Origin of the sequence: Geomicrobium sp. JCM 19038 (genome assembly GCF_000698125.1) — a bacterium.
GTDB lineage: Bacteria > Bacillota > Bacilli > Bacillales > Marinococcaceae > Geomicrobium_A.
Genome location: NZ_BAXA01000009.1, coordinates 57,672 through 115,053, shown reverse-complemented (window position 1 = coordinate 115,053; position 57,382 = coordinate 57,672). Strand labels below are relative to the sequence as shown.

Annotated in this window: 65 protein-coding genes, 5 pseudogenes and 2 riboswitches (2 of these 72 only partly in view); of the genes and pseudogenes, 5 read left to right on the top strand and 65 right to left on the bottom strand. The window is 42.2% G+C overall.

Annotated features, from left to right (window positions below; translation table 11 throughout):
• The 12 genes from JCM19038_RS12640 to JCM19038_RS12595 form a co-directional block, all read right to left on the bottom strand.
• Positions 1–557 carry the 5' portion of a B12-binding domain-containing protein gene (locus tag JCM19038_RS12640; protein ID WP_042418531.1) on the bottom strand. It extends 103 nt beyond the left edge of the window, so the window shows 557 of its 660 coding nt (coding positions 1–557); the start codon lies at positions 555–557; the stop codon falls past the left edge of the window.
• 22 nt (positions 558–579) lie between these two features.
• Positions 580–930, bottom strand: a complete 351-nt coding sequence (locus JCM19038_RS12635; protein WP_042418520.1) for a hypothetical protein — start codon at positions 928–930, stop codon at positions 580–582.
• Positions 927–1,232, bottom strand: a complete 306-nt coding sequence (locus tag JCM19038_RS12630) for an antibiotic biosynthesis monooxygenase (protein WP_042358943.1) — start codon at positions 1,230–1,232, stop codon at positions 927–929. The genes JCM19038_RS12635 and JCM19038_RS12630 overlap by 4 nt, the downstream gene beginning before the upstream one ends.
• A gap of 167 nt (positions 1,233–1,399) precedes the next feature.
• The gene (locus JCM19038_RS12625; RefSeq protein WP_042418517.1) at positions 1,400–2,473 is read right to left on the bottom strand and encodes a hypothetical protein; all 1,074 of its coding nucleotides are present in this window, start codon (positions 2,471–2,473) and stop codon (positions 1,400–1,402) included.
• 13 nt (positions 2,474–2,486) lie between these two features.
• On the bottom strand, positions 2,487–3,272 hold the full coding sequence (locus JCM19038_RS12620; RefSeq protein WP_042418514.1) for a hypothetical protein: 786 nt from the start codon (positions 3,270–3,272) through the stop codon (positions 2,487–2,489).
• Positions 3,269–3,460, bottom strand: coding sequence for a hypothetical protein (locus JCM19038_RS23715; protein WP_238554405.1), 192 nt, complete (start codon positions 3,458–3,460; stop codon positions 3,269–3,271). The genes JCM19038_RS12620 and JCM19038_RS23715 overlap by 4 nt, the downstream gene beginning before the upstream one ends.
• On the bottom strand, positions 3,454–3,951 hold the full coding sequence (locus tag JCM19038_RS12615) for an ATP-binding cassette domain-containing protein (protein WP_238554404.1): 498 nt from the start codon (positions 3,949–3,951) through the stop codon (positions 3,454–3,456). The genes JCM19038_RS23715 and JCM19038_RS12615 overlap by 7 nt, the downstream gene beginning before the upstream one ends.
• Positions 3,944–4,330, bottom strand: a complete 387-nt coding sequence (locus JCM19038_RS12610; protein WP_042418511.1) for a GntR family transcriptional regulator — start codon at positions 4,328–4,330, stop codon at positions 3,944–3,946. Before JCM19038_RS12610 ends, JCM19038_RS12615 begins: the two co-directional genes overlap by 8 nt.
• Before the next feature lie 178 nt (positions 4,331–4,508).
• Complete coding sequence (locus tag JCM19038_RS12605; protein WP_042418506.1) at positions 4,509–4,808, bottom strand: YerC/YecD family TrpR-related protein; 300 nt, start codon at positions 4,806–4,808, stop codon at positions 4,509–4,511.
• A gap of 4 nt (positions 4,809–4,812) precedes the next feature.
• Positions 4,813–5,559, bottom strand: a complete 747-nt coding sequence (locus JCM19038_RS12600; protein ID WP_081831781.1) for a DUF3048 domain-containing protein — start codon at positions 5,557–5,559, stop codon at positions 4,813–4,815.
• A gap of 35 nt (positions 5,560–5,594) precedes the next feature.
• Positions 5,595–5,825, bottom strand: a complete 231-nt coding sequence (locus JCM19038_RS20955; RefSeq protein WP_152549432.1) for a hypothetical protein — start codon at positions 5,823–5,825, stop codon at positions 5,595–5,597.
• 76 nt (positions 5,826–5,901) lie between these two features.
• The gene (locus JCM19038_RS12595; RefSeq protein ID WP_238554403.1) at positions 5,902–7,587 is read right to left on the bottom strand and encodes an adenine deaminase C-terminal domain-containing protein; all 1,686 of its coding nucleotides are present in this window, start codon (positions 7,585–7,587) and stop codon (positions 5,902–5,904) included.
• Positions 7,588–7,922: 335 nt separating this feature from the next.
• Between JCM19038_RS12595 and JCM19038_RS12590 the strand changes: the two genes are divergently transcribed.
• Positions 7,923–9,317, top strand: coding sequence for a hypothetical protein (locus JCM19038_RS12590; protein ID WP_042418502.1), 1,395 nt, complete (start codon positions 7,923–7,925; stop codon positions 9,315–9,317).
• Between the two features lie 158 nt (positions 9,318–9,475).
• Here JCM19038_RS12590 and JCM19038_RS12585 read toward each other — a convergent pair whose 3' ends face one another.
• From JCM19038_RS12585 to JCM19038_RS12535, 11 genes are all read right to left on the bottom strand, one after another.
• Positions 9,476–10,237 carry an ABC transporter permease gene (locus JCM19038_RS12585; protein WP_052361588.1) on the bottom strand — a complete coding sequence of 254 codons (762 nt, stop codon included), beginning with the start codon at positions 10,235–10,237 and terminating at the stop codon, positions 9,476–9,478.
• A 76-nt stretch (positions 10,238–10,313) separates the two neighbouring features.
• Positions 10,314–11,105 carry an ABC transporter ATP-binding protein gene (locus tag JCM19038_RS12580; RefSeq protein ID WP_042418499.1) on the bottom strand — a complete coding sequence of 264 codons (792 nt, stop codon included), beginning with the start codon at positions 11,103–11,105 and terminating at the stop codon, positions 10,314–10,316.
• Positions 11,102–11,299, bottom strand: coding sequence for a PLD nuclease N-terminal domain-containing protein (locus tag JCM19038_RS12575; protein ID WP_042418496.1), 198 nt, complete (start codon positions 11,297–11,299; stop codon positions 11,102–11,104). The genes JCM19038_RS12580 and JCM19038_RS12575 overlap by 4 nt, the downstream gene beginning before the upstream one ends.
• Positions 11,292–11,516, bottom strand: a complete 225-nt coding sequence (locus JCM19038_RS12570) for a hypothetical protein (protein ID WP_042418493.1) — start codon at positions 11,514–11,516, stop codon at positions 11,292–11,294. The genes JCM19038_RS12575 and JCM19038_RS12570 overlap by 8 nt, the downstream gene beginning before the upstream one ends.
• Entirely contained in the window at positions 11,506–11,787 is a 282-nt protein-coding gene (locus tag JCM19038_RS12565; protein ID WP_042418490.1) for a DUF5345 family protein, read from the bottom strand. The genes JCM19038_RS12570 and JCM19038_RS12565 overlap by 11 nt, the downstream gene beginning before the upstream one ends.
• Complete coding sequence (locus JCM19038_RS12560) at positions 11,780–12,286, bottom strand: sigma-70 family RNA polymerase sigma factor (protein ID WP_042418488.1); 507 nt, start codon at positions 12,284–12,286, stop codon at positions 11,780–11,782. The genes JCM19038_RS12565 and JCM19038_RS12560 overlap by 8 nt, the downstream gene beginning before the upstream one ends.
• Before the next feature lie 138 nt (positions 12,287–12,424).
• On the bottom strand, positions 12,425–12,709 hold the full coding sequence (locus tag JCM19038_RS12555; RefSeq protein ID WP_052361587.1) for a YusW family protein: 285 nt from the start codon (positions 12,707–12,709) through the stop codon (positions 12,425–12,427).
• A 26-nt stretch (positions 12,710–12,735) separates the two neighbouring features.
• The gene (locus JCM19038_RS12550) at positions 12,736–12,984 is read right to left on the bottom strand and encodes a hypothetical protein (protein WP_042418486.1); all 249 of its coding nucleotides are present in this window, start codon (positions 12,982–12,984) and stop codon (positions 12,736–12,738) included.
• Between the two features lie 205 nt (positions 12,985–13,189).
• A complete protein-coding gene (locus JCM19038_RS12545; protein ID WP_042418484.1) occupies positions 13,190–14,398 on the bottom strand; it encodes an iron-containing alcohol dehydrogenase in 1,209 nt (402 codons plus the stop codon).
• 17 nt (positions 14,399–14,415) lie between these two features.
• Positions 14,416–15,888 carry a betaine-aldehyde dehydrogenase gene (betB, locus tag JCM19038_RS12540; RefSeq protein ID WP_152549431.1) on the bottom strand — a complete coding sequence of 491 codons (1,473 nt, stop codon included), beginning with the start codon at positions 15,886–15,888 and terminating at the stop codon, positions 14,416–14,418.
• A gap of 187 nt (positions 15,889–16,075) precedes the next feature.
• Positions 16,076–16,645: a GbsR/MarR family transcriptional regulator gene (locus JCM19038_RS12535; RefSeq protein ID WP_042418481.1), complete on the bottom strand. Its 570-nt coding sequence runs from the start codon at positions 16,643–16,645 to the stop codon at positions 16,076–16,078.
• Positions 16,646–16,833: 188 nt separating this feature from the next.
• On the opposite strand from JCM19038_RS12535, the gene JCM19038_RS12530 reads away from it, so the two are divergent.
• Positions 16,834–17,739 (top strand): glycine betaine ABC transporter substrate-binding protein, encoded by a 906-nt coding sequence (locus JCM19038_RS12530; protein WP_042418476.1) that lies wholly within the window; start codon positions 16,834–16,836, stop codon positions 17,737–17,739.
• A gap of 34 nt (positions 17,740–17,773) precedes the next feature.
• Here JCM19038_RS12530 and JCM19038_RS12525 read toward each other — a convergent pair whose 3' ends face one another.
• The 15 genes and pseudogenes from JCM19038_RS12525 to JCM19038_RS24495 form a co-directional block, all read right to left on the bottom strand.
• Entirely contained in the window at positions 17,774–18,136 is a 363-nt protein-coding gene (locus tag JCM19038_RS12525; RefSeq protein WP_042418473.1) for a thiol-disulfide oxidoreductase DCC family protein, read from the bottom strand.
• 50 nt (positions 18,137–18,186) lie between these two features.
• Complete coding sequence (locus tag JCM19038_RS12520) at positions 18,187–19,611, bottom strand: aldehyde dehydrogenase family protein (RefSeq protein WP_042418471.1); 1,425 nt, start codon at positions 19,609–19,611, stop codon at positions 18,187–18,189.
• A 385-nt stretch (positions 19,612–19,996) separates the two neighbouring features.
• Positions 19,997–21,235, bottom strand: a complete 1,239-nt coding sequence (purD, locus tag JCM19038_RS12515; RefSeq protein WP_042418467.1) for a phosphoribosylamine--glycine ligase — start codon at positions 21,233–21,235, stop codon at positions 19,997–19,999.
• A complete protein-coding gene (gene purH / locus JCM19038_RS12510; protein ID WP_042418465.1) occupies positions 21,213–22,781 on the bottom strand; it encodes a bifunctional phosphoribosylaminoimidazolecarboxamide formyltransferase/IMP cyclohydrolase in 1,569 nt (522 codons plus the stop codon). The genes purD and purH overlap by 23 nt, the downstream gene beginning before the upstream one ends.
• Positions 22,778–23,356 carry a phosphoribosylglycinamide formyltransferase gene (gene purN, locus JCM19038_RS12505; protein ID WP_042418462.1) on the bottom strand — a complete coding sequence of 193 codons (579 nt, stop codon included), beginning with the start codon at positions 23,354–23,356 and terminating at the stop codon, positions 22,778–22,780. The genes purH and purN overlap by 4 nt, the downstream gene beginning before the upstream one ends.
• Positions 23,353–24,378: a phosphoribosylformylglycinamidine cyclo-ligase gene (gene purM, locus JCM19038_RS12500; RefSeq protein ID WP_042418459.1), complete on the bottom strand. Its 1,026-nt coding sequence runs from the start codon at positions 24,376–24,378 to the stop codon at positions 23,353–23,355. The genes purN and purM overlap by 4 nt, the downstream gene beginning before the upstream one ends.
• 11 nt (positions 24,379–24,389) lie before the next feature.
• The gene (purF, locus tag JCM19038_RS12495; RefSeq protein WP_042418456.1) at positions 24,390–25,808 is read right to left on the bottom strand and encodes an amidophosphoribosyltransferase; all 1,419 of its coding nucleotides are present in this window, start codon (positions 25,806–25,808) and stop codon (positions 24,390–24,392) included.
• Positions 25,784–28,008 (bottom strand): annotated as a pseudogene (gene purL, locus JCM19038_RS12490) (phosphoribosylformylglycinamidine synthase subunit PurL). The gene purF and the pseudogene purL overlap by 25 nt, the downstream one beginning before the upstream one ends.
• Positions 27,992–28,678 (bottom strand): phosphoribosylformylglycinamidine synthase subunit PurQ, encoded by a 687-nt coding sequence (gene purQ / locus JCM19038_RS12485; protein WP_042418453.1) that lies wholly within the window; start codon positions 28,676–28,678, stop codon positions 27,992–27,994. The pseudogene purL and the gene purQ overlap by 17 nt, the downstream one beginning before the upstream one ends.
• Positions 28,675–28,926: a phosphoribosylformylglycinamidine synthase subunit PurS gene (gene purS / locus JCM19038_RS12480; protein ID WP_042418450.1), complete on the bottom strand. Its 252-nt coding sequence runs from the start codon at positions 28,924–28,926 to the stop codon at positions 28,675–28,677. The genes purQ and purS overlap by 4 nt, the downstream gene beginning before the upstream one ends.
• Positions 28,919–29,629: a phosphoribosylaminoimidazolesuccinocarboxamide synthase gene (purC, locus tag JCM19038_RS12475; RefSeq protein ID WP_042418447.1), complete on the bottom strand. Its 711-nt coding sequence runs from the start codon at positions 29,627–29,629 to the stop codon at positions 28,919–28,921. Before purC ends, purS begins: the two co-directional genes overlap by 8 nt.
• Before the next feature lie 27 nt (positions 29,630–29,656).
• On the bottom strand, positions 29,657–30,949 hold the full coding sequence (gene purB, locus JCM19038_RS12470) for an adenylosuccinate lyase (protein WP_042418444.1): 1,293 nt from the start codon (positions 30,947–30,949) through the stop codon (positions 29,657–29,659).
• Positions 30,946–32,083 (bottom strand): annotated as a pseudogene (gene purK, locus JCM19038_RS12465) (5-(carboxyamino)imidazole ribonucleotide synthase). Before purK ends, purB begins: the two are co-directional and overlap by 4 nt.
• Positions 32,080–32,568, bottom strand: a complete 489-nt coding sequence (purE, locus tag JCM19038_RS12460; protein ID WP_042358972.1) for a 5-(carboxyamino)imidazole ribonucleotide mutase — start codon at positions 32,566–32,568, stop codon at positions 32,080–32,082. The pseudogene purK and the gene purE overlap by 4 nt, the downstream one beginning before the upstream one ends.
• Before the next feature lie 101 nt (positions 32,569–32,669).
• Positions 32,670–32,771, bottom strand: a riboswitch (purine riboswitch).
• A gap of 288 nt (positions 32,772–33,059) precedes the next feature.
• Complete coding sequence (locus JCM19038_RS24495) at positions 33,060–33,194, bottom strand: hypothetical protein (RefSeq protein WP_255343377.1); 135 nt, start codon at positions 33,192–33,194, stop codon at positions 33,060–33,062.
• 264 nt (positions 33,195–33,458) lie between these two features.
• Here JCM19038_RS24495 and JCM19038_RS22875 point away from each other — a divergent pair, with 264 nt between their 5' ends.
• Complete coding sequence (locus JCM19038_RS22875) at positions 33,459–33,629, top strand: hypothetical protein (protein ID WP_193745124.1); 171 nt, start codon at positions 33,459–33,461, stop codon at positions 33,627–33,629.
• A gap of 24 nt (positions 33,630–33,653) precedes the next feature.
• Here the strand turns inward: JCM19038_RS22875 and JCM19038_RS12455 are convergent, their stop codons facing one another.
• From JCM19038_RS12455 to JCM19038_RS12425, 8 genes and pseudogenes are all read right to left on the bottom strand, one after another.
• Positions 33,654–33,839, bottom strand: coding sequence for an NETI motif-containing protein (locus tag JCM19038_RS12455; RefSeq protein ID WP_042418441.1), 186 nt, complete (start codon positions 33,837–33,839; stop codon positions 33,654–33,656).
• Position 33,840: 1 nt separating this feature from the next.
• A pseudogene (locus JCM19038_RS12450) lies at positions 33,841–34,364 on the bottom strand (DUF2179 domain-containing protein).
• A gap of 114 nt (positions 34,365–34,478) precedes the next feature.
• Positions 34,479–34,991, bottom strand: a complete 513-nt coding sequence (locus tag JCM19038_RS12445) for an isoprenylcysteine carboxyl methyltransferase family protein (protein ID WP_042418439.1) — start codon at positions 34,989–34,991, stop codon at positions 34,479–34,481.
• Positions 34,988–36,058 (bottom strand): type III polyketide synthase, encoded by a 1,071-nt coding sequence (locus JCM19038_RS12440; RefSeq protein WP_042418435.1) that lies wholly within the window; start codon positions 36,056–36,058, stop codon positions 34,988–34,990. The genes JCM19038_RS12445 and JCM19038_RS12440 overlap by 4 nt, the downstream gene beginning before the upstream one ends.
• Positions 36,059–36,209: 151 nt before the next feature.
• A complete protein-coding gene (locus JCM19038_RS20950) occupies positions 36,210–36,626 on the bottom strand; it encodes a glycine betaine ABC transporter substrate-binding protein (protein ID WP_052361585.1) in 417 nt (138 codons plus the stop codon).
• 9 nt (positions 36,627–36,635) lie between these two features.
• Positions 36,636–36,946 (bottom strand): annotated as a pseudogene (locus JCM19038_RS25510) (glycine betaine ABC transporter substrate-binding protein); the annotation flags it as partial.
• A 460-nt stretch (positions 36,947–37,406) separates the two neighbouring features.
• Positions 37,407–37,712, bottom strand: a complete 306-nt coding sequence (locus JCM19038_RS12430; protein ID WP_052361582.1) for a hypothetical protein — start codon at positions 37,710–37,712, stop codon at positions 37,407–37,409.
• 289 nt (positions 37,713–38,001) lie between these two features.
• Positions 38,002–39,525, bottom strand: a complete 1,524-nt coding sequence (locus JCM19038_RS12425) for a glutathione ABC transporter substrate-binding protein (RefSeq protein ID WP_052361581.1) — start codon at positions 39,523–39,525, stop codon at positions 38,002–38,004.
• A gap of 148 nt (positions 39,526–39,673) precedes the next feature.
• A riboswitch (SAM riboswitch) is annotated at positions 39,674–39,777 on the bottom strand.
• Between the two features lie 191 nt (positions 39,778–39,968).
• Between JCM19038_RS12425 and JCM19038_RS12420 the strand changes: the two genes are divergently transcribed.
• Positions 39,969–40,712, top strand: a complete 744-nt coding sequence (locus tag JCM19038_RS12420) for a polysaccharide deacetylase family protein (protein ID WP_193745122.1) — start codon at positions 39,969–39,971, stop codon at positions 40,710–40,712.
• A 269-nt stretch (positions 40,713–40,981) separates the two neighbouring features.
• Here JCM19038_RS12420 and queF read toward each other — a convergent pair whose 3' ends face one another.
• From queF to JCM19038_RS12390, 6 genes and pseudogenes are all read right to left on the bottom strand, one after another.
• Positions 40,982–41,479, bottom strand: coding sequence for a preQ(1) synthase (queF, locus tag JCM19038_RS12415; protein ID WP_042418432.1), 498 nt, complete (start codon positions 41,477–41,479; stop codon positions 40,982–40,984).
• 17 nt (positions 41,480–41,496) lie between these two features.
• Positions 41,497–42,213: a 7-carboxy-7-deazaguanine synthase QueE gene (gene queE, locus JCM19038_RS12410; protein ID WP_042418429.1), complete on the bottom strand. Its 717-nt coding sequence runs from the start codon at positions 42,211–42,213 to the stop codon at positions 41,497–41,499.
• Positions 42,210–42,635, bottom strand: coding sequence for a 6-carboxytetrahydropterin synthase QueD (queD, locus tag JCM19038_RS12405; protein WP_042358980.1), 426 nt, complete (start codon positions 42,633–42,635; stop codon positions 42,210–42,212). Before queD ends, queE begins: the two co-directional genes overlap by 4 nt.
• Positions 42,635–43,296: pseudogene (gene queC, locus JCM19038_RS12400) on the bottom strand (7-cyano-7-deazaguanine synthase QueC). The gene queD and the pseudogene queC overlap by 1 nt, the downstream one beginning before the upstream one ends.
• A gap of 79 nt (positions 43,297–43,375) precedes the next feature.
• Entirely contained in the window at positions 43,376–43,612 is a 237-nt protein-coding gene (locus JCM19038_RS12395) for a hypothetical protein (protein ID WP_042418425.1), read from the bottom strand.
• Positions 43,613–43,770: 158 nt separating this feature from the next.
• Positions 43,771–44,601 (bottom strand): GNAT family N-acetyltransferase, encoded by an 831-nt coding sequence (locus JCM19038_RS12390; RefSeq protein ID WP_042418422.1) that lies wholly within the window; start codon positions 44,599–44,601, stop codon positions 43,771–43,773.
• A gap of 108 nt (positions 44,602–44,709) precedes the next feature.
• Between JCM19038_RS12390 and JCM19038_RS12385 the strand changes: the two genes are divergently transcribed.
• Entirely contained in the window at positions 44,710–45,480 is a 771-nt protein-coding gene (locus tag JCM19038_RS12385) for a class I SAM-dependent methyltransferase (protein ID WP_042358987.1), read from the top strand.
• Between the two features lie 352 nt (positions 45,481–45,832).
• Here JCM19038_RS12385 and JCM19038_RS12380 read toward each other — a convergent pair whose 3' ends face one another.
• From JCM19038_RS12380 to JCM19038_RS12320, 13 genes are all read right to left on the bottom strand, one after another.
• The gene (locus JCM19038_RS12380) at positions 45,833–46,495 is read right to left on the bottom strand and encodes a hypothetical protein (protein ID WP_042418419.1); all 663 of its coding nucleotides are present in this window, start codon (positions 46,493–46,495) and stop codon (positions 45,833–45,835) included.
• A 484-nt stretch (positions 46,496–46,979) separates the two neighbouring features.
• Positions 46,980–47,879, bottom strand: a complete 900-nt coding sequence (locus tag JCM19038_RS12375; protein ID WP_042418416.1) for a macrolide 2'-phosphotransferase — start codon at positions 47,877–47,879, stop codon at positions 46,980–46,982.
• Between the two features lie 167 nt (positions 47,880–48,046).
• The gene (locus tag JCM19038_RS12370) at positions 48,047–48,457 is read right to left on the bottom strand and encodes a hypothetical protein (RefSeq protein WP_042418412.1); all 411 of its coding nucleotides are present in this window, start codon (positions 48,455–48,457) and stop codon (positions 48,047–48,049) included.
• Positions 48,458–48,780: 323 nt separating this feature from the next.
• On the bottom strand, positions 48,781–50,250 hold the full coding sequence (locus JCM19038_RS12365) for a tripartite tricarboxylate transporter permease (RefSeq protein ID WP_042418410.1): 1,470 nt from the start codon (positions 50,248–50,250) through the stop codon (positions 48,781–48,783).
• Between the two features lie 50 nt (positions 50,251–50,300).
• Positions 50,301–50,759, bottom strand: a complete 459-nt coding sequence (locus JCM19038_RS12360) for a tripartite tricarboxylate transporter TctB family protein (protein WP_042418408.1) — start codon at positions 50,757–50,759, stop codon at positions 50,301–50,303.
• Between the two features lie 3 nt (positions 50,760–50,762).
• Entirely contained in the window at positions 50,763–51,785 is a 1,023-nt protein-coding gene (locus JCM19038_RS12355; RefSeq protein ID WP_042418407.1) for a tripartite tricarboxylate transporter substrate binding protein, read from the bottom strand.
• 122 nt (positions 51,786–51,907) lie between these two features.
• A complete protein-coding gene (locus JCM19038_RS12350; RefSeq protein WP_042418404.1) occupies positions 51,908–52,579 on the bottom strand; it encodes a response regulator in 672 nt (223 codons plus the stop codon).
• Positions 52,572–54,053: a sensor histidine kinase gene (locus JCM19038_RS12345; RefSeq protein ID WP_255343380.1), complete on the bottom strand. Its 1,482-nt coding sequence runs from the start codon at positions 54,051–54,053 to the stop codon at positions 52,572–52,574. The genes JCM19038_RS12350 and JCM19038_RS12345 overlap by 8 nt, the downstream gene beginning before the upstream one ends.
• A gap of 264 nt (positions 54,054–54,317) precedes the next feature.
• On the bottom strand, positions 54,318–54,665 hold the full coding sequence (locus JCM19038_RS24490) for a TraB/GumN family protein (protein WP_042418403.1): 348 nt from the start codon (positions 54,663–54,665) through the stop codon (positions 54,318–54,320).
• Positions 54,626–55,222, bottom strand: coding sequence for a TraB/GumN family protein (locus tag JCM19038_RS12335; RefSeq protein WP_042418401.1), 597 nt, complete (start codon positions 55,220–55,222; stop codon positions 54,626–54,628). The genes JCM19038_RS24490 and JCM19038_RS12335 overlap by 40 nt, the downstream gene beginning before the upstream one ends.
• A 381-nt stretch (positions 55,223–55,603) precedes the next feature.
• Positions 55,604–56,050: a DUF4430 domain-containing protein gene (locus JCM19038_RS20940; protein WP_052361574.1), complete on the bottom strand. Its 447-nt coding sequence runs from the start codon at positions 56,048–56,050 to the stop codon at positions 55,604–55,606.
• 96 nt (positions 56,051–56,146) lie between these two features.
• Complete coding sequence (locus JCM19038_RS12325; protein ID WP_042418399.1) at positions 56,147–56,917, bottom strand: PAS domain-containing protein; 771 nt, start codon at positions 56,915–56,917, stop codon at positions 56,147–56,149.
• Positions 56,918–57,086: 169 nt separating this feature from the next.
• Positions 57,087–57,382: the 3' portion of an HXXEE domain-containing protein gene (locus JCM19038_RS12320; RefSeq protein ID WP_255343379.1), read on the bottom strand. It continues 106 nt past the right edge of the window; only the last 296 of its 402 coding nucleotides appear in the window; the start codon falls outside the window, past its right edge; its stop codon occupies positions 57,087–57,089.

Sequence of the window (57,382 nt, the reverse complement as noted above, 5' to 3'; positions counted from 1 at the left end):
GTCGATTGTAGCTTCGGAGCCACTCGTCCTCCAATTAAGATTGTCGGTTGGTGCTCAAACTTCGAAAACGCATCAACATATTCTGTAACTGACGGCAGACGGTACGCAAGTGCAACAGATAGTACGATTACATCTGGCTTCCACATTTGTGCCATCGTGTGAAGGTGGCTCAGTGGTAAGTTCGGTCCTAAATATCGAACGTTCCATCGATAGTCTTTGAACCTTGAACTAACCATCTTGAGTCCTAAATAATGCTCCTCTGCCTCAACGCCACCAAGTAAAACTTTACCCGTGTCAGGTAGTGCTTCTTCTTGAGGTTCTTTTTGATCAAGAGACGTAATGATCATATCGACAACTGCCGTCGCTAAATGCTCATCCGCTACCGATATTTTATTCTCCTCCCAAAGTGTGCCAACTCTATACATTGCAGGTGTAATCAGTTGCTCGAACACTTCGGTTTTCGTGTATTGAGCCATCGCTGAGTCAACGAGACGACTAGCTTGATTATCATCGCCAGCTAATACATATTCAGTAAACTTCTCTACATACTCATGCAATTGGTCAACACCTCTTTTGCAATTAATCTTGTAGTTGATTAATGGCGCTTTTTAAATAACCTGTGTACGCCTTCTGTTCTTCTTCTGATCCATAATGACGCAAATGCCGGATCAACCGTTCAAAATTGTCAATAATGAGATGAGTACCTACATTACGACTCGTAAGCACTCGGTTTAACCACTCCGTATAATCAAGAAAGTACGATTCATCATTCATTTTCAATGTCGTTTCTAAATGATTAAGATGATGCAAGTTATCTTCCTCTGTACGAAAACGGCCGTTCTCACCAAACTTCGCCCATAGATCAGGGAAGTCGCGATATATTTCTTTCGTAATCTCAAGTGCAACCTGCTTTTTTGTCACTTCATTCATGTTGCCACCACTGAGAACATGCCGACCTTAGCTGAGATTGAAGCGAGCTCTTGATCAGGGTATTTTTTCTCAAGCTCATGAATTTCTTTGTATTCATCACTACTGACCCAACGAATATAGTCTTCTTTAGAATCCCAAATTAAATGAACGGTTAGTTCTTCTGGTTTTTTATCATTTTGAAGTAGGTGAAACGATTGGAAGCCCGCTGCTTGATCGACTTTTCTAGAACGATGTTTATAAATATCAATAACCTCTTCAGTCTTCTCACGAGGCACAGTTACAGTTGATGTTACGATATACATACTTTCACCTATTATCATTTGACGTATGATAAGTTTACAATAGAAGCTTATGTGACTCAACAATTCCATCACCACGCTTTAGAGGGAACACCATCCAGTTGTTTCATTTATACAATCTTTCACACAAAAAAAGCCTCCTCAGTGCTTTTGCACTAAGAAGACATTCATTACATTTCCTGCTTTTTTATATCATAAAAGTATAGTTCAATCGGTGGTTCTTTTTCTGTCGTAATGTCACCAGAGTAAACCACTTCGTTTGTGATAGGATCAATCACATACAGATGTGTAACATTCAATGTCTCATAATGGTTGAAAAGTAAATAAAGATACTCCCCAACAAACGAATGATGATATAAATAGTTGTTATTCAGTGAATCAATGTCGACGAGCGGTTTATATTCTCCGCCATCATCATACATGAAGCTCTCCCGCTCATGATCGTAATAATAGAGACGCTCATTACTTAGCATATATGAGTAAAACGTATACGAATTCGCTCCTTCAGGCGCTTCAAACGATTGGACAACTTCTTGATTGACCATATCATACACAACTAACTCTTCTTCCAATTGGATCAGTACTTGTTGCTCTAATTCAGTTGCAGACGGTTGAATTAAACCTTCAAACGACGTACGGTCTACCACTTGTGATTGTTTCACATCGATAACGAGATGTTCACTTCTTGAAGCGGTCTCATCATGCTCCTCCCATTCTTCTTTCGCAACGATCACATGAACGTCTGTCTGATCCAAATAGATGCTCTCCACCCATCCCCATGATGCATCTTCGAACGGTATTTCAAGCTCCCATTGTTCTTCTGACTGTTTATCTAGAAACTTGAGCGTAATGTGGTAATCCATTAAATCATTGCTGACAATTTGATAACTTGCTGAGACGATGAAATTCTCATCTTCATGATACGGACCGTGCAAATTCCGCGCAAACTCCGGGTGACGCTCTGCCAGTTCTGGATGCACACTTCCTGCTGTTCCTAAATTCTTAAACAATGAACTTGTACTTTCATAGCTCGTCTCGCCATCAATCGCATAGGAGACTTCTTCATCAAAGTGGCTTGCATATCCTGTGAAGACAAGACCTTCCAAGACACTACGATCGCCTTCCTCATTCTCAAGCTCTAAGTACGGGCGTTCAGAAAGAGCAGCACTCATTTGGATGGCATATGAACTAAAACCAACGACAATAAGAACAATAATGATTAGCGTTGGGATTGCTTTTTTCACGAATCTCACTCCCTTAAGCACTCATCCGCTTCGTCAATAACAAGGTCGATATAACAAGTGAAACTGTGAGTAAAATAACAATTATTCCACTGATCATCCACATCATTTCATGACTATAAAAACTCATCGAGGCTTCAATTAATTGAATATAAAGTACAAATAAGACAATAGCTATACTTGCATTCATTACGAGTCCAACATAGCGATATGCTCTCTCAATTAAAACACCTGTAAATATGAGACTAATGAGCGTGATGCCAATTAAAAATACGTAAATAAAGTCTATAAGGTTATGCCAATAAAACACTTCTAAGAAAGACATTTGGATCAGTGTAATTACATTTGCATTTCCTGAATAAAACTGGTCAGGCAACAATGCTGCAAACGTCAGCTGTTGAAGTGGCAACAATAAAGAATGCAGTGCAATAAATAATAACGCAACCATAACAATCGTCGTAAGTTTCGCATAAAAGATGGTCATCCGTCTGATCGGTAACGTAAGTAACCGTTGCATATACGTCCCCTTACCAAACCAATCTCGATACCAAATAATCGCAACGTAAAGAAAGATAACGATCGTTGGGATTAATACGGTGAATAAATAATAGTCGGATGCAAGTACCATGGAAAAATTGTACGTTTCATATGCAGAGATGCGATCCAATTGAATGTCTCGAACAAGCCGCCCCGGTGTGATCATCGAAAAAAAGAATTGCGCACCAAAAACGACGGTGACCAACATGAGCAAAAACCATTTCATGCGGTTAAATTCAATAAATAACAATTGCAAAAAATTCACACATATACCTCCCGCATTTTATCAAGTAATGACTTTTGTTCTTTTTCTCTTAACGTTTCCACGTAATAATCGCTTACGATCATGCCGTCCTTCATAAATACCGCACGATCAATAATTGTCTCTATCTCAGCAATTTCATGTGTCGTAAATAAGATCGCCTTTTTGTCCACATATTCACTTGTTAACAACTCGCTAATGCTTCCCTCGTTAGAATGTCGATACCAGAAAGAGGCTCATCCATCAGTAAGTATTTACAACCAGAAGCAATACCAAGTAACAAATTAACCCTCATTAAATACCCTTTTGACAAGCCTCGAAGGCGTTCTTCTTTCTTTAACAGAAAGAATTGTAGTAGTTCATTTGCAGCCTTTTCATCCCACTTCTTATAAAAATGATTCATAAAATCTAAACACTCTTGAATCGACATATTCCTTGGCATCGGAAGCACGTCGGGTACGAACACCATGTCTTGATATGTTTTTGACGTCACCTTCTTACCACCTACTGTAATTCTTCCTTGAGATGGTGTTAGATTCATAATCGCTTTTAATAACGTCGTTTTACCGGCACCGTTTAATCCAATTAGACAAGTGATTTCACCCGCATCAACGGTGAACGAGATGTCATTCATGACACGTTTTCGACCGTACCGCTTCGATACGTTCTTCAGCTCAATCATCTTCATTCTCCCTTCGAACCGACGAGTATTCTTCTTCAACGAGACTCATTAGCTCTTCCATTGACAGTTGAAGCGGAGCAATCTCTTCTAAAAACTGATGAACTGATTCTCGTAACAATTCTCGTCGAACATTCGATAATATCTCTTGCTCCGACGTAATTGTACTCGGCTTATTCCGTTCCGTATGAATCAATTGTGCTTCCTCCATTTCTTTATACGCCCGTTGAACTGTATTTGGATTAATCTTTAACGATGTCGCCAATTCCCTACGTGATGGGATCGTATCTCCACCCTCAAGCTCCCCACGTGCGATTAACAACTTCACATGGCGAATGACTTGCAAATATACCGGATCTCTCGTATTAAACGAAATGTTCATTAGAGTATCTCCTTCTATACTATCAATGCTTAATAACCTGTATGTATTAATTGACTCATACACTTAACCTATCTGTACTATACCCTTGATACACTTAATCGTCAATAATTTTTTGAAAATAAAAAACTTGAGCTTTTATTCAATAAGAATAAAAGCTCAAGTTAGATCATTTAATTGATTAAACTTCAGTACCATGAACACGATTTAGCGTCATTTGATAACTATCGTTACCATAGTTCAAGCAACGTTTCACACGACTAATTGTCGCAGTACTTGCTCCTGTTTCAACTTCAATCTTATGATACGTATTGCCTGATTGCAACATACGAGCGACTTCTAATCGCTGTGCAAGCGACTGCACTTCATTTACTGTACAAAGGTCATCAAAAAACTGATAGCATTCCTCTAAATCTTTGAGTGACAACACCGCTTGGAATAATTGATCTAGTTCTTTACCTCGTAATTTATCGATCTGCACATAATCACTCTCTTTCTAAATCACTATATATTGTTACCGATTGCAATGAAGGTACGATATTGACCCATGTGTTTCCTAATGCTAATGATTCGTCTACCGGAACGATTTGATTGTTCTCATTTTTCCATTGGATCTCTTGAGATTTACCATTTCGAATGAGTAGCCCATCTCCACCATTAAGAAAATCAATGTGGCGGCGACCTGCATCATCAATGACTGCATGAGGCGCTTCAACAATTAAGAGGTTGTCTACCTCATAAGCATCCAGCGTATCACCGTCAACGAGAGGTTCGCCATTATTATAACGCACGTACACATCTTCGTTCTCATTAAATCGATATTCCGCATAATTAGCATCTTGATAAGAAACGACAATCTGTTCGGCAACTTCCCCTTGGAAGTTATCTTCTGCAAATGAAAATGGAATATCAACTGTCATTTCAGTATTCATACCATGATCACTCGCTGTTGTTAACAGTTCATCTACCCGAACGAAGGAATTGTGTGGCGCAACCCGTTCACTGTCACGAGCAAACAACGTCCCATCATAATCCATCCCATTCAATTGGTCAATCTCTTGACTATACAACCTATCCTCAGCACCTGGACTAAATCCGTGTGCGATAAACAATGGATCATATCCGAGAGCCACATCAATAAATGCTTCACGGGCACTACGAATCGGACCAATTCGCTCTGGATATTCACTTTGATACACGGCAACAAACCGTGTAATTGACGCCTCCGACAATACTTCATAAACGACATCAGCCTCTTGTAACCCGACTAAGGTAGTGCTGCCCGATCGTTACTTACAACGACTGCAACTGGACGTGCAGTGGATGGTTCTAAGGTCACTTCTTCAGTTGACTCAGATTCCTCGCTCGAAACGTCTACATCTTGTTGTTCGTCTTGATGCATATCTTTAGGGTCTAGCTCATTGGTGTCGTCTCTAGGCTCATCTTCACCAAGCCCTACACTACAGGCGGTGAGCATAGAGACTATCAGCAACCCCATAGTGGCTACTTGTCTAACAGCAATCTTCTCCCCATCCCCTTTGCATCAGAATTAATGTCTCTATTCCTTTACCATTTTAACGCATTATCGTTGGAAATAGCACGCTTTTCTTATGAACATCATAAATTCCTTTGGAAGTCATCCTTACATACGGAAGATGTGTCGACGAGAAAAAGAAAATGCTATAAAGCGGATCCTCAAACGGATACCCCGCCTCTTTTAAAACACTTTCAAACTGCTTGTGCTCTTCAATGACTTCTTCCATCGGTTTATCACTCATCACACCGAAATGTGGAAACGCCCACTGAAATTGAACTTCATCATCTTGAACGATGACAATACCGCCACCTTGTTCTTTGAGCACTGCAAAGGCTTTCTTCATGGCTGATTTCTTTTTACCGATCAATGTAACATCGCCTGTAATTGAAAACGATGTCGCCAATCCATCGATGTTCGATGAGAACCCTTTAATGATTGTATTCATGCGCCACTTGCCTTCTTTATCAAACATCGCAAAGAAACTCTCGTCATGGGACGCATTTAAATCGTCAACGGCTCCGTCCACTTCAATGTGGTACGGTTTGAGCAGAACAGAACTCACGAGGTGAATTCCCATCGGCATTGAAAAGTGCAAATCATCATCACTTAAATCCCAAGACACCGGCTGCCATTTCTCGGTATAGTTCTCCCAAGGAAACGGCTTCGCTTCATAAACGCGCTCACCTTCACGTACGATCCATTCCCCTTTCGCAATAACCGATACAGGTTCGGGCGTATCGACAGCTTCTAAGAAATTCAAATGCGCAAGTCGACCTGGTGCAATCATGCCGTGATGTGCATCAATTCCATAGTGTCTCGCTACGTTATAAGAGCTCATCTCATAAGCCGCAATCGGATCGACACCTGCTTCAATACAGATGCGTATTAATTGATCCATTACGCCAGGCTCATGAAAACGCGGTGTACTACCGTCCGTAGTAAGCAAGAAACGGTTAAAATTCGTCACGCCTTCCTCTACAATTTCACTGATGAGCATTGGTAAATCTGGACGTAACGAAGAATGGCGTAACGTTGTCGTATATCCAGCATCTAACCGCTTTAATATCTCTTCACTTGAGATCGCTTCGTGATCACTTGTAACCCCTAAAATTGCAAGCTGAGCAAGTGTTCGCTCTGAAGCTCCGGGCAAGTGACCTTCAATTCGTTTGTTGCGCTTTAGCACTTCTTCCATCCAATGAAGAAGCGTATCATCACCAGAAATGACCTTCGGCCATCCCGTTAACTCCCCCCCTTGCACGACAAGGGGGTGATTCAACCAATCTTCTAACGCTTGTGGTGTGAACACTTGATGCTCATCTTTCGTTTCCGTTTGCGGATCAATTCGGCAAGACCAATAAAGGGAAGACGGCCCTTCGTTCATTTCCGAAATTAAAGTAAGCGCTTTCTTTTTATCAACATTCATCATTACGATTAAGTTGTCATTAAAGACTGTGCTCGTTCCTCTTTCTAGAGCATAATCCGCAAAAGTGGATGGGTTATAAGCAATAAATGGGTGAGCATGATGCTCAATGTAACCTGGTACGATGTACCGTTCACTCGCGTCAATCCATTCCGTATTCTCGTCACTTGATGGAAGCGCTTTCCCGACATAGACAATTCGATCCCCGTAAATCCAAATGTTTCCTTTTGTCCAAGCTTTACGCCCACTATTTAGAAATGTGGCATTTGTTATGACTTTCGATGGTGCAAGTTCTCCACGCACGACACTAATTTGATTTCTTTTCTCTCTTTTGTTCCACAATGAATGATGGGGGTGGATAACAATCACCTGCTTTGTAATATTGATGTAGATTCTAAATGTTGTCTACGATTAGTTTCCTTTAGTTTACCATAGTTTCATACTTTCCATTATAAAAGAGCGTGACAACAATGTAACAATCTTCGGAAGGACATCTCTCATAGAAATTCCAGCGTACCCCTCCCTTAATTTTGGAAGTTTTCGTATTATTTGTCAAAACAAAACTTTTGTATCAACCGCACACACTCCGCCTATGTTGACGTACAATATCGTATTCTTTTAATGAAGGAAGGCTCAATATGGATATCGTAGCGTCTCATTGGATCTACTTTGCAGGGATTTTACTCATCATTTTAACGATGCTTCTTAGAAGAAACGTCGTCGTTCCTGCCATTGTGATGACGTTTATCATCGGACTCGTTTTTACCGGTTCTGTAACAATGGGATTGCAGACGATTTTCACTGCCAGTCTCGTCGCCGCCGGTGAGCTGTTTAGCATTTTTTTAATTATCGCCATTATGACCGCCTTATTACAAGGACTCGAGGTCGTTGGTGCCAATGAACAAATGATCAAACCGTTTGGTAAAATCATGACAAATGGTCACATTTCTTACTATGTCATCATTATTGTCACGTACTGTATTTCATTGTTCTTCTGGCCAACACCCGCGGTCCCACTCGTCGGGGCGCTCTTATTACCTGTTGCAATTCGAGCAGGCTTACCACCTATTGCGGGGGCTGCTGCCATTGCGATTGCTGGTCAAGGGATGGCGTTATCGAGTGACTACATCATTCAAATTGCACCAATGCTCAGTGCAACCGCCGCTGGTGTCGACATTCAAGCTGTCGCTGATCGCGCATTCGTTTTATCCATAATTACAGGGATAGTAGCCATTGGAATCGCCTATCTAATGCTTAGAAAAACAATTCAAAGGCCGAGTGCTACTCACCTTAAGAAGTGGATGGGTGAAAAACGAATTGAGCATCGTGAATCCATCGGTTGGAAAGGAAAACTATTTGCAATCGTCGTTCCTGTTACATTCCTAATCATCATTCTTTACATGCTTTATACGACATTCTTTACCGACATTAGCCTAGAAGGTGGTTCGGGTGCAGCGTTAATCGGAGGTGCCGCACTTATCCTACTCCTTCTTGCCAGCGTGTTCTACAAACCTAAGCAAGTGTTCGACAACGTTAGCGATTGTATGGTCGATGGCTTCCTTTTCGCTTTCAAAGCGATGGGCCCAGTCATTCCGATTGCCGGTTTCTTTTTCCTCGGGAGTGACGAATTTAGCGGAAATATTTTACAAACAGAGACTGCTCCCGCATTCCTGTTCGATCTCGTTCAATCAGGCCAACAGTTCATCCCAGAACACGGCGTCTTTGCCGCCTTTGGAATCTTACTCATCGGAATGATCACGGGTCTAGATGGTTCAGGATTCTCTGGTTTACCACTAACCGGTGCCTTATCCGGTGCACTTGGCACCGTCACTGGCGTCGACGCTGCAACCCTTGCAGCAATCGGACAAATGGGAGCCATTTGGGTCGGTGGCGGTACACTCATTGCCTGGTCCTCCCTCGTTGCCGTTGCAGGGGTAGCGAGAGTGAACGTTCAGACACTCGTGCGCGTTTGCTTTCTACCCGTCATCCTTGGGTTATTGCTTAGCACGTTGTTTGCCGTGTTTTTCATGTAAAAGCGTTTGGTGGAGAAGGTCAGTGGCTTTCTCCTTTTTTCGTGTGGGGAGGAGGCTTTGAGTGAGTCTCGTTCCGCGCTCCCGCTCTCTTGTTCCACGCTCTTGCTCTTGAACTTATCGCACAATAAAAGACCTGCCCTATGGACAAGTCTCTTTTACTAGTAAAGCCAATCTGTCTTTTTCATATAAAGTACGCTCATCCAAGCGACGAGAATGATACTCAAGATTGTGCTTGCAATCGGGAGCACAATCTCTTCTGTTGCCATTGCAACGGCAAGATTTGGCAACGCACCTGGGGTCCAGGATGCAATTGATGTAAACATGGAAGCAAACATCTGCATGCCAAAGACAACAATAAGCGAACAAACTGCCACGACAGTTTGTCGTTTAATAAGTGTGCTAAAGGTGGTCGTTACAGCAATGATGAACAACATCCAAAGCCAATACATCGCAAGCGAGCCGAACAACGCTGGCATGAGAATCGGCTCAAACAATAGTTGAATGTAAAAGAGTGCGATTCCAATTCCGAGTAAAAAGCTGACTGTCATGACAGTTGAATTTACGATAAATTTCCCGAACCAATACGATGCATAACTGACCGGTCGGAGTAACAACATCTTCACTTCACCGCTCCGTCGTTCTTCGCTAATGCTTCCCATGAAGGCGAGTACGAGAACGATCGTCCCTAATTGCGTGAACTGTCCAAGCGTTGCACCGTACACTTCTTCAGCCGATGGTGCAGGGATTTCTATGACTGCCCCTTCTGGCAATCCTCCGAATTGTTCAAGAATGTCCGAGAGAAAATACGACGTAAGTGGTTGCATTAATCCTAGAAGCAGAAAGAATACAGGTAACCAAAGCCAGCGATGACTTCTGAACGTCTCTAAACACTCTTTTTTGATGATCATTACTAGTTTCATCGGCTTGTGACCTCCTTAAAATAGGAATCTAAGGTTGGTCGGTCTTTTTGAAAACGAACGAGTTCAAGTTGGTGATCTAGTAGACTTTGGACAACGATACGTTCTGCGTCTTTACCTTCCACTCTGGCAATATTGCGTCTGCTTCAATCGTTGCGCTCGGAAATTGTTGATTAAAATGCTGTGCCCACGTCTCAAGGGACTTGCTCGTTTCGATAATAACCCCTTGTGAAGGGAGATTTCCTAGAAGTTCCTGCAACGGTTGATGCGCAATAACGTTGCCATCTTGCAACATTAAGACGTCTTCAGCTAGCTGCTCTGCATCGTGTAAAATGTGGGTTGAATAAAGAATCGTCATCGTTTCTTTAAACTTTTGTAATAACGTTTGTACATCACTTCTTCCTTCAGGGTCAAGCGCACTCATTGGCTCGTCGAGCAACAACACTTGCGGCTCATGAACGACAGCCTGAGCTATACCGAGTCGCTGTTTCATTCCGCCTGAAAATTTTGAAATTGATTCACCTTTTGCTTTTTCCAGCCCGACGATATCTAAAAAATTACTGGCTTTCTCCACTGCTCGTTGCTTGGACAATCCGGATAGCTGTGCGCTATACACAACGTATTCCGAAGCTGTCATCCAATCTGGAAAAACGGGATATTGGGGCAAGAATCCGATCTTTGTACGTTCTCGCACTGTAATCTTTCCATCACTCGGACTCATAATGCCTGCAAGCAGGTGCAAGATCGTCGTTTTGCCTGCACCGTTTTTTCCGAGCAATGCTGTAATTTGGTTAGTTTTTAAAGAGAAACTCACATCCTGAACAATGCTCTTATTTGCGATACGTTTACTAATCTTACTCATAGCAATCATGTGATCTGCCTCCGTTGCTTTCCTAACACGAGGTAAAGAATCGGACCGATCGTATTAACGAATAATATAATAAGCGCCCACAGCCACTTCGGTAACGATGTTGATTCGCGGCGATACAAATCAATAAACGCAATGATCTTTAATATAAATTCAATAATAATCAATGGTAAAACGAGCATAAATAAATCAGGCATTGCTATTCCTCCTCTGTCGGTAAGGGATAAATACTTTTATATAGATAAGGTAAATGATAATAGGCATTGGGGCGCTAATCATTCCCCAGATCCCCCAGAACCAATGCATCCGTCCGTTTCGTCTTGCATGAATAAATAAAAAGGTGGCTTGTGCAAATAACAGTACAAAGATCACGATCAACAACCAATATGGCAACTCATTTAAGTTATAATGCACGACTGTACACCTTCCTTCTTGAAAGGAAGCCAACCAAAGCCATCACCATCACTACTGCTTGAAGCAGAATAAACCAGACCGGAGCTTTTACCATAAGAAGGACAGTGCTCGCCACAACGATGAATGCAACAACGAAAAAGAAGATTAGTTCGTTCCGCTGCCTTTTTCTCGTCGCTTGAATCGTAAGCATCATTTCAATTTGTGATGGCTTGTTCTTAGGTTCGAGTTGATCCAATTGCTTTAAGTCAAGTTTGAATCGTTGTTCATTCATGTGTGAGCTCCTTTCTTAATCGATTCATCCCGCTATGAAGTCTCGATTTCACCGTTCCTGAAGGTGCACCTATAATGGATGCGATCTCATCGTATCCATATCCATAATAATGTTTTAGTATAACGGGAATGCGTTCCTCTGGTTTTAATTTCTCTAGTTCCGCTATGACGGCAATCCACTCTGTTGTTGGTTCATGTCGCATTTCCCATTCAAGTTGCTGTAGACTTTGGTATTGTTGCTTTCTTTTCTCTTTTCGTAATTCATCACGCCAAAGATTTGTTCCAATTTGAATGAGCCACGTAGACAGCTTTGCCTTTTTGGCATTGTATTGAGCAAACCGTTCGATGGCTTTTACCATTGTATCTTGCGTCAAGTCTTCCGCCATCGACGGATGGAGGGTGAGCTTGAGTAAATAATGAAAAACGAAGTCGTATTCGTGAAGGAGCACGCGCGCAAGAGCTGCTTCATCGCCCTTCTTCGCCTTTTTCAGATCATTCATTTTCACCTCTCCTCTCGAGCTGTTCATAACTACTACGTTTAGCATCGGCATTTTGTTCGTTTAGTTTGCAAAAAAGTTTTTCTCACATAAAAAAACCGCCCGTTCCATAGGAACAGACGGTAAATACTATGCACTTACTTATAGGTTATTCTCGTCTTCGTCTTCATCATCTGCATCGATGTCAGCGTCGTTAAAGAATTCGACTTCAACTTCGATCTCATCATAATCTTCGTCAAGTTCGAAGGCCATAATCGCTTCTTCAATTAATTCTTCTTCAGTAGCTTGGTCGTCAATGTTCATTTCAGGAAGAATTGTTGCGAGTTCATCAAGTGCTTCTTCGCCTTGAATCTCTCCAGCTTCATCATAACGGTTGTCTTCGATGACTGCTTGAGGCTCACCATCATTGTAGTCGTAATCAACCATAAATGTTTGTTCACCATATTCAACGTCTAATTCAAATTGCTCGAAGCTAAGCTCTTCAAACCAGTCTTCAGCAGCAGCTTCTTGTGAATCTGTGTCTTCTGTTGTGTCATCATCATGTCTGTATCGTCTTCATCTGTTTCTAGATCATCTGTATCTATTTCTTCTTCTGCAGGTACTTCTACTGTATCTTGTCCTTCATCATCTGTTGTATCTCCACATGCTACAAGTCCTGTTGCAACTACTGCTGTTAATGCTGCCATACCGAATTTTTTCATGATGTAAATCCTCCTGTGATGTTAAGTAATACAAAGGACTAGTTCCCTCGTAGTATATCCTTAAACATTTAGGAAGAAATTCTTTTTATTGTAAAAAAATGAGATTATTATTAGGCTTTATGCCATTTTACAATTCCACGCCCGAAATTGTCTGCTTTAAACCAAGAAAACCAGACACTCGCAAGTGTCTGGTTCCTACTATTTATTATACCGTTTTTTCTACGCGGTTAAAGCAACGGTTGTAGATCCACTCATACGCTGGGATCGTCAAGTCTCTTGGATTCCCTACAGTTTGCGGGTCATCCATTGCAGCTTTTGCCCAACGCTCAACTTGGCTTGGGTCAACACCTTGTTCCTCAAGTGTTGGCACTTCAAGCTCCTCAACGAGCTCGTACATGTAGTTCACAGCAGCTTTGGCAGCTTCTTCTGTCGTCATGTCCGCTGTGTTAATACCAAATGCTTGTGCAATACGAGCAAAGCGTCCAGGTGCACCTTTCCAGTTATACTCCATCACAGGTCCCATCATTGCAGCCACACATTGACCGTGTGCAACTGGAACGATTCCACCGAGTGATTGACTCATTGCGTGTGCCGCACCGGCTGATTCACTACCATAAGAAAGTCCAGCAAGCATCGCTGCTTGAGCCATTCCGTAACGAGCTTCAAGGTCTTCACCATCGGAAAATGCGCGACGGATATACGTTGCTGCATATTCAATCGCAAGAAGTGCTACGGCATCCGTAACTGGTTGTGCATACTTCATTGTGTAACATTCTACTGCGTGCGCAATAGCGTCAATCCCCGTCATTGCTGTTACGTGTGGAGGCATAGAAACGTGAAGTTTCGGGTCAATAATCGTTACGTGTGCAGCGATTAAAGGACCACCAGTATTGAACTTGTACTCGCGCTTTTCATCCGTAATGACTGCCCACTGTGTAACCTCTGAACCTGTACCTGCTGTTGTAGGAATTGTTGCAAGTGGTGGAACGCGGTTTTCCAAAGGTTTCTTTCCTTCAGCTGCTTCATAATCAAGTACTGATCCTTCATGTGTTACCTCAACACCAACTGCTTTAGCCGTATCCATCGATGAACCACCGCCGACTGCGACTAAACCATTACAACCGTTTTCTTCATAAAACTTCGATCCTTCAGCAATCAATCTTGTTGGAGGGTTTGGCTCAACTTTGTTAAAGACTGCCACTTCAACGCCTGCGCTTTTCAAGCTTTCTTCAACCGGCTTAGTTACGCCTGCATTGTAAATACCAGGGTCAGTAACGAGCATTACTTTTGTAGAACCAAGGTTCTTTACTTCTTCTCCTAAATATTGAATTGAATCGATTCCGTGCTTAATTGCTGTTGGTACTTCAAACGTGTGATACCCTAACATCGCTTCTACTTTCATGTGCATACTCATCTATAATCTCTCCTTTATTATGACTGGAACCAGTTAACGGCTGCCGGTTTTTTATTTCTAAAAATGTGTTTGACTTCGGTATATTCCTCGAGTCCAATCTTTCCTAATTCACGACCAAACCCTGATTGCTTGTAACCACCCCAAGGGGCTTGTGCAAAGTATGGGTGGAAATCGTTAATCCAGACCGTACCCATTCGAAGGCGCTCGGCTACTTCTTCACCACGATCGATGTCGTTTGTAAAGACTGCACCAGCAAGACCGTAAATTGTATCATTTGCTTTTTCAATGGCTTCTTCAGTCGTTGTAAATGTCTCGACTGTAATGACAGGACCGAAGATTTCTTCTTGGACGATTCTCATTTCAGACGTACAATTTGTGAAAATAGTCGGCTCAAAGAAGAATCCATTCTGAAGTGCTTCACCTTCTGGACGCTTTCCACCCAGAGCGAGCGTTGCATCTTCGTTCACACCTACTTCAATGTAGCCTTCCACTTTTTCACGGTGTTCTTTTGAGATTAATGGACCTGACTCTGTTGACTCATCAAATCCATTTCCAAGCGTAATGTGACTCGCACGCTTAATTAACTCTTCAACAAATTGATCGTGCAATGATTCTTCTATTAATAAGCGTGATCCTGCTGAACACACTTGACCTCCGTGGAAAAAGGCTGCGTTCAACGCTTGATCCACTGCTGTGTCAAAGTCTGCATCTGCAAACACGATGTTCGGGTTCTTACCACCGAGCTCTAACGCGATTTTCTTTACGTTATCACTTGCTGATTTCATAATCGTTTTTCCTGTTTCAATTCCTCCTGTAAAGGACACTAGGTCAACGTCATGACTTTCTGATAGTGGCGCTCCTACTTCTTGACCTGTTCCAAGAACGAGGTTGGCAACACCTTTTGGTACCCCTGCTTCTTCAAACAGTTCAAAGACACGAACCGTTGTTAGCGGAGTAATTTCACTTGGTTTCATAACGAGTGTATTCCCTGCTGCTAACGCTGGAGCAAGCTTCCACGCTGCTTGGAGCAATGGATAATTCCATGGTGTAATTTGACCACATACACCAATAGGTTCGCGTACAACCTTGCTCGTCGAATCAGGAATTGGACTTTCAATGACTTCGCCGCCATCTTTGTCGGCCAGTCCACTAAAGAATTCAAAGACATTCGCAATGTCTTCCATATCTCCCTTACTCTCTTCAAGCGTCTTTCCTGTATCAAGTGTCTCTAGCCGTGCTAGTTCCAACGCATTCTCTCTAATTAGACGACCGATGTGACCGACAATCTTGCCACGATCACTCGCTGGTGTCGTACTCCAACTTCCTTTATCAAATGCTACTCGTGCAGCACGAATTGCTTTCTCTGTATCTTCACGTGTTCCTTCTGTAGCCGTTGCAATCACTTCTTGATTAAACGGATTAATAATGTCCCTCGTTGCGCCATGCACCGATTCGGTCCATTCGCCATTAATGTACATTTTTAATTCCAAGGAACTCACTCTCCTTCAATTCATTTAATATATATTAAACGTTCTATGTATAATAATTTACCACCGTTCAAAATAACTGTCAAAGGAAATGATTATAATTTATAAGATTGGCAGTCTGAGGGCATTCCTAGCCGTAAGCACAATATAAAAAGAACGAGTCCCTCTATAGGTACTCGCTCTTTATGCGTTACGATTCAGATGCTTGTCTTTTGTTATGACGCTCAAGAAGCTTTTGAGCCAAGTCGCCTTCTTCAAATTCTTCAACGAGAATATCAAGAAAACGATAATATTGCATTGAGTCGTTGATCTTATTAAAGTGACGTTCTGCTTCTTCACGAACATCTTCTGGTGTGTCTGGGTCTTCCATTAATGCTTGATAACGTGGCTGTGCCTGCTTAACAGCATACAAGTTCACGTTCTTTTCCCTTTCCCAACGACGGGTAAAGAAAGAGATAAAGAACTGGAAAAAATCTTGCTCTGCTTGATACAGGTCTTTACGTTCGCCTTTTCGATAGACTCTATGAATAATCTTTTCTTCAAGAAGTTTTCTTACACCTAGGCTCATGCTACCTTTACTCATGCCAAGTTCGTCTCTTAATTGATCGAGTGTCATCGGTTCATCACTTAGATACAGCGTTGCATAAAGTTGGCCTACAGAGCGATTCACTCCGTATATATCCATTGTATCGGCAATACCGTTTTTAATAAGAGCATGAATTTGTTCTAGTTCTTCTTGAGCTGCTGAATGATCAGACATCGCTAGCACCCCTTTTGTTTAAAACATATAAAACATTTTCAAAACTAGTATAGCTTTGAGTTTTCTTCTTTGCAAGTTTACGTTTTGTGACAAATACCTTATTGTTTGACTTCACCAATATTTATGATAACCTATAAACAACATTTAAATAATATTAAACAAACGAAATTCTTTGAAGGAGAGAGTTTATGAAGTATTGGAAGCATTCTTTATTAGGGATCAGCGCAGTCATGCTCGCAGCTTGCGGGAATGGAGATGAAGAGGCCGCAAATGATGATGCCGGCGCAACCGAAGAAGGGGAAACAACCGAATCGGCTACAGAAGGTGGCGAGCTTGAACTCGTATACGTAACGTGGGATTCTGAAGTTGCATCAAATAACGTAATGAAACTCGTCCTAGAAGAAGCGGGTTACGACACGACCATTACGACGGTCGAGCAAGGAGTCATGTGGGCAAGTGTTGCTTCTGGTGACGCAGACGCTCACGTTGCAGGTTGGTTACCAGATGATATGAAATACGACTATGAACAATTTGGCGATGATGTCGTTGATCTTGGACCGAATCTTGAAAACGCTCAAACGGGTCTTGCAGTACCAACGTACATGGACATCGATTCAATTGAAGAACTTGATGGTTCTGTCGTAAGTCAAATTACTGGTATCGATGCAGGTGCTGGGGTCGTATCAACAACTGAAGAAGCTCTAGAAGAATACGGCATTGATGATGTAACCGTACAGACAAGCTTCGACGCTGCAATGACTCAAGAACTAGCAACACATATTGCAAATGAAGAACCGATTGTTGTCACTGCTTGGCAACCACACTGGAAATTTAATACGCACGATTTAAAGTTTCTTGAAGATCCAAAAGGAATCTTCCAAGAAGACGGTGAAATTCGTACAATCGTACGCGAAGGCTTAGAAGAAGACGACCCAGTCGCTTTCCAAATTCTTGATAACTTCTATTGGACAACAGATGATATGAACGAAGTCATGCTCTACATCTCTGAAGAGGGTATGGGAGAAGAAGAAGCTGCTCAAAAATGGATCGACGACAATCGTGAAACGGTTGACGAATGGCTAGACGTTCAATAATTAGGTGTCCCTTTCGGGGCACTTTTTATTATGCTTATTTGTAAGGCAGTGTTTTGAACCAACGATGGCGCCTGTTTGAAACAAATCGGTAAACCGGTTGCCCTATGAGACGCGTACCAGGTACATATAAAACGATTCCAATTGGCCTTGTAACCGGTATTGTAATCAAAAGCTTTCGAATGGCATTATACCCGATATACACAGTCTTCGCATTACTTAACAAGTAAATTTCTTTTTCCATATCCTTAAATTGCGCTGCCAGCCTTTTCGTCTTATTACTAACTTCTTGAACAGGGTACCAATCGACGTTTTGATTGCAATCCAACTTCTTCATCATTCGTTTTAGCCCTTGGCATAGTGTACACGTAGCATCATAGAAAACGACGTGTCGCTCCACTTTTTCACCTCGCTTAGAAACAACCGAAGGGATGACCTTCGGTTGTTCATTTACACTCCCATAATTGCTTTTTCTTCTAGATACTCTTCAATACCAAAGTCTCCCCACTCACGACCAATTCCAGATTGCTTGAAACCGCCAAATGGCGCTAGATGATCCGTTATGGCATCATTTACTGTAATTTGTCCGGCACGGATGTTGCTTGCAACATATTTCAATGACTTCTCGTCTTCTCCAATTACATAACCTGCTAAGCCATACGGAGTATCGTTAGCAATTTGAAGACCCTCTTCAATGTCTTCATACGTAATAATCGCCGTTACAGGGCCAAAGATTTCTTCACGGGCAATAACCATATCATTTGATACATCTGAGAAGATCGTCGGTTTCACATAATAGCCTTTTTCAAGGCCTTCAGGCTTTCCTTCCCCACCTTCTACGAGGCGAGCACCTTCTTCTTGACCTTTCTTGATATAAGACTGAACCGTATCATATTGTTTCTTAGAAATAAGAGGTCCAGTAAAGTTGGCTGTATCTTGTGGATCACCCATCTTAAACTTATCTAACGCTTTGACTAACGCCGTTTCAAAGTCTGATTGCATTTCTTTTGGAACGAGAACTCGCGTTCCAGCCGAACAAACTTGTCCACTATTGAGCATCATGTGTTGAGCGGCGGACTTTGCTGCTTTTTGAAGGTCGGCATCTTTCAAAACGAAGAGTGGAGATTTTCCGCCGAGTTCAAGTGCGACATTCTTAATCGTTTGTGATGCATTTTCCATTACTTTCGTTCCTACTGATCCAGAACCGGTAAACGACACGAAATCGATGTCAGGGTGAGAACTAATGCCATCACCGATCGTATCACCTGTTCCATTTACGAGGTTAAAGACACCTTTTGGTGCTCCTGCCTTTTCAATAATTTCTGCAAGCATAATCGCTGCATACGGAGTTTCTTCTGATGGCTTTAAAACAATCGTACTTCCCGCTGCAATTGCCCCAGCAATCTTCGTTGACGTCTGGTTCGTCGGGAAATTCCAAGGTGTAATCAATCCGCTAACACCGACTGATTCCTTAACGACCGTATGACCTCCACGCTCTTCTTCAAACGAATAGTCTTCTAATGCTTTTGCGACCGTTCGAAAATGAGCGAGTCCCATTTCATAATGAACGTTTTCAGAGATTGTCCGTGGCGCACCAAGTTCTAGTGTCATCACATCAATAAACTCATCTTTGCGCTTCTCATATTCATCTGCGATTCGATTTAATAAATCAATACGTTCTTTTTTAATCGTTCTAGAAAATGCGGGTAAAGCATCGCGCGCTGCTTGCACAGCTTTATCTAAATCTTCGCTAGTACTCGCTGAAATTGTACCGATTACTTCTTCAGTCGCAGGGTTAATTACGTTAATTGTTTCATCATTTGTTGAGTCAATCCATTCACCGTTAATAAACAACTTGTTTTCGTGTTTAAACATGATTGCTTCACTCCCTTTGATTGTACAAAGGGTGTTCCCGCTAATTATAAATTTAAACCTATCGAACGAGCTTCGATTTACGATGTAAACAGTTGAACTACCGTGGTGACAAGGTAGAATTTATTATGAGCGATAAATGATTTTCATGATTTCTTGCTTTTAGAAGTCTATGGACCATAACTTAGCATTTTTGTGTTAGAACGTGTTTACAGCGGTGCTAGAGATACCCACCTTGGTGCTAGAAGCGACCGCTCTGGTGCTAGAGACACCTACCTTGTCGCGTAGCCACAACAGCCGCTTAGTTATTGGTAAGTACTTCACTCTAATATTTCTAAAGAAAACCTACGAAGAAACCACCCTCAAAAGGGTGGTTTCTTCACGATCATTATAGCGCTCGGTATGCAATATCGGTTCGGTAATGATAGCCTGATGTATCTAACGAATCTACATTTTCGTAGGCGTTTGCTTGTGCTTCTTTCAATGATGAACCTTTGCCCATGGCAATATACACACGACCTCCACTACTCGTAAGCCCCTTGGAACCTCTTTCAACTCCTGCGTAGAACACCTCTCCGCTCGTTCGCTTTGGCACAGGTAGTCCTTTCATATAGCTACTCGGATAACCGTCTGCTGCAAGTACAACACCAACAACGGCTTCTTCTAACCAATGGACCGCTGGTTCTTCGTCGTTTAATACCGCTTGAATGACATCAACAAGGTCGCTTTCCATGCGTGACAGAACAACTTGTGCTTCTGGATCTCCAAATCGAGCGTTGAACTCGATTGTTTTCGGACCTTCTGCGGTCATCATTAGTCCTGCATATAAAACGCCAGTAAATGGTGTCCCTTCTTTAATCATCGCTTGTGCGGTTGGCTTTACGATCGTCTCAATCGCTTTAGAAATGTCACTACGATCAATGTGTGGTACCGGAGAATAAGCTCCCATCCCACCTGTGTTAGGGCCTTGATCAGCATCAAACGCTCGCTTATGGTCTTGAGACTCTGCAAGTGGAACGACAGTGTCACCATTAACAAGTGCTAAGATCGACAGTTCCTCACCTTCAAGATACTCTTCTAACACGACTTTAGCGCCAGTGCCAAATGCATCATCAAGTAAAATGTCGCGAAGAGCTAACTCCGCTTCGTCTAGAGTCACGGCAACCGTTACACCTTTACCCGCAGCAAGACCGTCTGCCTTTACGACGATTGGTGCGCCTTGTGTTTTTGTATAGTGAAGTGCTTCTTCAAAGTCAGTAAACACTTCATAGTTCGCAGTTGGGATGTTGTACTGTTTCATCAAATCTTTGGCAAACGCTTTGCTACCCTCGATTAGTGCTGCTTTTTTACTTGGTCCGAACACGGCTAATCCAGCTTCCGTGAACGCATCAACAACCCCTGCAGCAAGCGGTGCTTCCGGCCCGATTACGGTAAGTTCTACGTTGAGTTCTTTTGCGTTTTGGATTAGCTCATCGTGATTTGCAATATCCACGTCTAAACACGTTGCAACGTCTTCCATACCAGGATTTCCTGGTGCAACGTAGACCGTTTCTACGCGCTTACTTTGTGCAAGTTTCCAAGCAAGGACATGCTCGCGACCACCGTTACCTACAACTAAAACGTTCATCATCATTCCTCCTAGCGTGTCTAAAGTGGCGCATACCAGTGAAAACCATTGCAATACCTGCTTCATTAGCAGCTTGAATCGACTCTTCATCACGGATGGAACCGCCAGGTTGAATGATAACTTTTATACCTGCTTCAGCTGCTTTTTCAACCGTATCTTTCATCGGGAAAAATGCGTCTGATGCGAGTGCACTGCCTTTTGCTAATTCTCCTGCTTGCTTAACAGCGATATCACAAGCGCCAACACGGTTCATTTGTCCTGCGCCAACGCCAACAGTACGGTTTCCGTTCACGAGTACAATGGCGTTTGATTTCACATGTTTTACAACGCTCCAAGAGAGTTTCAAGCTTTTCCACTCATCTTCAGTTGGCTTACGTTCTGTTACAACTTCTACCGTTGCCTCATTTAAGCCAGAACGGTCTTCGTCTTGAACGAGTAAGCCGCCTTGAACTGATGTGATCGTTTGAACGTCGTTTTTCTTCGTCGTATTGTTCACTTTTAAGAGACGGATGTTCTTTTTCTTCTTTAAAATTGCGAGAGCATCTTCGCTATAGTCTGGAGCAATAATCACTTCTAAGAATATGTCTGCCAACTTTGTAGCGGTCGCTTTATCGATCGTTTCATTTACAGCGACAATTCCTCCGAAAATCGATACAGGATCTGCTTCATACGCTTCATTAAATGCGCCTTCAAGCGTGTCAGCGATCCCTACACCACAAGGGTTTGTATGCTTGACAGCAACTGCTGCAACTGTATCTTTGAACTCGGATACGAGTGCAAGCGCTGCATCTGCGTCATTAATATTGTTATACGAAAGTTCTTTCCCATGAAGTTGTTCGGCATTTGCAAGAGATGGACTAGCTGGAAGTGCCGTCTCATAGAACGCTGCTTCTTGATGAGGGTTTTCCCCGTAGCGAAGCGTTTGTTTACGTTCATATGTAAGCGTTAAGCTTTCCGGGTATTTCTCATTACTTTCTTTCGTTAAGTATTCAGCAATCAACGCATCATAGCTTGCGGTATGACGGAACACTTTCGCTGCGAGACGACGTCTCGTCGTGCCGCTCACTTCTCCTTTTGAAAGCTCTTCAAGAACAACGTCGTAATCAGTTGGGTCTGTTACAACCGTAACACTTTCATGGTTTTTGGCTGATGCGCGTAACATCGCAGGACCACCAATATCAATGTTTTCAATTGCATCTTCAAATGTTGTACCATTCTTTTTTATTGTTTCTTTAAATGGATACAAATTAACGACAACGAGGTGAATTGGAGAGATTCCTTGTTCTTCAAGAGCTTTCATATGGTTCTGATCACTTTGTTTTGCAAGAAGTCCACCGTGAATGGCTGGGTGCAATGTCTTCACACGACCTTCAAGAATTTCAGGGAAATCTGTGACGTTTGAAATGCCAATTACGTCGATTCCAGCATCTTGCAACGCCTTCTTTGTACCTCCTGTTGAGATAATCTCAAACCCGAGTTCAATCAGTTGCTTAGCAAATGAAGCGACTCCTGTTTTATCACTTACTGAAATGATTGCGCGTTTCATTGGTATGCTTCTCCTTCCTTAAAAACCCTTTGTAGCGTTTTTGGATACAGTTGATGTTCAAGTTGCTGAATGCGCGTTGTGAGTTGTTCCTTCGTTTCTCCTCGTTCAATGGAAAGTGATTGTTGAGCAATAATTGGTCCTGTGTCCATTCCACGATCAACATAATGAATGGTTACTCCACTTTTCGTTGCTCCGTCATCAATCGCTTGACCGATTGCATCAAGTCCAGGATAACTTGGTAGCAATGATGGATGAATATTGACCATTCTTCCTTCATAATGACGAAGTAGCACATCGCCAATCAACCTCATATACCCTGCAAGTACAACCCATTCCACACGATGTTCTTTTAGAAGCTTAAGTAAAGCTTCTTCATACTCTTCCTTGGATTCATACTCTTTTGGAGAAAATTGATACGCCGTAACGTTGTATTGCTCTGCTTTAAAAAGAACACCGGCACCTTTACGATCACTAAAAACAAATTGTGGTACACCTTCTAAGTCACCGCTTTGTACCGCTTGAAGAATGCGTGCTGCATTGCTTCCAGAACCCGATGCAAATATGGCGAACCTCACGACGTCACTCCCTTAACCGTAAGACCGTTGTTGGTTGTTACTTTTCCAATTGTCACGGATCCGTCGATGCGCTCAATCACTGTTGCTTCATCTACAGGTCGCACTGCAAGCACAAAACCGATGCCCATATTAAACGTTCCATACATATCACGATCTGACAACTGTCCAAGTTGTTGCAAGAACGCAAAGATTGGAAGTCGATGCCACGTTGATGGATCTACCGTTGCACCAAGGCCATCCGGCAACATACGTGGAATGTTCTCATACAAACCTCCACCAGTGATGTGAGCCATTCCTTTTACAGCATCGGTTTCCTTTAAGAGTGGCAAAACATCTTTGACATAAATACGAGTAGGTGTGAGTAGTTCTTCAATGAGCGAACGCTTAAATGGTTCGTAGACCGAATCGTAATTAAGTTCACCGTCATTCACGAGTTTTCGTACGAGAGAAAAGCCGTTACTATGAACGCCCGAAGACGGGATGGCAATTAGAAGATCTCCTTCTTGAACATTCTCATTCGTAACGATTCTCGCCTTTTCAACAGCACCTACAGCAAACCCAGCAAGATCATATTCATCTTCTGCATACATCCCTGGCATTTCTGCGGTTTCCCCACCGATAAGTGCACTTCCTGCTTCTACACAGCCGTCACTAATTCCTTTTACAATTTGTTCAATGCGGTCAGGATCTGCTTTGCCAGTTGCAATGTAATCTAGGAAATACAACGGTTCCGCACCTTGAGCTAAAATATCGTTTACACACATGGCAACCGCATCAATTCCAATTGTATCGTGACGATCTGCTTGGAACGCAAGCATAAGTTTCGTTCCGACACCATCTGTACCTGAAACGAGAACAGGTTCGTTCATCTCTAATTGTGAGAGGTCGAACATGCCACCAAAACCGCCAAACGTTCCCATAATTCCTTGTCGCTCTGTACGTGTAATATGCTTTTTCATCCGTTTCACAGATTCATAACCGGCCTCTACATCGACACCGGCTTGCTTGTATGCTTCGCTCAACGCAATTCCCCCTAATCCATGCCTACGGTGACAAGTTCTTTTTTCGTGTTGAAAATTGCAGTTGGATATTGATCGGTAAAACAAGCTAAACATTGACCACAGTTTGGTTGTGACTCGTCTCGGCCTATGCCAGACTTTAATCCTTCTACGGATAAGAAGCTTAATGAGTCTGCTCCCATCATTTCACGCATTTCTTCAATGCTTAAGTTCGCCGCAACAAGTTCACCACGACTAGACGTATCAATACCGTAAAAACAAGGACGAATAATTGGTGGAGCGCTAATACGTACATGTACTTCCTTAGCTCCTGCCTCTTTTAAAAGGCGAACAATTCGTTTACTCGTCGTACCGCGAACGATTGAATCATCGACCATCACGACCCGTTTTCCTTCAACGACACCGCGCACGGCAGATAACTTCATTTTCACACCTTGCTCTCGAAGCTCTTGAGACGGTTGAATAAACGTACGACCAACATAACGGTTTTTAATTAAGCCGAGCTCATACGGAATCCCAGTTTTTTCAGCGTAACCAATTGCCGCTGAAATCGAAGAATCAGGAACACCTGTAACAACGTCTGCTTCAATTGGCGCTTCTACTGCCAATTGCTTTCCGAGTTGCTTTCTTGCTGTGTGGACGTTGATTTCGTCTAAGTTCGAATCCGGACGAGCAAAGTATACGTACTCCATGCTACATAGCGCTCGGTCTTCCGCTTCAGTGAAACGTGATGAGTGCATGCCACTTTCATCGAAAATAATCATTTCACCCGGAGCGACTTCTCGTTCATATGTCGCACCGATAATATCAAACGCACACGTTTCAGAAGCAACGACGTACGCGTCCCCGAGGCGACCGAGTGAAAGCGGGCGCAAGCCGTGTGGATCTTGAGCAACAATAAGCTCTGTTTCAGTCATTACCGCAAATGCATAGGCACCAATAAGTTGCGGTAGTGCTGCGTGCAACTGCTTACGAAGTTTCGTAGAGCTCTGGCGTTTAAGAAGGTGCGCCAACACTTCAGTATCCGTTGTTGTCTGAAAGATACTGCCTTTACGCTCAAGGTCACCTTTTAGTATTTGATAGTTTACGAGGTTACCATTATGAGCGATGGCCATGCCACCGTCTTCGGAACGAAAGTGGAGCGGCTGAACGTTTTCAATTCCGCCTCCACCTGCTGTTGCATACCGAACGTGACCGATCGCATGGTTGCCTTTTAACCCTTCAATGTCTCCAGGTCCAAACGCCTCTGTGAGTAATCCGACTCCTTTATGTGCATACAGTTGTTCTTTATCACTCGTCACGATGCCCGCGCCTTCTTGACCACGATGTTGCAGACTGTGAAGACCATAGTAAGCCAGTTGAGCGGCTTCATTGTGTCCCCAAATCGCGAACAATCCACACTCTTCATTTAAGCCTTTGATTTCAGCAAACATGGGATGGCTCCCTTCCAAATGCGAGTTAGTTCTTCTGTCGACTCGTTTACAAATGGCTGCCCGTTTTCATCTTCAATCGTGACGTGTTGGTCAGCTGTAACCGTACCAACAGCGACAGCTTCTGGGATCAACGCTTCAAATTGCTTAGCGTCTGTTGCTTTTACTGTAAACACATAGCGAGAAGGTGCTTCTGAGAACAGCGTTTTTGCGTCTTTTGACAGTGTCACTTTCAAACCGAGTTCTGTTCCCATTACTTTCTCTGCAAGTGCAACAGCCAATCCACCTTCTGCTAAATCGTGAGCAGATTGAACGACGCCTGCTTGAATCGCAATTAACACTTGTTCTTGACGCTTGCCTTCAAGCGCTAGATCAATCTTCGGTACAATGCCAGACAAGTCGTCGTCTTGCAAAAGCTGAAGTTCACTTCCACCAAAGTGTTCAGAACCTTCACCAAGAACATACACCACGTCACCCGCAGCTTTGGCTTGTTGCGTCGTAATGTGGTCTGTGTCTTCAACTAGACCGACCATTCCGATAATTGGCGTTGGGTAAATGGCTTCCCCAGATGTTTCGTTGTACAACGAACGTTTCCACTAATGACTGGGGTAGAAAGGGTGCGACAAGCCTCACTCATGCCTTTTGTCGATTCTTTCATTTGCCAGTAAATGTTCGGTTGCTCTGGACTACCGTAATTTAAGCAATCAGTCAGTGCGAGTGGCTTTGCACCTGAACAGACGATGTTTCTTGCCGCTTCCGCTACAGCAAGTTTCCCACCATTTTCAGGGTCTAGCTTAATGTAACGACTGTTGCCGTCCATTGTCATGGCAAGTGCTTTTTTCGTCCCACGAATGCGTAGAACGGCAGCGTCCGAACCTGGAACAACAACGGTATTCGTTTGGACCATATGATCGTATTGATCGTATACCCATTCTTTGGATGCAATTGTAGGCCGCCTTAACAATTCACGAAGCGTCTCGTTATAGTCCGTAACCGTATCTGGTTGCCACTGCTTCGCTTGATTCTCTTTAAAAGACTGTGGTTCCGTTGAAGTTACTTCATAGACTGGAGCATCGTCAGTGAGTGCTGTGACTGGAACATCCGCAACAACTTCACCGTCAAAATAAAGCGTTAAGTTACGGTCATCCGTTACTTCACCGATTGAAGCATAGTCTAGGTCCCACTTTTCACAAATTGCTTCGATTTCTGACTCGTGTCCCTTCTTGACGACAAGGAGCATACGCTCTTGGGATTCAGACAACATCATTTCGTATGGTGTCATGTTCTTCTCTCGTTGTGGTACGTGATTTAAGTTCATGTTAATACCAGATCCGGCTTTACTCGCCATCTCTGCTGATGAACTCGTCAGACCTGCTGCACCCATATCTTGAATTCCAACAAGAGAGTCTAATTGAACGAGCTCCAAGCAAGCTTCTAAGACACGCTTTTCTGTGAATGGATCTCCAACTTGAACAGACGGTCGTTTCGCTTGTGATTCTTCATTAAGTTCTTCTGACGCGAAGGTAGCACCGTGAATACCGTCACGTCCCGTGCTTGCACCGACGTACATGACCGTGTTCCCAACACCTGCGGCTACTCCTTTTTGTAAATTCTTGTGGTCAATGAGTCCAACGCACATCGCATTCACGAGAGGGTTCCCGTCATAAGAGCGGTCAAATTGAACTTCACCACCGACAGTAGGTACGCCTACACAATTGCCGTAACCCGCAATCCCAGCGACAACTTCTTCAAACAAATAACGTACACGAGGTGTGTCTAGTGGACCGAAACGGAGCGAGTTAAGTAGCGCAATGGGACGCGCGCCCATTGAAAACACGTCACGCAAAATTCCACCTACACCAGTAGCTGCCCCCTGATATGGCTCTACTGCTGACGGGTGGTTATGACTTTCAACTTTGAAGACGACTGCTTGCTCATCCCCAATGTCAACGACACCTGCGCCTTCTCCCGGGCCTTGTAATACGTGAGGACCGTCGACAGGAAATTGACGAAGTAATGGTTTGGAATGTTTGTAGCTACAATGTTCTGACCAGAGTACGCTGAACATGCCAATCTCTGTATAGTTTGGCTCACGTCCAATTAACTCGATAATTCTTTCGTACTCATGATCTTTAACGCCCATCTCTTGATAGATTTTCTCTTGGTTAATCTTTGCTGGTGATGGTTCAATTTGTAACAACATTCGATTCCCTCCAATTGCGATAAACACTCGTAAACAAATTCCGTCCATCTTCACTGCCAAGCCAAGCTTCCATCGCTCGCTCAGGATGAGGCATCATGCCGAGAACGTTACCTGCTTCGTTCTGAACGCCTGCTATTTGACCTTTTGAGCCATTCACATCATCCACGTATGTGAATACAATCTGTCCCTTTTGTTGCAACTGATTGTACGTCTTCTCATCACATTCAAAGTTTCCTTCACCATGGGCAACAGGAATGCGAAGCACGTCACCTTCGTTATAACTTGACGTGAAACGCGTCTTATTGTTCTCGACTTTCAGATCAACCGTTCGGCAAATGAACTTCAGATCTTTGTTTCGCTTCATCGCCCCAGGAAGTAAGCCCGCTTCTTGAAGAATCTGAAAACCGTTGCACACACCTACAATCGTCTTCCCCTTTGCCGCTTCCTCACTTACGCTTTTCATAACAGGTGCAAATCGTGCAATCGCTCCTGTACGAAGGTAATCACCGTAAGAAAAGCCACCAGGGATAAAAATCGCGTCATATGCGGCTACACTTTTTGCAGTATGTGGCACGAATTCAACCACTTCTGCTTCCGTAAAATCCTTTACTGCATGAAACATGTCAGTGTCGCAGTTCGAACCCGGAAAAACGATGACTGCGGCTCTCATACCGTCGCCTCCCGCTCCACTTTGTAGCTATAGTTCTCAATGACTGGATTGGCTAAAAGTTGTTCACACATCGCTGTAATTCGTGCATCTAATCCTTCTCCATCTTCTACTTTAAGTTGAATCCATTTCCCTACGCTAACTTCTTCTACACCTTCGTATCCAAGTGCTGTTAACGAATGTTCGACTGCTTTTCCTTGAGGATCCAATACGCCTTCTTTAAGTGTGATGTATACGTGCACGTTAACCATGAACAACGCCTCCAATGCGCTCTAATATTGTCTCATACCCTGCTGTAAGTGAACCGAGTTCAAAGCGGTACAAATCTTTATCTAATTTTTGCAAAGTGTCTCGATCCCAAAAGCGACACGTGTCTGGAGAGACTTCATCTGCAAGAATTAATTCACAATCTTTTGTCATCCCAAACTCCAACTTAAAATCTACGAGCAACAAATTCGCAGATTCACAGATTGAAAGGAGCGCTTCATTCGTTAAGAGAGCTAAACGCTTCATTTCTTCCAATTGTTCGACAGTTGCAGCTTCAAGGAGGGCGATGTGCTCCTCAGTGACAAGTGGGTCACCAAGAGCATCATCTTTGTAGTAAAACTCAACAATGGATCGTTGTAATCCGATCCCCTCTTCCCAGCCGAGACGCTTGGCGAGGCTTCCTGCTGCAATATTTCTGACCACTACTTCTAACGGGATAATTGTCGTCGGTGTCACAAGTTGCTCTGTTTCACTAAGACGTTTAATGAAATGAGTTGGAATCCCAGCCTCTTCGAGCAATGGGAAGAAGAGTGCTGATATTTCGTTGTTCAGCCTTCCTTTCCCTTCAACGATATCGTGTTTTACCCCATTGAATGCCGTTGCATCATTTTTATATTGCAAACGGAGTTCATTTTCATTCTCCGTTGTGAATAATTGTTTCGCTTTACCTTCATATAGAAGTGTCATACCGTTTCCCTCCAGACTTATCTTGTATTAAAGACCGACACGTTCAAACAGTACATCAACATTTTTCATATGATGCTTTTCATCAAAGCATCCATCCAAATCGGCTTGTGTTAACACTTCGGTAATCTTCGGTTCCGCTTCTACGAGCGTTCTGAATGGCACTTTCGTTTCCCAAGCTTCCATCGCTTTTGGTTGCACAAGGTCGTACGCTTCTTCACGAGCCATTCCCTTGTCAATCAAGGTTAAAAGTACGCGCTGAGAATAAATGAGACCGAACGTTTTCTCCATGTTCTCTTTCATGTTCTCAGGATATACCGTTAGTTCATCTACGATTTTCGTAAAGCGATTTAACATGTAATTTAAAAGAACCGTGCTGTCTGGCAAGATAATTCTCTCTGCTGAAGAGTGGGAAATGTCGCGCTCATGCCACAGTGGCATGTTTTCAAATGCTGTCGTCACATGTCCTCTAATTACACGTGCTAAGCCGGTCATATTCTCTGATCCAACCGGATTACGCTTATGAGGCATTGCTGAAGATCCTTTTTGACCTTTTGCGAAAAACTCTTCAACTTCACGAGTTTCTGTTTTTTGGAGGTTGCGGATTTCTACTGCCATCTTCTCAATGCTCGTCGCAATGAGCGCAAGAGTTGAAACGTAGTGCGCATGACGATCGCGTTGTAACGTTTGTGTTGAAATTGGTGCAACGTCTAAGCCTAGGCGCTCACATACGTGTGCTTCAATTTCTGGTGGAATATTCGCGAATGTCCCTACAGCTCCAGACATTTTTCCAACTCGAACACTTTCTGATGCTTGATCAAAACGCTCTAAGTTACGCTTCATTTCTGCGTACCAAAGTGCAAGCTTCAAACCGAAGGTCGTCGGCTCTGCATGTACACCATGTGTTCGTCCCATCATGAGCGTATAGCGGTGTTCGTTGGCTTTCCGTCCTAACACGTCAATAAATCGTTCAAGGTCACGACGAAGAATATCATTTGCTTGTTTTAATAAGTACGACAACGCTGTGTCGACAACGTCCGTTGATGTTAGACCGTAGTGCACCCATTTGCGCTCTTCACCAAGAGTTTCTGACACCGCACGTGTAAAGGCAACAACATCATGGCGTGTACTTGCCTCAATTTCATGAATGCGATTCACATCAAACGATGCATGCGCGCGAATCTTCTCAACATCTTCTTTTGGAATGTCACCAAGTTCTGCCCATGCTTCACATGCTGCGATTTCAACTTCTAACCACGCTTGAAAACGATTTTGCTCTGTCCAAATGCTTCCCATTTCTTCTCTTGTATAACGTTCAATCATCTTGCTGCCTCCATTGCATGCGTTCGTATGTTTAATTGTTTGGATGTATCTATTGCTTCTTCAATTGTTTTTCCAACACTATTCACGTGACCCATTTTCCGTCCAATTCTCACTTCACTCTTTCCATATAAATGGAGAAATGCGTTCGTGAACTGTGGAATGCTTCAAGTGTTTTCTCAACATGTTCACCGAGGATATTATCCATAATTACTGGATGATAAAGTTTCGGTTCAACGAGTGGCCAATCACAAATCGCCCGTACATGCTGCCCAAATTGAGAGACGTTGCAACTGTTCATCGTATAATGCCCTGAGTTATGGGGTCTCGGTGCAAGTTCATTTACATAGATTTCACCAGCTGATGTGTAGAACATCTCGACCGCGAGCGTACCGATTAAGTCAATGCTCTTTGCAAACGTTTCAGCCATTTGAATGGCATGCGCCTCTGCCTCTGCACTAATTTGCGCTGGCACGATTGTACGTTTTAATATGTTGGCTTCATGGACGTTCTCTGCGACTGGGAACGTTTGAAGCTCGCCTTTGGCATTTCTTGTCACAATCACACTAATTTCTTTTTCAAAGGAAACAAAGCCTTCGAGAACAAGCTCAACGCCTTCGCGATTAAGCTCGTGAAATGCCTTTGCACTTTCTTCCTTTGACTGAATGACATATTGTCCTTTTCCGTCATAGCCACCACGACAGGTTTTTAACACAGCGGGTGTCCCGAGAAGATCAATTGCAGCACGTAACTCTTCAATAGAAGAAACAGCTCGGTAAGGAGCGACGGTTAAGCCAGCTTTTTCTAACGCTTCTTTTTCTCGTAAGCGGTGTTGCGTCGTTTTTAGCAACGCTGTACCTTGAGGTAGTTTACCTGCTTCTTGGAGGATCGTAGCTGTTGTCGCATCGACATTCTCAAATTCAAACGTAACGACATCGCTTTGATCCGCTAACTTCTGAACAGCTTCTGGATCGTGATAAGCACCGATAACTTCAACGTCTGCGACTTGAGCTGTTGGCGAGTTGGCTGATGGTTCTAACACAGCAACTTTAAAGCCCATCGCTTTTGCTTCAAGTGCCATCATTCGACCGAGTTGTCCGCCACCTAAAATCCGATTGTTTGGCCAGGAATAATCATACGTCCGCCTCCTGATGTGAAAGCACCTCGTTTTTCTTCGCTTCTCTTCTTGCATCTAGTTTGTGTGCAAGCTCTTCACTAAATACACTCAGCATTTGCGCAGCCAAAAGTCCTGCGTTTTCTGCTCCTGCAGTTCCAATTGCGACCGTTGCAACTGGTACGCCTTTTGGCATTTGTACGATCGATAATAGTGAGTCCCATCCACTTAACGCTTTAGATTGTACAGGCACTCCAATGACAGGTAATGTTGTTTTTGCAGCGACCATCCCTGGTAAATGAGCCGCTCCTCCTGCTCCAGCAATAATCACTTTAAGGCCACGTTCTCTTGCTGTTGCTGCATAGTCAAACATATAGTCTGGCGTTCGGTGAGCCGAAACAATTCGCTTCTCATATGGGATTTGTAATTCTTCCAACACTTGAATAGCATGAATCATTGTCGGTTCATCTGAGGTACTTCCCATTATTACGCCAACTTCAACAGTCATTCTGTACGCTCCTATCTATAGGCATATCAAAGAGCCCGCTGTCATGTTCATCCGAGCACCGGGAGAAGACGTGTTGAACTTATGTCACATCCATAAGCACAACAAAAAAATCGTCTCCTCATAGTCCAGCTGTTTACGGTAGCTAGGTAGAAACTTTCGAGCCATATTCTCGAATTTATATGAGGTATCTTTTGAAGGATCAATGAAATGCCTTTCTCTTCTTCTATCGTAGTATGTGTAAGATTAATTGTCAATGTAAAGTCGAATATTTATATCTTTTAATAATAAAACGTTCGGATATTGACTATGTATGGATTTGTTCTTGCACGCTATTTTCCATTTATCATAGCGATTACTTAATCATCACCATGAAATCATAACTATCCCTGTATTCAGAAACCTCATTTGAGAGCAACTTCTCATCAATCATATACCTATTTCTCGTAACCATCCGCAAATTCAAACAGTCATTAGTGTATATCTGCGTTTTACTAAGATTGCAGTGCGGCTACTAACCATTCATAGATGGTCATAAACAATACAGCGCCAAGGATCGATGCGGGGACGAGAATGATCATTTGTACGATAAACGGTTGTTTTCTTAATTTTGCCATGACATTCTGCATGACTTCCCACCTCTTTATCTAGTTGTATGACAAGTATACCAAAAGTCGCACCTCATTTTAACTGAACTTTTCCGAACAATCTAATCCATAATTAACTTTTTTTACGGATTTAGTACATTTGAAAATGATAATAATCCTCTCCACTTGGAGAAGGTGATTATCAAAGTTTAGAAAAGCGTCTCCTTCTACTAACATGGAAATTCAAAATGGATACACTGGATATATTGCTTTTGCAAATAAGTATTGTATGAAAAAGTGGCTTTTGTGGCGAAGACGCATGCGGCGGCTGCAAAGCAGGTTGGTTCGACACCCTTGCTAAAAGCAATGACTGTTGAACTTCTTTTATTGTTAGCTGAAGCAACGCCCGCGGCAAGCGTAGCCTCAGAAGTCGCTTTACTCATTGTAAGTACGTATAAGTTTCTTAACAGAATCTAAATAACCTTCTCGACTGGGAGAAGGTTATTCTTTCAACACTGCTTCAAAAACAATTCTTTGTTCTTTTACCGTGACATTCTTGTTGCTGTCTTCAGTAAAGATCGGTTTCTCCATTCGACGAACGGGGCGATATCCTTCACCGTCGATTCGTACTAAACAGTCGCTAATCGTTTCATTTTCTTCGACTTCAAATGTTTTCTTACGAGCCATCTTATCTACGTAATCCTTTCACCCAGAACCCGCCGAAAAACGCTTTCGGTTCGTGGGATATAATAAATGCTTTTGGGTCCAATAACTTCACTGTATCATAAAGTGCCTTTTCACTTCGACGAGAAGTTAAGATCTCCATCATGAGTCGCTCTCCTTCACGTCCGTACGCCACCCAGTTCGTTACACCATACCCTTTATCTCGCAGATAATTCGGAATATCTGGCTCGTATTCTTTCGTAATGACATTGACAGTAATGTAACCGAGCGCCAGTTTCTCTTCGATTTTTATACCGATAATTACACCGATTCCATATCCTAATGCGTATGCGACAATGTGAAACACAGAGGTCATATTGTCTAACACGATTCCAAGCCCAGTTACATAAACAATGATTTCAAACATACCTGCGAGTGCAGCTAGCATCTTTAAACCTTTAAGCGTCAAGATCAACCGTAACGTCAAAAGAGTTACATAACGATGTTAATGAGAAAAATGAGAAGAACAACACTCCACATATGTTCCATGAGCTCGTTAAACAATGGCGGCGATCCCCCTGTACTCGTAACTTAAGACTTCCGCCAAAATATAACATGATTGTTCTTCCTTTAGAAGACGTAAAAAATCGCAGTTTTCGACATTTATTTTTGGTAATGACGCAATGCTTCTTCCTCTTTAGGAATGCGTATAAAATAAAGAAATAAGAAATTGGCAACAGAAAAAATAGCCGCTGTGACATAGGCTTGGAAAATCAGCGGTAACAGCACAATTTCTAAAATGACTACCACATAGTTCGGATGTTTCATAAAGCGATAAGGTCCTTCGGCGACACGTTGTCCATCAGGTAATACGAGAATCTTCGTGTTCCAAAAACGTCCGAGTGTCATCAGAGCCCAAAGGCGCAATGCTTGGACACCTAGAAATACGAGTAATAACGGTTGCCAAACTGGGGAAGTTTGAAAACCTGTCCAGATGACTTCACTAATTAATGTCACAAAAAAGAGGACGTGCATGCCGACCATGTACGGATAGTGTCTCGCCCCATACTCAATCGCTCCGAGACCTTTCACGTGTCGCTCATTCACTTTGGCAACGTACAACTCGACGATTCTCTGAAAGATGACCCACGTAATGATAATTAAAAATAAAATCATGCGTGTTCACTCCATTCCACCCACAATAATTCTGAACTAAATCCTGGTCCTAACGCGGTTATAATGCCTTCATCGAGAGGTGCGGTGTTCCCTTCTAAAATGGATTTCAATACGTAAAGAACTGTCGGAGAAGACATATTCCCATGAGCTCGTAATACGTCTCTTGCAGGGTTCGTTTTGCCATCTGGTAATTTCAACGCATCTTCATAAGCCGTCAGAACTTTCTTCCCTCCAGGATGGGCAATAAAATGTGTAATGTCATCTTTTGACTTTCCTATTGAATTTAGAAAATGAATCACATTGTCATCAAGCCAAGAAGAAACAATCGTCGGAATATCTCTGGAGAAAACAACATGCAATCCGTCGTCTTCCACATCCCACCCCATCACACGTTCAGAATCAGGCATAAGCGTAGATTGTGTATCGGTAATGACTGGCATAAATTTTTGCTTAGACGAGACGTCTGTCCCATGCAATAATGCACAAGCGACCCCATCAGAGAATAGAGATGTTCCAACAAGGTTGCTTTTTGAAACATCACCTGTTTGAAAGGTTAAACTACACAACTCAATGCATAGAACGAGGACGCGAGCATTGGGGAATGCACGGCAATATTCGAATCCCCTTGATAATCCAGCTGCACCACCTGCACACCCTAAGCCCCAAATCGGTATACGTTTCGTATGCATGTTCATATTCAGTCGATTCATAATTCGCGCGTCAAGGGTTGGAGTTGCAATCCCTGTACTAGTCACACAAATAAACGCATCCACTTCATCTGAACGTACTTCGGCTTTATGCAAACAATTCGTCACCGCTTCAGCACCTAATTCCACCGCACGTTCAATGAACTCGTTGTTTTTGTCACCGAAAGAGTGGGGTTGTTGATACCACTCAAGGGGCATGACGAATTGTCTCTCTTCAATATCTCCGTTATTAAACACACGTAAAAGACGGTCAATATCACTGTATTTATCTTTGAATACTCCGCGCACAAGTGATGCAATTTGATCTTGTGAAACTGGATGTTTTGGCAATGCCGTAGCGACAGATTCAATAATAGCCAACCTCTACACCTCACTATTAGTCAATATGGGTAGAGTATCCCTCATTGGCAATTTTATGTATTGCACATTTGAACATTCGATGTTAAAAAAAGATAGTGCCTCATCCGGTCAAATACGTTGACCGGATGAGGCACTAACCCGTGATCGATGACTATTCATCTTGAAGTTCTTCAAATGAATCGATATCCATATACTTCGGAACCGCAACCCCTGTGACTGCACCGACAGAATTTGGACCAAGATCTACAAAATCACCATCGAATTCTTCAAAGAGTGGCGTTTGGTTCGGCATCCATGAAGCAAGAAGTGCGTCTGCCGAGTCTGTAGCTAATCCTGCATACATCATATTAACCGCTACTTCATTTAAATGCGGAGTATAACCAAGATCTTCGAGCATAACAGCGGCCATGTTCGTTGCTGCTTGTGCATCAGACCAAGCTTCGAGTACAAATCGAACTTCTTCTCCATCACCTTCGCCAACACCGTCTGTCCATTCTTCAACTCGTTCTGGGTGGTCTTCAAGCCATTCACGGGCAGCATCGTATGCACTCATCTCTTCAATGTCCATCAATGCCATTACTTCTTGTTGTTCATCTAATTCAAATTGAAACTGATCTAAAAACTGAAAAACATCAGGAAGGTCGTCCTCTAAGCCATTACGAACTAAAGTATGAACGTCATTTTCTACCGTTACGACACCTTCTGGATCTTCAAGAACTTTAATTCATACGCATTAAACTTCCAATGCGGTTGCCAAGCCGTAATAATAATAGGATCCTCATTCTGGTAAGCGGTATCAAGTGCTGCAACCATCGCACCTTCAGAACTGCTCGTAAGCGTCCAGTCATCCAAGCCATAATGAACAAGTGCTTCTTCTGTCGTATCCATCATGACAGAACCGGGATCGATCCCGATAATTTCATATTCTACTTGCTCACCGAGACTTGCCGTTGATTCTTCGTCCTCACTTCCGTTTCCACAAGCAGTAAGTATGACAGCAGTGCTTAGAAATGCACTCATCATTGCGAATTTTTTCATTCGTTAAAACCCTCCTGTTGTTATGCAACTAAAGTCATTCATAAAAGTTATCACGATCATCTCCAATCCACAAACCTCGTCTAGGGCGGTATTACCATTAAACCGATCATTCTGTCTAATAAGAGGACTTCCTCATACCCATTGTCAGCAATCCTCAACGATGCTTCATACTTTTGTATAATATGTCCTATAGCCGTTAAATGAATGGAATAAATTAAAAAATAAGTACTTGATACATAAAAAAACGCAAGGAAAATCTAGGATGATTTTCCTTACGCTTCTTGTTTTGGACAGTAGAGTCCTTTATTTATTATAAGTCGCCATCTTCGTCTTCTTCACCAAGTGGGTCTTCATCTTCTTCGCCAAGTGGATCTTCGTCTTCTTCACCTAGTGGATCTTCGTCTTCAAGTCCATCATCTTCTAGACCGTCGTCTTCAAGTCCATCATCTTCGAGGCCACCATCTTCAAGGCCGTCTTCTTCTTCACCAGGTGCTGGTTCAGCAGGTGCTTCAGTGTCCATGCCCGGATCTTCTTCTGGTGCATCTTCACCACATGCTGCTAGTAGTCCTACTGAGAAAATTGCTGATAGAGCTCCGTAAAGAAGTTTCTTATTCATTGTTTAACACTCCTATTTTATGAGGATCGTTATTGCTAACGGCTTGGCTTTCCTTGTTAGCTGAGTACATCATAGCAACTGAAAATCGACTCGCCTACCCTTTCTGACGTTTTTTGAAGATGCTATAGGCTTTACCACATTTGCGAAATCCTTTTGAAATATCAATGTCATCATTCTGATAACAAGCCCCCTTTATCCAACACGATTCCCACATTCCACCAAACTTTCGCCAGATTTAGCAATAAAAAAGAACAAGGACACGATCTCCTTGTTCTTCGCATGATCTTAATTATTGATCTGTTTGAAGACGAACTTGACTTATATCAAATACACCAATCGGCAATGGAATGAATCCTTCCACATTTTCATGAATGCCAACGCGGAATGGATCATTGGCAATAAACACTAACGGTGACTCATCTAAGACGATTTGTTGGAATTCAGCATAATACTGTTCACGCGCTTCAGGGTCACTTTCTTCTCGTGCCTCATCTAACAGACGATCTGCTTCTTCGTGATCAAAAAACGAACGGTTCCCATTTGCACCTTGGTTATCAGAATGGAAAACGGAGTATGTTGCATTGTCAGCATCACCTGTCACAGTCGTCCAACCCGCAATCGCCATTTCGTGTTCTCCCTCACCCATTGCACTTAGAAGCGCACTCCACTCACGCTGTTCAATGGAAATATCAATTCCAATTTGTCCTAGTTGATCTTGAATGTATTCCGCAGTTTGAATGTTGATTTGGTCGTTGTCACGTACGTAAAGCGTAGTACTAAACCCGTCTTCATATCCTGCAGAAGCAAGCAATTCTTGTGCTTCTTCAAGATCATAATCATTTTTATCTAAATCATCCGTATGACCGAAGACACCAGGAGGAATTGGCCCGTCAGCCGCACGACCATATCCTTCATAAATTCCTTCTACAATCGTGTCTGTATCAACAGCTTTCGCAATGGCTTGGCGAACTTCAACTTGATCAAACGGTTCCACATCATTATTTAAGATAATAAAGTTCAATCTTGTACTTTCGACCGTTTCAACATCAGCATGGTCCATCGTTTCGATTTGGGATGTATTGACAGGCTCAATTTCATCAATGACGTGTGCTTCATTATTGTTTAACATCGCAATTCGAGTGGACTGGTCTGGAACAATTTTGTACGTGGATGCTTCAATCTCAGGAAGCTCTCCCCAATACTCATCGTTACGAACGAGACGCACCGATTCGCCTTGGTTCCATTCATCTAACTGAAAGCTTCCAGTCCCAACTGGTTCAAGCTCTAAGTTGCGTTCACCATTATCGTGTTCTTCAATCGCCTTTGGACTGATCATTCCACCACCGTCGTGAGTGAGGTTCATTGCAAACGGTGCAAAGGGATACTCGGTCGTCACATGAACTGTATACTCATCCACAACTTCAATTTCATCAATCATGTCGTACATAAACGCTTTTGGTGAAGCAACTTCAGGGTCAATCACACGCTCTAGATTAATTTTTACAGCTTCAGCATTAAATGGTTCACCATCGGTAAATGTCACATCTTCACGTAAGACGAATTCCCATGTCAAATCATCAATCTGTTCAAAACTTTCAGCAAGCTCAGGTTGTAATTCGATGTTCTCATCGTGATTCACGAGCTTATCATAAATATTCGTTCGAATATGTGTTGAAGCGGTATCGTTCGAACCATGAGGGTCAAGACTAATCGCATCATTGGCTACGGCAACAATAAGCTCGTCTCCTACTGCTAATTCACCTTCATTATTCGCTCCCGAACTGCTAAGCTCATCTGTTGCTCTGAAGAACATGCGGCTAATACGACCGCAACTGACGCCAACACTCCGAATTTCACTTTACTCTTATCCATGCTCATCCACCTTCTAGTTGTTATTAGAATATATGAAATTCACAAGAACAAAAAACTCCCTTTTCTAAGAGAAAAGAGAGTAGTATCCGTTCTTATCTCTCAGAACAATCGTTCTGATGGAATTAGCACCTTCCACTAACGTGGGGTTGCTGAGGTGTCATAGGGCCAGTCCCTCTACCTCTCTTCATAAGATTCTATATGTAGTTGATAGTGTTACTTTACTATGGGTTATTTGCTAATGCAAGCATTATTTTCAGAAAAACAGTCAATGTTCTGAAAGACATGTCAGACAAAACTTACACCAGCCTGATTTATCTACTTTTTTTCTCGTATGAAATTTCATTGTAAGGTGACACTATGAAAGGAAAAGAAAGGATGACACTCGTGATTAAACGATTTACACTTAGTTTTCTTTGTACATTACTCATTGCTCTTTCGGTATTTGTTGATTCAATGGATGCAAGACAAGTCGGTTCGTTGCCAGGACTTGCTGATCAATATCCTGAACTAGTATTTGTTCGAGGAAATGATGCGACAAACCAGATCGCATTGACATTTGATGATGGACCTGATCCTCGGTTTACGGACACGGTGCTGAACGCATTAGAGGAATTTGATGTACCTGCAACGTTCTTCGTACTCGGGCAACGAGCAGAAGCAAACCCTAATTATGTAAGACGCATCGTTGATGAAGGGCATGACATTGCCAATCATACTTATTCCCACCCAAATCTCGCTGACCTTACTGTTGATGAGATGGAACAAGAAATTAATCAAGCAGATGCTGTCATTGAGAATATCGTCGGTTTTCGACCACGTCTCTTCCGTCCACCATTTGGTAGTATTTCAGAAGAAGAAGTTGTACGGCTCGGAGAGATGAACAACGTGGCGATTGGATGGGATGTGGACCCCAATGATTGGCAAGAGATCCCTGCTGATGAAGTCAGTGAACGAGTCATCGCTGACACAACAGCTGGCAGTATTATTTTATTGCACGATGGCGTCGATAGCCCTGATTTGACGGTGAATTCACCAGAAGCATTGCAAACGATCATTCCAGAGTTGCAATCTCAGGGGTATGAATTTGTGACGGTTAGTGAATTAATCGGCATCGAAAATCGCAAATAAAAAACCGCTGTTTAGCGGTTTTCAGGCTGTTGAGAAACTTAAACGGACCAAAAGTGTACTCGTGAATGAGTAAGCGCTTCTGTGGCTACACTTGCCGCGGGCGTCTTCGCCACGACAGCCGCTTTTATACAGCATATTGAGTTTGTAAAAACAAAAGTAAAATGTAAAACTTTAATACTTTAAAATCTACAAGTTCATTAACTCTCTACTTCATTTATATAAGAACAGCACTTTTTCGACACTCTGAAAACCGCTGTTTAGCGGTTTTTTTAACGATTTGTAATCGTTTCTGGATACATGTCATGGTAGAGCAGTCGTTGCTCTGCCATTTTTTCGTATTTCGTCCCTGGCTTACCGTAATTTACGTACGGGTCAATGGAAATTCCGCCACGAGGTGTAAACTTACCCCACACTTCAATGTATCTAGGATCCATTAATTCCACGAGGTCATTTACGATAATATTCATCGCATCTTCATGAAAATCACCGTGGTTACGGAAGCTAAATAGATAAAGCTTTAGTGATTTACTTTCTACCATTTTCACATCCGGAATGTAGCTAATGTACACCGTTGCAAAATCTGGTTGTCCAGTAATTGGACAAAGTGTCGTAAATTCCGGGGTATTGAATTTAACGAAATAGTCTCTCGTTGGGTGATTGTTCTCAAACGTCTCTAAAACCCCTGGGTCGTATTCAAACGAATACTTCGTACCTTGATTACCAAGCTGTGTAATCTCTGGTAAGTCTTCTTTTCCTCTACCAACCATCAATCATATCCCTTTCCTTAAACGCCTTGCTTGTTGCCCCAAATCAGCGTATGAATTTGAGGTAAGACACGGACGTTATTTAATTCTTTGTCTTCCATTACAGTATCAACAAGCCATTCATAGCGCTCCAAAAGGTGATCACGTAAACGATTCGGTGTTCCTTCTTCTAAGTCGTCATTGCCGACTTGCAAATAAAATGCCATATTCGGATAACGTGCATGCACTTTTTTCGCGTAAGCCAAGTCGCCTTCATTGAAAATGACGACTTTTAACGACTGACTACCCGATGGTCTTGATTGAAGCTGTTCACAAAAATAATCGAGTTTCTCCCAATCCGTAATCATCTTACTGCTCGGAGGCTTTGGGGAAATCGTAACATCGTCAATCTCTCGTAACCACTCTTGCCAAAAACTACCTTGTGTTTCAACCGCAGTTCCAAGGTCTTGCGCTTTCAGTAGCTGAACGAGTTCACCAATCCCTTTATGAAGTGCGGGATTTCCACCTGAGATGGTTACGTGATTAAAGCGATCGCCACCGATCTCTTGCAACTTTGCCACAATTGTTTCCGGTGTCAGAGCATCCGCCTTTTGGCTTCCGTCCCACGTAAATGCCGAATCACACCACGAACAACTGTAATCACAGCCTCCCGTACGTACGAACATCGTCTTTTGACCTGCAACCATGCCTTCGCCTTGAACCGTTGGTCCAAATACTTCAAGTACTGGTATTTTCATCGATGTTCGCCTCGCTTTGGCCTGTAGATCGCATAGCTCGTAGGCGTTTCACGAACGATTACTTGTAAACAATAAGGACGATGCTTTTCTTGTGATAACAATTCATCAACAAGCTCCCAGATCACTTTCGCAACGACTTCAGTCGTTGGAATCCCTTCTGGAAACTCTGGATGTGTATTTAAGAGTGTATGATCAAAACGACCATGCACTTGTTTTTTTAGTGATTTAAAATTAATTAAAAAGCCCGTATCATCAAGGTCATCACCTGCAACGGTAATGTTCACGAAATACGTATGACCGTGCATTTCTTTACATACACCTGCTCGCTCATCATCAATAAAATGTGCAGCAGCAAAATGCATGTCCTTGTTGAGTTCATACCGATAGTCATGGTGTACTTGTGGGTAAAATTGTTGGAGCATTAGTCATCCCTACCCTTATGATCGAGGTACTTTTGTAATCCTTGCATTCGTAACTCACATGCTGGACATTCGCCGCAGCCATTGCCTTGAACGCCGTGGTAGCACGTTAACGTGCGTTCACGTACGTAATCCAACTTTCCAAGATCATCTGCTAACTTCCATGTTGCTTCTTTATCCAGCCACATGAGAGGAGTATGAATAACGAATGTGTTGTCAATCGCAAGATTGAGCGTTACGTTTAGTGATTTCACAAAACCATCACGGCAATCTGGATACCCACTGTATCAGTCTCACACACACCTGTGATAATGTCGAACGCACCTCGTTGCTGACCAAAAATCGTTGCGAACGTCAAAAAGAGCAGGTTTCTGCCAGGAACAAACGTACTAGGAAGCTCACCTTCGCCTCCGTCTGTCACTTCAATATCTGAACGCGTAAGTGCGTTAGGCGCAAGTTGATTGAGTAAATCCATATCTAGCACATGATGCTCAACACCAACATCATTTGCAATTGATTTCGCCACCTCAACTTCTTGACTGTGACGTTGCCCATAAGAGAATGTGACGGCATAGACCGTTTCAAATCGTTCTAGTGCCCAAAACAAACACGTCGTGCTATCTTGTCCACCACTAAAAACAACAACTGCTTTATCTCTTTTCATCACATACCCCTCCTTTCTATAAAAATAGCCAATCTATATTATCATACAGAAATTTATTTCAAAAATAAACCGTAAGCTCTCATTGGGAAATGTTGTATCGCTCAACTTCTCGTTTAATCATAGAACGGTCTGCACCAATTGGGGTTACCCGTTCAATCGTATGTCCATCTTGCTGCACGCTGATCAAGTAGTAACCCGCGTAGTTGTTCGCTAGATAGAATGAGTGATTTCCATTTCGATATAATTGTCCTTTACCCAAATATTGATATTGAAACGTCTGCCACTGCGTTTCTTCTTGGATATTCGTCTCTAGCATTGCCTCTTTTGCGCCGTCGCAAAAGCTGAACTGGCATATATAGAAGCGCCACTGCTAGTGCCATGCAAAGTAACCATTGAAAGAACGAATTCTCACGCTTCACTCAATCGCCCTCCTCTATACTATTACTAGACTCTATGAGGTGGACGAGTGATTTATTACCCGTAAGCTTGAGCGGCTAATGCATAATGATAGTTTTCTTCGTACGGTGAATCACTACGACCATATCCCATCATCCACGGTGTCGCGTCGATTGTAAAACCAATCGTTACTAGTTCATCGTGGTAACGGTCGGTCGGAACATCGATTCGCATCGGCGTTTTTGCATCCACTGCAAGCTCTTGCGAGAGCAAGCAGAAGTCTTGTTGTGTTTTGGCGACAATGGGGCCGATTACGCGCATATGCTCCCCTTGAATTGCTGCACCGTAAGCAATCATTTGGCCGTTAGCGTCATACTTCACCAGTACTTTTTCGGCCTGCTTAAAACGTTTCTTTAGAAAATGGCTGCGGTTTGAACCCGTTGCTATTGCATCAAGTTCTATCATTGGTTTAATATCTTCTTCTTTGAAGGAACGAAAAATTCGCTCTTTTGGTGCCATAACATGATTCGTCGTATACTTATATATCGTGTGCAAAGGTTCAAAGCCTAATTTTTTGTATAGTGGAAATCCCGCTTCGGTTGCCACACAAATCATCGATTGATTAATTTGTAACGATTGTAGGCATGCCTTCGTTACCCGTTTACCTAGACTCTTTTTCTGATGGTTCGGATGAACGATGACCATACCTAATGATGCAAGTCTATGATCGTAATGAATTGCTGTCGCCGTAGCAATTAACTCGTTTTTGTCATCGATGACCCCAAATGCATGACCGGCTGATAGAAGTGTTTTTGCATCAGCCAGATCAAAAGACCAACCGACTGCCCGAGAGAGTTGGATGATGCCTTTCGCATGCTCAACGTCTAAAGGAATGAGTGTTTCTGCCATGAATACCTCCAAGTTGTAACATTTTGTCGGATTTCATTGTACCATTCCTATTGGCTTTTCGACTTTTTTTCCATATACTTAAGAATTAAAGAAAGGAGTTTACTACTCATGACTGCAAAAGAATGGGATCCTTCCCTTTACGATGATACGGCATCTTATGTCTCACAATACGGCAAAAGCTTGCTTGATGATTGGCTCGCACCAAAACAAGGGGATCACATCGTTGATTTAGGATGTGGAACTGGGGAATTGGCTGCTCGAATTGCGAAGTCAGGGGCAACCGTTCATGGCATTGATTCTTCTGAATCGATGATTAAAACCGCACGAGGAAAGTTTCCTGAGCTCTCGTTCGAAGTTATTGATGCGAAAGACTTTAAAGTTGATGAGCGAGTAGACGCTGTCTTCTCTAACGCTGCACTTCATTGGATGACTGAACCTGAACCCGTGTTGAAAGCGGTCTCAAAATCACTGAAACCAGGTGGCCGATTTGTCGGTGAGATGGGTGCAAACGATAACATTGCAACGATCATTGCTGCTGTAAATATGGCCTTTGTAGAGATCGGTCAAGAGCCGATGCCAGCGATTTTCCCATGGTACTTCCCAAGTCTTGGTGAATACACGACGTTGCTCGAAAAACACGGTTTTATCGTAGAAAATGCTACATACTTCAAACGTCCAACTCCACTACAAGGTGGCGCGGAGGGGCTAAAGACATGGATGCAGAACTTCGCAGATCCATTGCTACAGCCTCTTGATGCTGAAGTACGTGAAGAAGTGCTCGAGCGAACCATTCAATTTGCAGAGCCTGCATTACGTGACGGTGAACAATGGTACGCCGATTACGTACGACTACGTTTTAGTGCATATAAAGAGGAATAGAAAAGAAAGCGTTGGTTTTGTGAACCAACGCTTTCTTTCATAGTTTAAAGGTTGCACAGCCCTGCTCGTGTCTGCGAGGATTTTCATCATTTAGCTTAATTTCTAGAAGCAAAATCCTAGCATAGTTACGTTTATGTGGTGATTTAGCTTCTTTATGTTGGGATTATAGTAATTTTGCTTGACTAAGGTAGGAAAATTCCAACATATACGCGATGATGTAGTGATCACCGACTAGTATTGCAATTACGATCGCGACAAGCTTCCTCACATAAATTACTTTATCTGCTTTAGCACTTATCTAACACTTCTATGTTTATCAACAGCTCGGGATAGTATTTAACTGTCTTCATTGTTAATGATCCCAATAACTTGTTTCCATATCTATTAACCAATGACTTCGTAACATAAGCGCCCTTTCAGTTGCAGCTAGAATTCCTGCAGTAATGAGCGTTACGTTTGCCCAACCCGGTAAAGATACTGGTGAAACAAAAGTTCCAATATTCTCTTCAACCCAAGGGATTTGTGATAGGTATTCAATTAACTGTGGAAGGCTAAGGAACACGGAGGCGAGTAACGTGAGTGCAGCGATAATTCCGATAACAGTACTTATTTTCTTGAAACGATTATGAAATCTTAGGCGAAGCCCTCTAACGGACTGTCGGTCTGGAAGCAACGGATAGGGTTCTCCATGATTCGGAACATAATGAGCGCGACTAAACCCATATGAACCAATTGCCATCTCGATGACACCGCCATAGACTGGAAATGTTGCAGGCAATTTCGACGAAGCCGCGTGCTTGCCATTCAAATAGAGGTCAACCTCATAGTCATCCGCCCAATAACTGTAATTAATGGCATAGATTAATTTTTCATCTTGCTCATTTTTTAACTTTAAATAAAATACGGAACGTGTAAGGATGTGCCAGAATCGATACGACTTTAATAAATGACCGTCTCCTTCTTTCACTTTCTTAATCTTATTCAAATGTTTTCGTCGACGAATAAAGCGAAACATTAATCAGCACCCTCCTCTTTAACACGTTTCGTAATCTGCTTTTATTGTATACGAACAAGCATGAAAAGAAGTTTCATTCAAAAAACGGTAACGCGTACGACGGATTGCCTCAATAACCATCCATTTAGCAGGTTTTTTAATTTCGCAAGTATGCCGGACGTGGACCATTAACAATTTATCTTCAATAATCTATTTGGGAATAAATGTATACTGGAGTATACCTATTCCACCTCGTACTCGGACCTATGTAAACTTGATGTTACCACTCACCAAACTCTCTAACATCTTCATAATAGATCATGTTCCCATAAAAATTTCAAAAATTAAAAACCTAGCTTATGTAGCTTAAGGGGTAGCTTAACCCTATTACTACCCCTTGAAAGTTATTAGACATTCTTCTCTGAAGTGGAGTATGTTAAGACATTGACAGTTACTTAGAGATTATAAAAACGATGAGCAACCATCAATTCATTAATTACAAAGTTTAACTCTCTCCTCGTTGAGAGAGCATAGTTTTTGCTGTTTCATGCATGTCTTGTAATCCGGACACTTGTGCATATTCAGCAACGGTAATGGCACTCGTTGATAACAATTCTTTAATATGATCTTCCATCCCGGACCATGTCCTTCCACCGGCATTATCGTATGCAGCGATTAATTTCTTTAGCCCTTCGTCACCAAAGAGCAATAAATGAGACATAAAATCTACGGAACTGTCACCAATTCCTATTTCTGTCCAATCAATGAGTCCGGTTACGCGATGCTCGTCATTTAGGAGTATGTGAGCTGGGTGCAAATCTCCATGCTTTACTCCGACGAAGGATGGCCAATTGTCTTTTTCTAACCACGTCTGCCATCGCTCCCACAAATCAGGATGAATGTTATACGCCTCATTCACTCGCTCCATGCGCTGTTTCATTGAAACCTTTAATTCATTAGCAGTTAAGGTTTGCATAGGAATGTCTCTAAATTCCTTCGGTTCTACAGTGTGTAGATTTGCCATCACTGACCCAAGTGACTGAATGTATTCTTTCGGCACATTCTTCTCATCAAAGCTCCACTTGTAACCTAGCTGCTCAAGGTCAATTGTTGCCGCAGGAGATCCCTTTAATTGCTTGTATGCAATAACTTCTTCTGAAAAAACAGACCAAGTTGGTACTTGGAAATTCACCGTGCGCTCCAACACATCAAGTGCTTGCTTTTCCACTTTTGCATTTCTCATAGACTCTTTTCTACGAGGAATGCGAATAATCCACGGCTCTCCATCAGTATCTTTCGCATGCGCAACTTGAAAATCAACACCTGATTCATTTATCTGAATTGATTCTTCTTGAATGAATAGCCGATGGTTATCTACAAGTTGCTTAAGTTCTCCTTTATTCACTGTGGTGGCCTCCTTTTCGATCTATTAAGAATTACATTTAGAGTTTCAATTCATCGTTGATCCCATTCAATATCCTAGATGCAAAACAAACCATACCACAAAATACTTTGATGACAAACTAAAAAAGCAGAGTGGAATCTGCTTTTTTTTAAGTACTACGTAAAATTTTATTGTCCAAAATCGCCAGGTATGACTCCAATAATTTGATCAGTATACAGTGTTACATGCGTTAACTTATAAGAATGTTCTACTTGTAGGTTTGGGTAAATGCGCACATCTGACAAATAGATCGCAACGTCTTCTTTTTTACCTGGGTGAGCAATTGACTGAATTGCCTCTATGTATGAAGGCAAAGAATAAGTTTTCTCCTCATTGATCATCATGGATACCTCACTGTTTTCTTCTTGTAACGGAACCATTTCAATATGCACATTTACAACCCCAACTACATATCCAATTGACGTTAAAAACGTCGTGTACGTTCGTTGTTCTTTCTCACTAGCTTCATTTTCAGATGCATTCACTAAATCTAACGCAAACGGATGAGCGAGGATGTGGTGCTGCTTGGTTGAATTCAATGCTATGACCTCCAAACGATACAAATTAGTTGTTATCGCTAGATTACTTCACTAGCCTCAACAGAAGGTCAACAAAAGCTTAAGCATTGGTTACAAATGTAGAATTCTTCAAATTTAAACAACCCGAGATCTTCTGCATGTAGAAGTTCTCGGGTTGCTAAGAAACTGTCACGTATTGTCTAAGTACTAACAACGAATAAATGACTTCTGCTCTTCAGGCTAACGACTCCTATAGACGTCTCAGACACGACAACGCATTTGGACTACATAGTGTAATTACACACGCAACACTGAATGAGTAAGATGACTTTGTCTACTTACTCTTACATAGACAATGATTGATTGTTCTTCTTCTTTTTCCGATAACTTTGCCAAAGAGGGAACAAGAATGAGACTGCAGCCAAAGCAAGTAACGTAGCTGACAATGGATTTGAGATAAAGATCGAGACATCATTACCTGAAATCGTCATCGCTTGTCGGAATGATTGCTCGAGCATTCCACCTAGGATAAACGCAAGAATAAACGGCGCTGCGGGGAATTGGAACATTCTCATTAAATAGCCAATCACCCCAAAAGCCAGCAATACGTATAAATCAAAGATACTAAAACTAATTGAATATACCCCAATGATACAGAACACGACAACCAATGAGATCAGCATCGGTCTTGGGATCGCTAAGATTTTTGAAATGTACGGGATAAGGGGTAAGTTCAGAATTAATAAGAATATATTCCCGATGTACATACTCATTATGACACCCCAGAATAGCGTGGGATTCTCTGTCATGAGTAATGGACCTGGCTGTACATTCAATACGAGTAAAGCCCCTAACATGACCGCAGTCGTTCCCGAACCTGGGATACCGAGACTAAGTAACGGCACAAATGCACCACTCGTTGCTGCATTATTCGCCGTTTCTGGAGCTGTTAATCCTTTAATGGAACCTTTACCAAATTCATCGGGATTTTTTGCGAATCGCTTTTCCGTCGTATAACCGATAAACGAAGCAATTGTTGCACCAGCACCAGGTAAAACACCGATGATAAAACCTAAAACAGATTGACGACTCATCGGTCCAACCATTTCTTTAAAGTCCTCTTTCGTTATTTTCAGACTACCAATCGTCTTCGCATTAAAGGTTGTCTTCTGGCGGTTAATAATTAACGCACAAACTTCCGCAAGCGCAAAGATCCCTAATGCAATCACTAAGAAATCGATGCCTTCCAATAAATTAGCACTCCCAAACGTAAATCGAACTGTACCCGTTTGCGCATCAATACCGATGGTTACGACCATAATTCCGAGTAACGCAGACATGAGAGCTTTAATCGTTGATCCTGAAGATAAGCTTGCAATCGCAGTCAGTCCGAGTAACATGAGTGCAAAGTATTCTGGAGGTCCGAACTGAATCGCAACACTTGATAAAACAGGTGCGAATAACATGAGGAATACAACACTTACTGTTCCCCCAATAAATGCTGCAATAGCTGCAATAGCAAGTGCTTTCCCTGCTTTCCCTTGTTGCGCCATAGGATACCCATCAAAAGATGTTGCAACGGTTCCGGCAACCCCAGGAGCATTTAGGAGAATAGAGGACGTCGACCCACCGAAGATCGCTCCGTAATAAACGCCTGCCATCATGACAAGAGCAATGGTTGGATCCATGTTATACGTCATCGGAATCATGATGGCAATGGCACTAATTGGACCTAACCCTGGCATAAGTCCAATAAATGTTCCTACAAAGACGCCAATAAACACAAAAAGTATTCCTTCTAAACTAATTGCCATCTGAAGGCACTTAATATTCCACTAAAATCAATCATCTCTAAGTACCCTCCCTAAAATGGCATGAATCCGGTTGGCAATCGAACATTTAGTAAAAACGTAAAGCTTAAATACAAGAAAAGTGGCACAAGAACTGAAACAATACTATTCGTCTTCCATTTTTTGTATCCGAGCATACGTGTGCAAACGAAAATAAATACGATAGAAGTTACTAAAAATCCACTAACCTCTAAAAGCGTAATGTATAAAAACGTCATGATGAACATACCGAGAATGTAACGCCAATCATTTTTTGCTTCAGTGCGTTTTTCTTTTTCTACTTCCGTTTCTTTCACAGGCATAAAGAAATAGAGAACAGAAAGAATGATGAGTAGAAACCCAGTAATCTTCGGTATTGTATCTGCGTCAATGACCGTATTCATAAAGCTAGGCAATTGAAAAGCTAGATACAAATAAAAAATGGCGATAATAATAAGAACAATAGAAACGCCACGATGAACGGTTAACGCCATGTGTTACTCACTCTCTCCGTATAGATCGAGCTCTTCTAAAAGCAGTCTCATCTCTTCATTTTGTTCCTCTAGAAATTGCTTATATTCCTCGCCGACCATAAAGTATTCATCCCATGAATACCGTTCTCTTACGGCATCCCATTCTTCCGACTCATTTAATTCAGTAAATGCATTTACGTAATACTCAACTTCAGCTTCAGTCATATCCGGTGGACCGAAAAATCCACGCCAGTTAACGAATACCTCATCTATTCCTTGCTCAATAGCTGTTGGATAATCTTCCACTGTGTCTCCTTCAAGACGTTCTTCTGCTGTTACTGCAAGCACTCGAACTTCACCTGCACGTACTTGTTCGATCGTTTCTGTCACACCTGTAGAATAAACGTCTACACTTCCATTTAATAAATTCGTCATCGCACTACCATCTTGAGCCGAAACATACGTAATGCTACCCGGGTCCACTCCAGCAGCTTTTGCGATATTGACGAATTGAACATGGTCCATACTTCCAGGTGCGGATTCTCCAACAACTGTAATTGAACTCGATTCATCTTGCATGTCTTCAAACAACTCATTTAAATCTTGCCACGGTGCATCGTCTCGTACTGCAAATGCTCCAAAATCAGCAATGACGTTAGCAATTGGCGTAAAATCTTCATAACTGTATTCAGATTGGCCATTTAGTGGAATTAAGAGTAATGGTGGGGATGCTGCAAATAAATAGTGGGGATCTCCAGCCTGATTCGCGATATAAGACCACCCTACAGCTCCTCCGCCACCTTCTCGATTAATAACGCCAATTCCGACATCAACAATACCTGCTTCTTCAAATGCTTGGGCTGCCATTCTTGCGGTTGTATCCCAACCTCCACCAGCACCAGCAGGTGCGACAAATTCAAGGTTGTTCGTCGGTGACCATTCCCCTTGATCCGATGACGCAGCTTCTTCCGACCCATTATCTGAACAAGCAGACAGCATTACCAACGTTAAAAACGAGCTTGCACTTACTGAAACTAATTTCTTCATGCTACCCCTCCTTTAGTTACTAACAGATACTAAAAGAAAAATCTTAGAATGTAACCGTTTACATCCTAAGATTCATAAGTAGCATAAACAATATTAAATTCATATTGTTCATAGCGGTCCGTTTATAAAGAAAAATAACGCCGTTCAGGTCGACCAACAATGCCGTAAATCGGCATGACTTTCGCGTGTTTTAAGCGAATTAAGTATTCAAGGTAACGCCTCGCTGTCGTTCTAGATGCACCTAGATGTTCACTTAATTCTTCTGCTGTGAGGCCATCCTGATGAGTCATTAATTGATGCCGTACTAAATCTAGTGTAATTCCATCAATTCCTTTCGGAAGCACTTTTATCGGTTCATATTGCTGTTGCTTATAAATGAGGTGATCAATCGTATCTTGATTGAACGTTTGCTGCGCTTCAATTGCATGAAAGTATTTTATATAACTCGTTAATGAAGACTTTAAGCGCTTTAAAGAATCTGTTTTTAAAATGTAATCATAAACCCCATATCGCAATGACTTTTTGATGTGCTCATCATGATTTGAAGCAGAGACAACAATCACATCTAAATTAGGTCGCAATACTCTGAATTCTCCGAGCCTCTTCACTGCAATATCATCAGGCAAATAAATATCTAATAACAATAAATCAACCTTATTCTCCTCTAACATCCTTTTTGTATCTATAATTGAATTCGTTTTCCCTATACAATTCAATTCAGCATATTGTTCAATTAGCGATTTATGGATATCGGCAATACGAAAATCATCTTCACAAATCAGAACGTCAATCATCGCTCTCCCTCCTTAACGTTTTAGGTAAATAAATTGAAAACAAACTTCCACCTTCTGGCAACGAGTGATGCTCAAACCATCCTTCAAAATGCGACACTAATTCTTCAACGATCGAAAGTCCAAATCCCCTTGAACGGCCTTTAGTGGAGAAACCACGTTTAGTAGTATCATATAAACTAGATGGTAATCCATTACCGTTATCACTAATTTCAAATACAACATCATCACCAATATCTGTAATAAAAACAGTGACTTGCGGCACTTCTTTCACTAGAGCTGCTTCCAAAGCATTATCGATAACGTTCCCAATGATTGAAATGATTTGTGATGAGCCCATATGATCTGGTAAAGGGTCTAAATGACTTGTCGGATCAACACGTAGTGTCACCTTTAATTCTGATGCTCTTCCTGCTTTTCCCATTAAGATCGCTTGGACCGTCGCATCCTTAATTGAGGTTGCAAGAACTTCTCCTTGTTCATCATGACGAGTTGTCTCTTCTTCAATGTACCGTTCTGCTTTTTCATAAAAACCTAAGTGCAAGTAGCCAGAAATAGCATACAATTTATTCGTGAACTCATGGTTTTGCGCCCTAAGATCATCAGAGTATTTCTTAATATCTGAAAGTGTGTTCGCCATTTCAATCATCTCGGTTTTATCTCTAAAAGTACAGACTGCACCACGAACATGTGCATTTCTTATAATCGGTTCACGATTAACAATATATACACGTCCTCTCATCGTTAACTCTCGATTATATTCTGCTTTTTTTTCGCTTAATACTTTCTGGATTTGTGCCCCTTCAATAATCTTGTCGATCGGTTTTCCGATAACATCCCCGCTAATTCCTAATAGCTTTTTGGCTGAATCATTGAGCGTTGTAATGAGTGCATCCGCATCGACAGCAATCACACCTTCTCGGATCGCCGCAAGCGTTGCTTGTCGTTCATCGTACATTCCTGCAATTTGGAACGGTTCTAAGCCGTACATATCTTTTCGTATACTACGAGACAATTGCAAACTTCCAATTGCTGCAATGCTAACGATGACAAGCGTAATAATCCCTAACAATCCAATTCTCTGCCAAATCGCTGCGTGAACGTCTTGAATCAAAAAACCAACTGAAACAACGCCGATGACTTCTCCATCTTCAGAACGAACCGCGGTTTTTCCTCGTAACGATTCTCCCCTCGTTCCTTCTGCTCGCGAAATGTAAGACTCGCCTTCTTTTAACGCCGGATCATTATCTCCTCCAACCATTGCTTGTCCGATTTTCCAGTAATCAGGGTGAGCTAAGCGGATTCCTTTTTCATTTCCTATAACGACAAACTCAGCTCCTGTTTCTTCCCTAAATCGTTCGGCATATGCTTGCAAGACGAGTGAAGGATTGTCATCGGTGTACGCCGCAATAACGGTTTCCGAATTTGCGATATGCACAGCTGTACTTAACGCCTTATCCCCAAGAGTCTCGTAAATATCTCTCGTTTCTAAGTAGCAAAAATGCTTGCCATAATGATTGCCACACTTGAAACGAGACTAACAATTAACAGCATAATTTTCGTGTGAATGCGCATCCTCATACGATTCCCCCTAACATGTACTTCGATTTCACACGTCATAAAAACCATACCAAATTTTCAGAATATGACAATAATAAAAATCTCTACATTCGTCGGTGTACGTAAATGAATCAAAGCAACAAAAAATGCACAACCAAGTCACTTAGTTGTGCACAAATCGTTAATTAATTCGCTCAACGCTGTAACCTTTCTCTTCTAGAAAATGTTGTACTCCAGGTTCGATAACATAATGAAATGTTCCAATGAGCGCCAAGTAAGTTTGACCGTCGTCTTCTTGAAGAATATCGTCAATGATCGTTGCATTTCGTTCGTTACGATCAAACAAATTTGTTCGGTCATATTCGTCGCCATAAGAGGCATCTTCCCACACGCCGATCATTGCTTCTTCGTCACCATGCATATACTTGTTGAAAAATTCGGCTTCATCTATTTCATCTTCTACATTACGATCTTGATTGAGCAAATACTCTAATTGCTCAACTTGTAGTTCATATGACTGCCCTTCCATTGCTTGTAGCTAATAATTTGCCCCTCTAGCTCACGAATCTCTTTGCCTTCATCATAGCCTCGCTCTAGATAATGATAGTCAACCCCTTGATCCAATGAGATTTGACCAGTCTCAACGTCTTCAAGCCCCATCACAAAGTACCAAGGTTCAATTTGTTCAATCATATCTTCTTGCATTCCCTCAGAAGCCATCACGTCTAAAAGAGTTTCGTAAGTCTCTTCATCCAGAACATCTGACAATACCCTACCATCATCAAATGTAATTAAATCCATCATCTCTTCTTCACTTAAACCACCTGTCGGGTCCATTCGAGGCCAGTCAATCTCTGGTAGTAATACGTCAGCCTCATCAAATGCCGCTTCTAACTCCTCATTTAATGGATAAATCTCTTCTATTCCTGCATGGATTGTACCTTGCAAATAGACCGTTGTCTCTCCTTCCTCAACCTTCCAGAGGAAGCCGCCTTCACCTTCAGTATCTATTTCAGTTTCTGTTGCTTGTTCAGTCTCTTCTTGTATATCAGCATCTGCTTCAACCTGTTCGTCATTATTGGTCATTTCTTCATCTGATGTTGCTTCATCATTTGTTGTCGTACAAGCCGTGAGTAAAAGTGAGATTCCAGCATCGCTACATATTTTTTCATGTGTTACGTCCTCCTGTCTGTGTACACGTCTTCGTGTTGCTTATCTATACACGCTTACCGTGACTCTAAAACGCCGTTGTTGCAAAGAGTACAGAACAGGTCGCCAAACGTCCGGGGACAGTCCCCCATCGCGTTACTGTGATGAAGATCTGTTATCATTCGGTAATGGTTCAGCACCGTACATTCATAAAAGTATTAACCTTATCACTTTAATACGCTAAAGCAGTGGGGGGGCTGTCCCCCACTGCTTTAGCGGACTAAAAAAAGCGCGGATCGCCCACGCTTTTTCTTCTTCCTACCACTCTGCAAAGTCAAAGTGAACTTCATCTTCAGGTTCTAATTCGTAATCTGCAGCACCTTCAAAAATCTCTTCTTCGTTTACTGTGTACGTCCAAAAGTAGCCGTCAGCCTCATTTGAATCATATCCGTTAATCCCTTCAATGAACGTTTGATCCGCATCTGTCGACAGCTCAAAATATTCATCCATGACTTCCATGAGGTTATCTCCGTCAGAAAACTCTACCGTACTTTCTTCAATCACTTCTTCACCATCTTCGGTTAAAATGATCGTCGCTTCGTACGTTTCTTCTGTTGCATCCGTTGCTGCTTCATCATCAGTCGTTGCTTCATCTTCGGCTTCTTCAACCGGTTCTAGTTCTTGCTCTTCCGGTGCTTCCTCATCCGTTGCGCAACCGACGAGTAGAGTTGCTACAAATCCTACTGCTAACCATTTTTTTAACATATGTAATTCTCCTTTTCCTTGTCCAAATGTTATTGTACCAGTATGTGCCGGAACAATCATGTCAAAAAAGCACGAATGACCTCCGCGCTTTTTGAATTAATGCTTTAGCAACCGCTCGAGAATGTGCTTTACGGACGTTGCCGTTTTAATGTTGTGGTTTTTAATATCTGTAAGATTGACGGCTTGAATAGCCATATCAGTAGACACACCACTTAATTGCATTTCTGTACCAAGTAAAGATAGAACAGATTTCAACTTCAAAATCCCTTCCATCTCATAGTTACGCAACTTCGTTAATCCTGATACATCAAGAATGAATGTTTCCACTTTCGTTTCACCAACATATGCGGAAGCATCACGGAAGATTGATTGGAAGCGTTCTTCACTCATTTCTCCAATTAAAGGCAATACCGCTATGCCATCTAGTAAAGGTACGATTGGAAATGATAGTGATTTCACTTCTTCAAGTGATTTCTCGTAATTTTGTTCGATTTCCTTACGCTCTGTCACATCTCGTTGAACACCAACGAAATAATGCTTGTCCTCGTCTTCTATATAAAGCGAATCGACCGACAGGCTATTCCAAAACCTCGTGCCATCTTTTTTATAATTGACAAACTCTACAAAAACCGATGTTCTATTTTTTATTCCTTCTCGTAATCGTGCAACTTCTGATCTGTCCGTTTCTTCTCCTTGAAGAAATCGACAGTTCTTGCCGATAATATCTTCTTGCGTATAACCCGTCATATCTACAAACCCTTGGTTCGCATAAACAATTGGATTATCTTCCAAACTTGGATCCGTAATTAATACCCCTGCACGAGTATAATTAAGTGCTTCAATGATTACATTCGTATTATTTAGCATCCAGTAGCCCCCAGTACTTTATCATTTTAGCACCATTCTTATTGTGAATCCATAACGAGAGGTCATTACATCGGTTTAATCGACGATAAACAATCCAAAGCACTGGACTACATGGGATACTGGTATTGCTAAGGTATAAAAAACCAACACTTCCTCTAATCAATACCTCTTACACTTCTGATAAGGAAATCAGTAAATACGAGGTATATGGAAGTAATAAAAAAACAGCTGTGTATAACCCTGGCGAGTATGTTTTAAGTACAATTGACTGTAGAATATGCACAACATTATGTATCATAACAACGAGTAGAAAACAAAAATACAAGCCATCGACCCACGCATTTCCAAACCCTATCACTTTTAGTAATGTGACCGTGCTCGTGATGAATAGAATCCATACATCTCGTTTTGCAAATGAATGTGAATCAATATTCCAAAACCTCCAAATTATCCTTTTTAGAGGAT

Excerpts from the sequence above, each read along its gene's own strand:
- purB (WP_042418444.1), bottom strand. The coding sequence starts at position 30,949 with ATGATTGAACGTTATACAAGAGAAGAAATGGGAAGCATTTGGACAGAG.
- JCM19038_RS12585 (WP_052361588.1), bottom strand. The coding sequence starts at position 10,237 with ATGAAACTAGTAATGATCATCAAAAAAGAGTGTTTAGAGACGTTCAGA.
- purC (WP_042418447.1), bottom strand. The coding sequence starts at position 29,629 with ATGACACTTCTATATGAAGGTAAAGCGAAACAATTATTCACAACGGAG.
- JCM19038_RS12610 (WP_042418511.1), bottom strand. The coding sequence starts at position 4,330 with ATGAACATTTCGTTTAATACGAGAGATCCGGTATATTTGCAAGTCATT.
- JCM19038_RS12360 (WP_042418408.1), bottom strand. The coding sequence starts at position 50,759 with ATGGCGTTAACCGTTCATCGTGGCGTTTCTATTGTTCTTATTATTATC.
- JCM19038_RS12395 (WP_042418425.1), bottom strand. The coding sequence starts at position 43,612 with ATGCTAGAGACGAATATCCAAGAAGAAACGCAGTGGCAGACGTTTCAA.
- purQ (WP_042418453.1), bottom strand. The coding sequence starts at position 28,678 with ATGAGAGCCGCAGTCATCGTTTTTCCGGGTTCGAACTGCGACACTGAC.
- JCM19038_RS12390 (WP_042418422.1), bottom strand. The coding sequence starts at position 44,601 with ATGGCAGAAACACTCATTCCTTTAGACGTTGAGCATGCGAAAGGCATC.
- JCM19038_RS12575 (WP_042418496.1), bottom strand. The coding sequence starts at position 11,299 with ATGCCTGATTTATTTATGCTCGTTTTACCATTGATTATTATTGAATTT.
- JCM19038_RS12335 (WP_042418401.1), bottom strand. The coding sequence starts at position 55,222 with ATGACCAATAATGACGAACAGGTTGAAGCAGATGCTGATATACAAGAA.
- purD (WP_042418467.1), bottom strand. The coding sequence starts at position 21,235 with ATGAACGTTTTAGTTGTAGGTAACGGTGGTCGCGAGCATGTCCTTGCT.
- JCM19038_RS12590 (WP_042418502.1), top strand. The coding sequence starts at position 7,923 with ATGGATATCGTAGCGTCTCATTGGATCTACTTTGCAGGGATTTTACTC.
- JCM19038_RS12355 (WP_042418407.1), bottom strand. The coding sequence starts at position 51,785 with ATGAAGAAATTAGTTTCAGTAAGTGCAAGCTCGTTTTTAACGTTGGTA.
- JCM19038_RS12530 (WP_042418476.1), top strand. The coding sequence starts at position 16,834 with ATGAAGTATTGGAAGCATTCTTTATTAGGGATCAGCGCAGTCATGCTC.
- JCM19038_RS24495 (WP_255343377.1), bottom strand. The coding sequence starts at position 33,194 with ATGCAGAATGTCATGGCAAAATTAAGAAAACAACCGTTTATCGTACAA.
- purE (WP_042358972.1), bottom strand. The coding sequence starts at position 32,568 with ATGACTGTTGAAGTTGGCGTAATAATGGGAAGTACCTCAGATGAACCG.
- JCM19038_RS12430 (WP_052361582.1), bottom strand. The coding sequence starts at position 37,712 with ATGAATAAGAAACTTCTTTACGGAGCTCTATCAGCAATTTTCTCAGTA.
- JCM19038_RS20950 (WP_052361585.1), bottom strand. The coding sequence starts at position 36,626 with ATGGACATTGAAGAGATGAGTGCATACGATGCTGCCCGTGAATGGCTT.
- JCM19038_RS12580 (WP_042418499.1), bottom strand. The coding sequence starts at position 11,105 with ATGATTGCTATGAGTAAGATTAGTAAACGTATCGCAAATAAGAGCATT.
- JCM19038_RS12380 (WP_042418419.1), bottom strand. The coding sequence starts at position 46,495 with ATGTTTCGCTTTATTCGTCGACGAAAACATTTGAATAAGATTAAGAAA.
- purS (WP_042418450.1), bottom strand. The coding sequence starts at position 28,926 with ATGGTTAACGTGCACGTATACATCACACTTAAAGAAGGCGTATTGGAT.
- purH (WP_042418465.1), bottom strand. The coding sequence starts at position 22,781 with ATGAAACGCGCAATCATTTCAGTAAGTGATAAAACAGGAGTCGCTTCA.
- JCM19038_RS12565 (WP_042418490.1), bottom strand. The coding sequence starts at position 11,787 with ATGAATGAACAACGATTCAAACTTGACTTAAAGCAATTGGATCAACTC.
- JCM19038_RS12630 (WP_042358943.1), bottom strand. The coding sequence starts at position 1,232 with ATGTATATCGTAACATCAACTGTAACTGTGCCTCGTGAGAAGACTGAA.
- JCM19038_RS20955 (WP_152549432.1), bottom strand. The coding sequence starts at position 5,825 with ATGGGGTTGCTGATAGTCTCTATGCTCACCGCCTGTAGTGTAGGGCTT.
- JCM19038_RS12350 (WP_042418404.1), bottom strand. The coding sequence starts at position 52,579 with ATGATTGACGTTCTGATTTGTGAAGATGATTTTCGTATTGCCGATATC.
- JCM19038_RS12520 (WP_042418471.1), bottom strand. The coding sequence starts at position 19,611 with ATGTTTAAACACGAAAACAAGTTGTTTATTAACGGTGAATGGATTGAC.
- JCM19038_RS12425 (WP_052361581.1), bottom strand. The coding sequence starts at position 39,525 with ATGTTCTTCAGAGCAACAGATGAGCTTAGCAGTTCGGGAGCGAATAAT.
- JCM19038_RS12635 (WP_042418520.1), bottom strand. The coding sequence starts at position 930 with ATGAATGAAGTGACAAAAAAGCAGGTTGCACTTGAGATTACGAAAGAA.
- JCM19038_RS12325 (WP_042418399.1), bottom strand. The coding sequence starts at position 56,917 with ATGCTAAATAATACGAATGTAATCATTGAAGCACTTAATTATACTCGT.
- JCM19038_RS20940 (WP_052361574.1), bottom strand. The coding sequence starts at position 56,050 with ATGTTAAAAAAATGGTTAGCAGTAGGATTTGTAGCAACTCTACTCGTC.
- JCM19038_RS12545 (WP_042418484.1), bottom strand. The coding sequence starts at position 14,398 with ATGAGTATGCACATGAAAGTAGAAGCGATGTTAGGGTATCACACGTTT.
- JCM19038_RS12615 (WP_238554404.1), bottom strand. The coding sequence starts at position 3,951 with ATGATTGAGCTGAAGAACGTATCGAAGCGGTACGGTCGAAAACGTGTC.
- JCM19038_RS12560 (WP_042418488.1), bottom strand. The coding sequence starts at position 12,286 with ATGAATGATCTGAAAAAGGCGAAGAAGGGCGATGAAGCAGCTCTTGCG.
- purF (WP_042418456.1), bottom strand. The coding sequence starts at position 25,808 with ATGTTTGCTGAAATCAAAGGCTTAAATGAAGAGTGTGGATTGTTCGCG.
- JCM19038_RS24490 (WP_042418403.1), bottom strand. The coding sequence starts at position 54,665 with ATGGAAGGGCAGTCATATGAACTACAAGTTGAGCAATTAGAGTATTTG.
- JCM19038_RS12455 (WP_042418441.1), bottom strand. The coding sequence starts at position 33,839 with ATGGCTCGTAAGAAAACATTTGAAGTCGAAGAAAATGAAACGATTAGC.
- queE (WP_042418429.1), bottom strand. The coding sequence starts at position 42,213 with ATGAAAATACCAGTACTTGAAGTATTTGGACCAACGGTTCAAGGCGAA.
- JCM19038_RS12365 (WP_042418410.1), bottom strand. The coding sequence starts at position 50,250 with ATGGCAATTAGTTTAGAAGGAATACTTTTTGTGTTTATTGGCGTCTTT.
- JCM19038_RS12445 (WP_042418439.1), bottom strand. The coding sequence starts at position 34,991 with ATGATTTTATTTTTAATTATCATTACGTGGGTCATCTTTCAGAGAATC.
- JCM19038_RS12535 (WP_042418481.1), bottom strand. The coding sequence starts at position 16,645 with ATGTCTGATCATTCAGCAGCTCAAGAAGAACTAGAACAAATTCATGCT.
- queD (WP_042358980.1), bottom strand. The coding sequence starts at position 42,635 with ATGCTCCAACAATTTTACCCACAAGTACACCATGACTATCGGTATGAA.
- JCM19038_RS12555 (WP_052361587.1), bottom strand. The coding sequence starts at position 12,709 with ATGGTTGATTACGACTACAATGATGGTGAGCCTCAAGCAGTCATCGAA.
- JCM19038_RS12385 (WP_042358987.1), top strand. The coding sequence starts at position 44,710 with ATGACTGCAAAAGAATGGGATCCTTCCCTTTACGATGATACGGCATCT.
- JCM19038_RS12550 (WP_042418486.1), bottom strand. The coding sequence starts at position 12,984 with ATGAAAAAATTCGGTATGGCAGCATTAACAGCAGTAGTTGCAACAGGA.
- queF (WP_042418432.1), bottom strand. The coding sequence starts at position 41,479 with ATGGTTGGTAGAGGAAAAGAAGACTTACCAGAGATTACACAGCTTGGT.